Genomic DNA, 55,550 nt, shown 5'->3' on the forward strand with positions numbered 1-55,550 from the left:
TTCAGTTCATTGCGCTGCTCGCCGGGCATATAGGGACCAAGCACGATCAGCGCTCTTTCCGTCGATGTCGGATCGGATTGATAGGCATTGATGACATCGCGGACGAGCTCGTAACCGTCGCCGCCGCCGCCGGTGGTCACCAACAGGTAATCGCCACGTGTCTTCGGTACGTCCTTGTTCCGCTGGGTCCAGGCCTTACGCTGCAGGAAACCGACAAAGGTCATCTTGCGGCGAAGCGAGGCGGGAACATCAAGCCCGGTCAGCGGATCGTGGAAATCCGGCGGGCCGTAGACCCAGACATTGTCATAGAGCTGATCGATCTTGGCCATGACGTCGTTGCGGCGCCACTCGGCGTCGAGCAGATGCGGCGCATCCATGACATCCCGCAGGCCAAGCACGAGCAGTGTGCCGCGGCTCTTCAGGTAGACGAGCGTGTCTTCCACCTCGCGGCGCAGGCCCAGCGGTTCCTTATCGACGATGAAGATATCCGGCTGGAAGCTTTCGGCCGTCTGGCGAATGATCGCCTGGCGCATTTCCAGCGTCTCTTCCAGATTGATGTGCTCGTCCATCGACGTGTAGTCGCCATTGCGCAGCTTGATGACGCTCGGGATCTTCACGTAGTCCACACGCGACCGGTAATCGAAGGCCCCGGCAATCGTGGCGCCGGATATGATCAGCACATGCGCACCCTGGAAGGTTTCAACCAGGTGATTGGCGATCGTCATGCAGCGGCGGATGTGACCGAGCCCGAAAGTATCGTGGCTGTACATGAGGATACGAGCATCTCTAAGACCCTCTGACATGCCCTTGACCTTCGATACCATGTGATCCGCCTTTCCCGGCAACATAGAGTCTTTCAAAAATGAATCCAAGCCGCACTATGTTTCACTGAAATGACCGCGACCTGCGGTCTTGTACGTTTCAGTCGTGCTCATCTGGGGTGCGTGACGAAATTCGCAAGCCGGCTCCGCGAGACGTGAAGCGGCTTTACCAATCGGCAGCTTTTCGTCACTCGATTTCGGAGCGATGGTCCAGATACCAGCGGACGAAAGCGCCGACGCCTTCTTCAAGGCCGATTTCGGGTTTGCGGCCAGTAATTGCCAGAAGCAGATCGGGGCTGGCGAAGGTGCGCGGAACATCGCCCTTCTGCATCGGCAGCATCTTGCGTTTCGCCTTGCTGCCCATCGCCTTCTCGATGACCTCGACAAAATCGAGCAATCCGACCGGCTGGCCACCACCGACATTGACGATGCGGAAGGGGCCTTGGGCAGAGAGCGTGTCGACATCCGCCACCCGGTTTGCTTCCGCCGGCGGCACTTCCGACAGGTCGATGATGGATTCGACGAGATCATCGATATAGGTGAAGTCACGGCTCATCCTGCCTTCGCCGTAGATCTCAATTTCCTCTCCGTCGAGCATCGCCTTGACGAATTTGAATAGCGCCATATCCGGCCGGCCCCAGGGGCCGTAAACGGTGAAGAAACGGAAGGCGGTGGTCGGCACCTTGTAGAGATGGGCATAGCTGTGGGCCATCACCTCCATCGCCTTCTTGCTCGCCGCATAGAAGGTGAGCGGTTCATCGGCCTTGTCGGTCTCACGGAACGGAATACCGGGATTTGCACCATAAACCGAGGAGGTCGATGCCAGCATCAGGTGGCCGACGCCGATTTCGCGGGCGATTTCGAGAATATTCCACGAGCCGATCAGGTTGGAATCGAGATAGGCCTTGGGATTTTCAAGGCTGTAGCGGACACCCGCCTGAGCGGCCAGATGAACGATCACATCCGGTTTGAAGGCCGTTACCGCTTCATTCAGGAGCGGCTTGTCTTCCAGCATGCCCTGAACAAAACGGAAGGAGGGAAACTGGGCGAGGCCAGCATTGCGCGCTTCCTTGAGGCGAAGGCTGTAATACGGCGTCATGCCGTCGAAGCCCAGAACTTCGTGGCCATCCTGCAGGAGCTTGCGGGCCAGATGAAAGCCGATGAAACCCGCCGTACCGGTAATGAAAAAACGCATATGTGCTTCCGCCTGATGACGAAGATCACTTAATCAATCAGGCCGGACTAGGCAACGCATCAATGAAAAAGCCTCAAGCGCGCCGGCGGCACGCCGGGCTTTCCGTTCTTGCGATCGACGGCAAACTGGATGAGATCCATCGAAGCCTGATCGGTCAGCGGCTTGGCCATGACGCCGACCACGCCATTGACGCCGGAGGCGACCACGCCCGGATTTCCAGTGATCATGATGACGACGATACCGTATTCCGCCAGCACCCGGGCGATTTCCGGCCCGGTCTCGCCATCGGCAAGACGGACGTCGACAAAGGCGATATCGGTGTCGCGGGTATAATTCAGCGCCACCTTCATATCAGGCGCTATGCCGACGACGTCATGTCCGCTGCGTTGGACGGCCTCTTCAATGTCCATCGCGACGAGAAGGCTGTCTTCGACAATCAGAAAGCGATATTCCACGGGCTCTTCTCCCATTTCTGATCCGGCAAATAGCCTTGCTCGACCCGTTGGCAATAGGCGCGATGCCGATCGCGACCATTTTTCCTTGCGTGGTTAAGCCTTTGACCAGGCCCGCTCATTGCAAAGGGCGGCGGCGAAAAGCAGTCCGAAGGGTGGTGTAGAGGCTATCCGGAGGGTTTGCCGGACATAGGTCAACCCCATCCCATCGCTCTCCGATTGTTTCAAGTGACAACCAAAGGTGAGTCCCGACGAGGAACTGTTTCGACACATAGCGGGTTCTTTCGCCGGAAGACAAAAAGGAGAAGAACCATGAAAAAGATCATTCTTGCTTCCTGTGCAATTCTTGCTGCAACCCTTGCCGGCCAGGCCAGCGCCCAACAGGGTACGGTGACCGGTGCGGCCGGCGGAGCGGTTACCGGCGCTGTCGTCGGAGGCCCGGTCGGTGCTGCTGTGGGTGGCGTCGTCGGTGCCATTGCCGGCACGGCGATCGATCCGCCGCCGCGCGAAGTGGTCACCTATGTCGAACAACAACCCGCCCCTACCACGGCGGTCACCATCGAGCAGCCGATCGTCGTCGGCAAGCCTGTGCCGGATACGGTGGTACTGACGCCGGTGCCGAGCAACAGCCAATATGCTTACACCGTGGTCAACAACCAGCGCGTGATCGTCGACCCACAGACCCACACCGTCGTTCAGGTCATTCAATAAAGCGGCTCTTGCCAACAAGAAGCCCCGCCGTGAGGCGGGGCTTTTCTATGCGCCCAGTCCCATCGATACAGTCAGGCTCAGACGACGAGGGCCTGATCGACGCGATCCTCTTCGCCGAAGAAGCGCAGATAACGCCGGACTTCGTCGGGCTCGCCGGTCGCCTTTTGGGGATTGTCGGAAAGCTTGACGGCGGGGCGTCCGTTCGCCTCGGTAACCTTGCAGACAACGGAGATCGGCTTCAGCCCGTCGATCTCCGTCGGCGCGCAGCCGGCAAAGTCGTTGGTGAGGTTGGTGCCCCAACCGAAGCTCATCCGCACCTTGCCCTCGAAATGCCGATAGGTGTCGATGATTGCATCGACATCGAGACCATCGGAAAAGATCAGCAGCTTTTCCTTCGGATCGCGGCCCATCTTCTTCCACCAGTCGATGATCTTCTGGCCACCTTCGATCGGCGGAGCGCTGTCGGGACGGAAACCCGTCCAATCGGCAACCCAGTCCGGCGCGTCGCGCAGGAAGGAGGCAGTGCCAAAGGCATCCGGCAGGACGATCAGCAGATTGCCGTGATAGAGCCGGTTCCAGTCCTTCAGCACCTGGTAGGACGCATTGCGCAGCTCGTCATCACTGTTGGCGAGTGCTGCGGCGACCATGGGAAGCTCATGGGCGTTGGTGCCGACGGCTTCGAGATCGCTGTCCATTGCCAGCAGAACGTTGCTGGTGCCGGTGAAGCCGCTGCCGATACCTTCCTTCAGTGCCTCGACGCACCAGCGCTGCCAGAGGAAGCTGTGGCGACGGCGGGTGCCGAAATCGGAGATCTTGAGGCCGGGAAGCGTGCGCAGGCGCTCCACTTTTTCCCACATCCGGGCCTTGGCGCGGGCATACAGAACGTCGAGCGTGAAATAGCCCAGCGACCGCATGGCCGAGCGCGAGCGCATCTCGTTGATGATCGCCAGCGCCGGGATTTCCCACATGGTCGTATCCATCCACTTGCCGTGGAAGTTCAGCTCATATTGGCCATCGCGCTTGTGAAGTTCGTATTCCGGCAATTTGTAGGTGGACAGCCAGGTGAGGAATTCCGGCTCGAAAATCTGGCTGCGGCCGTAGAAGCTGTTGCCGGCGAGCCAGATCATCTCCTTCTTGGAAAGACTGACGGTGCGGGCGTGGTCTAGCTGTTCGCGCAGCGCGCCCTCATCGATCTCGTCCGCCAGCTTGACGCTGGTGGTTCGGTTGATAACCGAAAATGTCGCATCGACATCCGGATATAATTTCCAGATCATCTGCAGCATCAGAAGTTTGTAAAAATCGGTATCGATCAGACTGCGGATGATCGGATCGAGTTTCCAGCTGTGATTATACACCCTGGTCGCGATATCGGTCTTGGTCATGCCTGCCCCTGTCCCGGTCGCCTGTGACCGGTCGGCCTAACTCGCTAAAGAGGCGGCTCTCCCACCTCCCGGCAGCTTTATCGGGAAAAAAATCGATTAAGTCCAGACAGAGTTCGCGGCTCGCGGTACGGATCGAGGCTCAGTATCCCCGCTGCCTGTCGACCACATGCTGCAGCGGCTCGCCTCGTTCCAACCGCTCGATCTGGATTTCGGCATTGGTGAACAATGTGCGGATGTCCGAGGCCGCTGCGGCATGCGCGGTGAGGATGACATTGTCCATGCCCCAGAGCGAACTTGCCGGTGGCAGCGGCTCGACTTCGAAGACATCAAGAGAGGCGCCGCCCAGCACGCCGCCTTCAAGGGCTGCGACAATATCCGTCTCGACTTGGCTTCCGCCGCGCCCGGCATTGATGAAGACCGGCTTGCCAAGCGCTCCGCCCTGCCTGAGCCTGGCGAACAGCGACGTATTGAAGATACCGCGGGTATCATCCGTCAGTGGCAGAAGCCCGACGAGAATGTCGGTGCGGCCCAAGAATTCATCGAGGCCGGCGGCATCGAAGGTCTCGATGCCGTCAATCGACTTTGCGGTTCGCGACCACCCGATGACATCGAAACCCATCACCTTCAGCTTGCGGGCCGAATCCTGGCCGAGCACGCCGAGGCCCATGATGCCGACCGTCAGTTGCTTCGCCTCCGGCTGTGGCAGTTCCCGCCAGGTGCGACCCGCCTGCTGGCGCAGATAGGCAGGAACCTGCCTCAGATGGCTGAGGCACTGCAGCACGACCCATTCGCTCATGCGGGTGGTGAGGCTTTCGTCGACGAAGCGGACGATCGGCAGATCGGGCAGGCCGGGCACAGCGAGGATGGCATCGACGCCGGCACCGCCGGAAAACAGCACTTCCAGATTGGGCGCCCGGTCGAACAGGTCGAGATCCGGCTTCCAGAGAAAGGCATAACGTGCCTGGCTGAGATCCGCAGACCTGTCGGATGCGAGAAGAACCTGGCGTCCTTCAAATGCGCCGACAAGCGCGCGATCGACCTCTTCGCGGTCAAATTTCAGGTCGACAACGACGGACACTTTTTCAGACACGGCAATTCCCCATTTCCATCACTGGCCGACGGCACCGTTGTCGACGGCTTCGATGTCGAAAGCGGCAGCCATCAACGCCTTGGTATAATCTTCTTTCGGCGCGCGGAAGATGGCTTCGGACGGCCCCTCCTCGACCACCTTGCCCATACGCATGACGATGACATGGTTGGCGAGCGCCTTTACCACTTTCAGGTCGTGGCTGATGAACAGATAGGCCAGGTCATGCTTGGCTTGAAGGTCGCGCAAGAGATCGACCACCTGCGCCTGCACCGTCATGTCGAGCGCCGAGGTCGGTTCGTCGAGCATGACGAAACGGGGTTTAAGCACCATGGCACGAGCAATGGCGATACGTTGCCGCTGGCCACCTGAAAATTCGTGCGGGTAACGCCAGCGGGTTTCAGGATCGAGGCCGACTTCCTTCAGCGCCCAGGCAACGCGCTGATCACGCTCGTCGGCGGACAGATTGCGCTCATGGACCCGCAGACCTTCTGCGATGATCTCGCCCACCGGCATGCGGGGGCTGAGCGACCCGAAAGGATCCTGGAAGACCACCTGAAGGCGACTTCGATAGGGCAGCATCTGTTTGAAGGAATAACCGTTGATGGCCGTACCGATAAAGACGATCCGGCCTTCCGACGCGATCAGGCGGGCCAGCGCTAGGCCGAGCGTCGTCTTGCCGGAACCGGATTCTCCGACAATGCCGAGCGTCTCACCGGCGCGCAGCGTCAGGTCCACCCCATCGACCGCTTTCACATGATCGACGACCTTGCGCATGAAGCCGGCTTTGATCGGGAACCAGACGCGCAGATCTTTTGCTTCCATCACCACGGCGCGAGCGGGATCGGCGACCGGCGGCTCTCCGCGCGGTTCGGAGGACAGAAGGTGCCTTGTATAAGGATGCTGCGGGCGTTCGAAGACTTCGGCGACCGTGCCTTCCTCGACGATCCTGCCCTTGGTCATGACGCAGACCCGGTCGGCGAATTTGCGAACGATGCCGAGATCGTGGGTGATGAACAGCATGGACATGCCATGCTCACCCTTCAGATCGCGCAGCAGTTCGAGGATCTGCGCCTGCACCGTGACGTCAAGCGCCGTGGTCGGCTCGTCGGCGATCAGCAGTTTCGGCCGATTGGCGAGCGCCATGGCGATCATCACGCGCTGCCGCTGGCCGCCGGAGAGTTCGTGCGGATAGGCTGAGAGGCGCTTTTCCGGTTCGCGGATGCCAACCTGGTTCAAAAGCTCCAGAATGCGATTGCGAGCGGCGGCCCCCCTCATCCCCTGATGCATTTCGAGGATCTCGCCGACCTGCTTCTCGATCGTGTGAAGCGGATTGAGCGAAGTCATCGGCTCCTGGAAGATCATCGTGATGTCGTTGCCACGCACGCGGCGCAGTTCGGCCTCCGACGCTTTCAACAGATCCTTGCCTTGAAAGATGATTTCTCCCGAGGGATGGCTCGCTGCCGGATAGGGTAGAAGTTTGAGGATCGAATTGGCCGAGACCGACTTGCCGGAGCCCGATTCGCCGACAAGGGCGACCACTTCGCCGGGTCTGATTTCGAAGGAGACGCGATCGACGGCAAGCGTTTCCGTCTCCCCCGGATGGAAGGCGACGGACAGATCCCGGACGGAAAGAAGTGCTTCTGTCATCATATCACCGGAACGTCTTGCGGGGGTCGAAGGCATCGCGCACCGCCTCGCCGATGAAAATCAGCAGAGACAACATGATCGACATGGTGAAGAAGGCAGTCAGACCCAGCCAGGGCGCCTGGAGATTGTTCTTGCCCTGGGCAATCATCTCGCCCAGCGACGGCGAGCCGGGCGGCATGCCAAACCCCAAGAAGTCGAGCGAAGTGAGCGTGGCGATCGAGCCCGACAGGATGAAGGGCATGAAGGTGAGCGTCGCCACCATGGCGTTGGGCAGAAGGTGGCGAACCATGATCGTCCAGTTTCCAACGCCGAGCGCACGCGCCGCTCTCACATATTCGAAATTGCGCGCCCGCAGGAATTCTGCCCGCACCACTCCGACGAGGCTGACCCAGGAGAAGAGCAGCAGGATACCGAGCAGAATGAAGAAGCCCGGCGGCAGGATAGAGGCGATGATCAATAGAATATAAAGCACCGGCATGGCCGACCAGATCTCGATGAAGCGCTGCATCAGGAGATCGGTCCAGCCGCCGAAATACCCTTGCACGGCGCCGGCACCGACACCGATCACCGCCGAGCAAATGGTCAGTACCAGACCGAACAGGACGGAGATGCGGAAACCATAGATCATCCGGGCCATGACGTCGCGCGCCTGATCGTCGGTGCCGAGCCAGTTGAGATTGCCGGTGATGCAGTTCGGATCGCGGTCGCCCTGCGGATAGGCCTTGCAGCGATCTTCCTTCGCCATCAGCCAGAAGGGCTTGGTCGGGGCCGAATGGGGGATCTGCGAATTGACCGTCTGGTAGGAATAGCGGATCGGCGGCCAGATCATCCAGCCATTGGCATTGATCTCTTCCTGGATGAAATCGGAGCGATAATCTGTGGTCGCGAGAAAGCCGCCGAATTTCTCCTCCGGATAGTCGACAAGCACCGGATAGAGGATCTCGCCCTTGTAGGAGGCGACGATCGGCCGGTCATTGGCGATCAATTCGGCAAACAGGCTCAGGACGAACAGGATCATGAAGATCCAGAAGGACCAGAAGCCGCGCTTGTTGGCGCGGAAATTGGCGAGCCTGCGCCTGGTTGTCGGCGACAGGAAAGGGCGTTTTGCCGGCGGCGTGATTTCTGCCGGGGCGGCGACGGATGGGGCGTTCATCAGACATCCCTCCGCTCGAAATCGATGCGCGGATCGATCCAGGTATAGATCAGGTCGGAGATGAGGTTCACGACGAGGCCCATCAGCGAGAAGATATAAAGCGTGCCGAAGACGATCGGATAATCCCGCCCGAGGATCGCCTGATAGCCGAGACGGCCGAGGCCATCCAGCGAGAAGATCGTCTCGATCAGCAGCGAACCGGTGAAGAAGGCCGAGATGAAGGCGCCCGGGAAACCGGCAATGACGATCAGCATGGCATTGCGGAAGACATGACCGTAAAGCACCTGCCGTTCGGTCAACCCCTTGGCGCGGGCCGTCGTGACATACTGCTTCTTGATTTCGTCGATGAAGGAATTTTTCGTCAGGAGTGTCGTGGTGGCGAAGGCCGATAGCGACATGGCGATCAGCGGCAGGGTCAGGTGCCAGAAATAATCGCCGATCTTCTGCCACCAGGTCAGCTCATCGAAATTGTCGGAGACGAGGCCGCGCAAGGGGAACCAGTCGAAGAAGGAGCCGCCGGCGAACAGGACGATCAGGAGGATGCCGAACAGGAAGCTCGGCACTGCATAACCGACGATGATGACGCCCGAGGTCCAGATGTCGAAGCTCGATCCGTCCTTGACCGCCTTGCGGATGCCGAGCGGGATGGAGATCAGGTAGGAGACGATCAGGATCCAGAAGCCGAGCGACATGGAGATCGGCAGCTTGTCGAGGATGAGATCGATCACCGGCGTGTTGCGGAAGAAGCTCTCGCCGAAATCGAAGCGGATATAGTTCCACATCATGTCGAGGAAGCGGGTGAGCGGCGGCTTGTCGAAGCCGAACTGCTGCTCGAGCTTCTTGATGAAATCCGGATCGAGGCCCTGTGCGCCGCGATAGCCCTGCTCGTTGCCGCCGCCCTGCGCTGCCAGATCGTTGCCACCACCGGATAGCCGGTCGCCCGTATCCTGCCCCTGGATCTGGGCGATCACCTGCTCGACCGGGCCGCCCGGCGCAAACTGCACGACGAGAAACGAGATCGCCATGATGCCGACGATGGTCGGGATCATCAGAAGCAGGCGGCGAAGGATATAGGCGCCCATCAGAGCTGCCTGCCGATGATATGCAGGGTCAAGGCGTCGAGCATTTCACCGCGGGTCCGCGCAAGGATCAATCGGTTTTCCTTCGTTTTCGAGCGAATCAATCCGGCCATTTGGAACAGCTGGGCTTGAAGGCGCAAGCATCTTACTTGGCAGGCTGCTTGGCAAACCATGCATCGGGAAAACCGATGCCATATTCCGGCAGCGTTTGCGGATGGGCAAGCCTGTTCCAATAAGCGATCTTTTCCTCACCGGAATAAAAGAGCGGCACGACGTAGTGATTTGCCAGCAGGACCCGGTCCATCGCCTTGATCGCTGCGACCTGATCATCGCGGTTCGGGGCGAAGACGATCTTCCTGATCAGCGCATCGACCGCTGGATCGGCAATGCCTGCATAGTTTCGCGAACCCTGCCGGTCCTTCGACTGTGAGCCCCAGTATTCGGCCTGTTCGTTGCCGGGGTTCATCGTCTGGCCCCAGACAGACCAGATCATGTCATAGTCGAAGCTGCGGGTGCGGTTGATATATTGCGAGGCATCCACGGTGCGCAGGCGGGCATCAACGCCGATCTTCTTGAGGCTGGCGACAAAGGGATTGACCGAGCGCTCCATGCCGGCGCTATTCAAGAGGATCTCAAAACTCATCGGCTGGCCGGTCTTCGCATTGACCATGCGATTGCCCTTGAGTTCCCAGCCGGCCTCCTTGAACAGGCCGACGGCCTTGCGCAGGTTGTCGCGCACCTTGTTCGGATCGCCTCCGACAGGGTTCGCATAAGGCGTGGTGAAGACTGCTGCCGGCACCTTGTCCTTCAACTCATCAAGGATTTCGAGCTCCTTGCCCTGAGGCAGGCCGGAGGATGCCAGTTCAGTTCCCCAGAAGAAGCTGTCGACACGCTTCAGGCCACCATAGGCGAGGTTCTTGTTGAGATCCTCGAAGTCGAGCGCATAGTTCAGGGCTTCGCGGACCCGCGCGTCCTTGAACTGGTCGCGACGCATGTTGGGAACCAGCGCCTGCATGATCCCGGTTGCCTTAAAGGGATTGGTCAGAGCCTCGCGGGTGACCCGGCCATCCTTGACCGCATCGAAATCATATCGTGTCGCCCAGCGGCTCGAGCTGTTTTCGCGACGGTAGTCGACGTTGCCTGCCCGGAATGCCTCGAACTCGACATCGCTATCGGAAAAATACGTGTAGCTGACATTGCGGAAATTATACTGGCCGCGATTGATCGGCAGATCCTTGCCCCAGTAGTCGTCGCGCAATTCGTAACGGATGCTGGACCCCGGTTGGACGGACGCAATCTTGTAAGGGCCTGATCCCATCGGGGCATCCAGCGTCGTGCGGGTGATGTCGCGCTTCTGGCCCTTGGCGTCAGAACCCTCCCACCAATGCTTGGGCATGATCGGAAAATCACCGACGATCGATGGCAGTTCCTTGTTGTCCTTTTCGTCGAAACGGAAGGTCACCTCACGCTCGGCCGTCTTTTCAACCGCAGAAACATGGCGGTAATAGCCGGAATAGAAGGCGCTGTTTTCCTTCAGCATCGTCATGCTGAAGACAACGTCGTCCGGGGTAACAGGTTCGCCGTCGGCCCATTTCGCCTCTGCCCTCAGGCGGAAGGTGACGGAGGACATGTCGTCGGGATAAGAGACCGCCTCTGCCAGCAATCCATAGGTGCCGAACACCTCGTTTTCCGAACGCTTCATCAGCGTATCGTAGATCATGCCGAGCCCGGAGGCCGCGGCTCCCCTGTCTATCACCATGTTGAGATTGTCGAACGTCCCCTCATCCGCCAGACGAAGCTCGCCGGTCTTTGGCGCGTTCACGTCGACATAGGGAAGCTGCTTGAAATCCGCCGGCAGCTGCAGGTTTCCGATTACGGCCATGCCGTATCGCCAGTTCGGTTCCTGCTTCACCTCATCGGCCACCGCCCATGATGCGATGGCCGAGGCCGCCAGGACGATTGCAAGACCCTTCTGCAGACGCGCCAAATCCATGCAATATTCCTTCTCGACTAGTTTGTTGCAGCGAAGCATAGGGCAAAAGAGGGCAAAAAACAGGAGCGTCCACTCACAAGCGATTTATCGCGCGCACCACTACGTTCGTTCGGCGGGCGCCGATCTCCATTTCACCAAAATCGCATTTCAGATTAAGATCACAGCGGAAGTGATTTGCGGCGGATGCATATGAAATCGATCTCGAAGGCGGTCCTCGGGCTGACGGCGGCGGTAACGCTCTTTGGTTCTTTGGCCGACATGGCTCTGGCCCAGGAGGCGAAGACCGCCAAGCAATTGTTCGGTGCCGTCAGATTGCCGAATGCGGCATCTCCCGCGCCAATGGGCTTTTATGCCAAGGGCTGCATGTCGGGCGCGGTGGCGCTGCCGACGGATGGACCGACCTGGCAGGCGATGCGCCTGTCGCGCAACCGCCGCTGGGGCAATCCCGCGATGATCGCGCTGCTCGAACAGTTTTCCGGCGATGCCGCCCAATTAGGCTGGGGCAGCGGCATTCTGGTCGGCGATATTTCACAGCCGCGCGGCGGCCCGATGATCAATGGCCATGCCTCGCACCAGATCGGCCTCGATGCCGACGTGTGGTTCACGCCGAAGCCGGCGCAGGCGATGAGCGTGGAGCAGCGGGAAAACCTGCCGTTTACGTCGATGCTCGACAAGAGCAAGTTCCTGACGGTCGATAACCGCCGATGGACCGATACCCATGCACGGCTGGTCATGCAGGCGGCGAGCTATCCGCAGGTACAGCGCGTCTTCGTCAATCCGGCGATCAAGAAGAAGCTCTGCGAAACCTGGACGGGCGACCGCAGCCTTCTCGGCAAGGTGCGGCCGGTCTACGGCCATGACGAGCATTTCCATATCCGGATGAACTGCCCGCCGGGGGCTGCCGGCTGCGAGCGCCAGGCCGCCACGCCTGCCACCGACGACTGCAACAGCAAGGCGCTGGCCTGGTGGTTCGGCCCGGAGCCATGGGCGCCGCCGAAGCCGGCCGATCCGAACAAGAAGCCGGTCAAGCCACGGCAGGTGATGCTGTCCGATCTGCCCAAGGCCTGCACGGCGGTGCTTGCGGCACCATCGCGGTCCGAGCAGGACGCCACCTATGGCGGTCCGGCCATGGCCTATTCCAGCCAGCCCGCCCTGCCGGCCGCGGCAGTATCAGCCGATCCCATCGTCTCCGATCCGACGCAAGTCCCTTCGAACGTGCCGCTGCCACGCCAACGTCCGCTGCGCTGAGACACTGCGGCCGCGGCCGGTGCGGCAATGGTGCATGCAAGCCTTCCCATATCTCTTCGAGCGCGCTAGAACCCTGACATCGAACTGTGACTTTTATTGATATTTGCCAAGGCTCGATGTTTGAAATCAAAGTCTTAGCGTGCTGATCGATCGTTATTAGACAGGCGGCAAGCCCGCCGGATCGGTTTGCGTGCAGGGGCAGGAGGGGAGGAAGGCATTTGGAAACGTCCAAGCCTTGCATTGCGCTGATCGCGCATGATCTGAAAAAGGATGAGATGACGGATTTCGCCCGCCAGCATCAGGCGGCGCTTGCGAAATTTCGCATCGTCGCGACGGGTACAACCGGCGGCCGTGTGCTGGATGCATGTCCCGGCCTCGACGTCACGCCGCTGAAAAGCGGTCCGCTTGGCGGCGACCAGCAGATCGGCGCGATGATCGCGACCGGCGAGGTCGGCATGCTGGTCTTTTTCATCGACCCGCTTTCCGCCCTGCCTCACGACGTCGACGTCAAGGCCCTGACCCGGCTTGCAACCGTCTACGACATTCCGATGGCGCTCAACCGCGCCACCGCAGAACATCTCATCGACTTTCAATAATCCGCGAGATCCGTTCACCATGGCCAAAGCTCAATCCGACACATTGCCTTTCCCTATCCTGATCGGAGATATCGGCGGGACCAATGCCCGCTTCTCCATTCTTGCCGATGCCGAAACCAAGGCAACGGATTTCGTCCATGTCCAGACAGCGGACTATGAGACGATCGATGATGCGATCGTCGAGAAGGTGTTCAACAATCCCGACCTGCCCAAGCCGCGCTCGGCGATCCTTGCCATTGCCGGCCCGATCGACGGCGACGAGATCGACCTGACCAATTGCGACTGGGTCGTCAGGCCGAAAAAAATGATCGGCGAACTCGGTTTCGACGCCGTTCTGGTGCTCAACGATTTCGAGGCCCAGGCGCTTGCGATCGCCACGCTGAAGGATGGCGATCGGGAAACCATCGGCGCGCCGCTGCCGGCCGTCGACGCAACCCGCGTCGTGCTCGGCCCCGGCACGGGTCTCGGCGTAGCCGGCCTGCTTCACGCGCAGGAGACATGGTTCCCTGTGCCGGGCGAAGGCGGCCATGTGGATATAGGACCGCGCACCCCGCGGGACCTCGAGATCTTCCCGCATCTCGTCACCATTGAAGGGCGTGTTTCGGCCGAGGAAATCATTTCCGGGCGCGGACTTCTGCACATCTACGACGCCGTCTGCGCAGCCGATGGCGTTTCCCCCAGCATCAAGAGCCCGGCGGACGTGACCGAAGCGGGCCTTGGCGGCAAGAACGGCCAGGCCGCGGAAGCACTCGAGCTTTTCGTCACTTATCTCGGCCGTCTGGCTGGCGATCTTGCGCTGATCTTCATGGCACGCGGCGGCGTTTTCCTCGGCGGCGGCATTTCGCCGAAAATCCTGCCGGAATTGAAAAAGCCGTTCTTCCGCGCCGCGTTCGAAGACAAGGCGCCGCACAAGGACCTGATGAAGACGATCCCGACTTTCGTCGTCACGCATCCGCAGGCGGCACTGGCAGGTCTCGCCAGCTATGCCCGCACCCCGGGCGCCTATGGGATTGCGACGGAAGGCCGCTGCTGGCGCCGGTGAATGCCGGAAAGTCACACCGTTAACGAATCCGGCAGGGTTGGCTGGCAAAACCACAAGCAAGGGGTTAACAAGCCCCTTCTGAAACTACGCAGCAATCCTGCCGAATTGGGACTTTCCATTGAAGGCCGAAAAAGACAAAAAGCGCCACGTTGACTCCACTACTGTTGTCAGCGTCCTGAAGCGCATCATTTCGGAAAACGGCCGCGATCACGTCCGCGGTTACGTTTTCGCCATCAGCTGTCTGATCGTGGTGGCTCTATCGACCGCGTTCACGGCATGGATCATGGAGTCCGTGGTCAACGAGGCGTTCGCCAACAAGCGGGCAGATATCGTCTGGCTTATCTGCGGCTCGATCCTTGCCGCCTTCGTGCTGCGCGGCTTTGCCACCTATGGACAGGCCGTGGCCCTTTCGAAGATAAGCAACAACATCGTCGCACGCTATCAGCGCCGGCTCTACAGCCATCTGATGACCTTGTCGGTCGGCTTTTTTTCCGAAGCGCGTTCCTCGCACCTGGCGGCCCAGATCAGCCAGAACATTGCCGGCATACGCGACGTGATGAACCTCACCGTCACGTCGACCGCCCGGGACCTGCTGACGCTCGTCTCGCTGGTCGCCGTGATGATCTCCAAGGACTGGGTTCTGTCGCTGATCGTCTTTGCAGTCGCGCCTCCGCTGCTTTACGCGCTTCGCTACGTGTCGCGCCGGTTGAGGCTTGCAACGCGTGAATCGGTCGAGATCAACAGTCGTGTTCTCGGCGCCATGCAGGAAACCGTGCAGGGCATCTCGGTGGTGAAGGCCTTCACCATGGAGCAGGAGCTGGAGCTCAAGGTCAACAAGATCATCCACACCGCCGAAGCCCGTTCCAACCGGATTGCGCGTCTTTCTGAGCGGACGTCGCCACTGACGGAAACCTTCGCCGGCTTTGCGATTTCCAGCGTGCTCGCCTATGCGGCGTTCCGCTCGATCTACGCCAATGTGCCGCCGGGCGCCTTCTTCTCCTTTGTGACCGCGCTGCTGATGGCCTATGATCCGGCCCGCCGGCTTGCCAAGCTGCAGGTTCAGATGGACCGCGCCGTGGTCAATGCACAGATGATATACGCGCTTCTCGACCTTCAGCCGGCACAACGCGAGAAGCCTGGTGCCGCCGACCTTGCCATCACCGAGGCCAAGGTCGAGCTCAAGGACGTGGTGTTTTCCTATGCGGCCGGTTCTCCGATCCTGCAGGGCGTCAACCTCGTTGCCGAGGGCGGCAAAACCACCGCTCTGGTCGGCCCGTCCGGCGCCGGCAAGTCGACGATCATCAACCTCATTCCGCGCTTCTACGATCCGGCCGAAGGGCAGATCCTGGTGGACGGCCAAAACATCGCCGAAGTCACCAAGTCCTCGTTGCGCCACCAGCTCGCCTATGTGTCGCAGCAGCCCTATCTTTTCGAGGGCTCGATCCGCGACAATATCCGCTACGGCCGGCCTGAGGCCACGGATGCGGAAGTCGAGGAGGCGGCAAAGCTTGCACATGCGCATGACTTCATTATCGCGCAGCCTCAAGGTTACGACACGCCTGTCGGCGAAAATGGCGTAACGCTCTCCGGCGGCCAAAGGCAGCGGCTTTCGATTGCCCGCGCGCTGGTACGCAATGCCCCGATCCTGCTTCTCGACGAGGCAACCTCGGCCCTCGACAACGAGTCGGAAGCGGCCGTGCAGAAGGCGCTCGACACAGCGATGCGCGGCCGTACCGTCATCGTCATCGCGCACCGCCTTTCGACCGTCGTCAACGCCGACAAGATCGTGGTGATGCAGGACGGACGGGTTGTCGAAGAAGGCAGCCATGAAGAGCTTGCGCAGCGGAAACAGGGTCTTTACGCTCGCCTCAACAATCTTCAGGCACCGTCACAGCACTGACCAGGCAGGAATACGGATAGACATGAGCAATGGTGACATGAAGCTGGTGGTGGTGGGTGCCGGCGGACGAATGGGCCAAACCCTTATCCGGGTCATACATGAGACGCCCGGCGTCATCCTTCATGCAGCGATCGCCCGCGACGGGTCGCCCTTCGTCGGCAAGGATGCGGGCGAACTTGCCGGTGTCGGGCCAATCGGTATTGCGGTGACCAGTGATCCGCTCAAGGGCTTTCTGGATGCCGAGGGCGTGGTCGATTTCACCACACCGGCCACCAGCGTCGCCTTTGCGGGACTTGCCGCCCAGGCACGCATCGTGCACGTGATCGGAACGACGGGTTGCTCGACCTCAGACGAGGCAAAATTCGCCGCCGCCGGCCGGCATGCGCGGGTGGTCAAATCCGGCAATATGAGCCTTGGCGTCAATCTTCTCGGCGTGCTGGCGAAACAGGCTGCACGGGCGCTTCCGGCCGATGGTTGGGATATCGAGATCGTCGAGATGCACCACAAGCACAAAGTCGACGCGCCTTCCGGCACGGCCCTGCTTTTGGGCCAGGCAGCCGCCGAGGGGCGCAATATCGACCTTTCGAGCCAGTCGGTGCGGGTTCGCGACGGCCATACCGGCCCGCGCCCCGGCGGTTCGATCGGCTTTGCGACGCTGCGCGGCGGCTCGGTCGTCGGCGACCATTCCGTGATCCTGGCAGGCGAAGGCGAGCTGGTTACATTGTCGCACAGTGCCCGTGATCGCTCGATTTTCGCGCGCGGGGCAGTTGCAGCAGCCCTTTGGGCGCGCGATAAGAAGCCCGGTCAATATTCGATGCTCGACGTGCTCGGGCTCTCAAATCAATAATATTCGGAGGTCATTCATGAGCGGTACTCTCGTCCTCGTTCGCCACGGCCAGAGCGACTGGAATCTCAAAAACCTGTTCACCGGCTGGAAGGATCCTGATCTCACGCCGCTCGGCATCCAGGAAGCCGAAACCGGCGGTCAGGCACTTGCCGATACCGGCATCAAATTCGACATCGCCTTCACCTCGGATCTGCAGCGCGCGCAGAACACTTTGAAGATCGTGCTCAGCAAGGTCGGCCAGCCTGACCTCCAGACGATCCGCGATCAGGCGCTAAACGAACGCGACTATGGCGATCTATCGGGCCTCAACAAGGACGACGCACGCGCCAAGTGGGGCGAAGAGCAGGTCCACATCTGGCGCCGTTCCTATGACGTGCCGCCTCCGGGCGGCGAAAGCCTGCGCGACACCGGTGCCCGCGTCTGGCCCTATTACCTGACCGAGATCCTGCCCCGCGTGCTGCGCGGCGAGAAGGTTCTGGTTGCTGCCCATGGCAATTCGCTGCGCTCGCTGGTGATGGTGCTCGACAAGCTGAGCAAGGAAGAGATCCTCAACGTCAATCTCGCGACCGGCGTTCCGATGGTCTACAAGCTCAACGCCGACTCGACGGTTGCTTCCAAGGACGTGCTCGGAGACATGTCAGGCGCTCACTAAGCGCCAATTCCAGATGATGATCTGCGCCAGCCGACAGGAAACTGCGACTGGCGTTTTCCGTTTCCGCCTTCTCAATTCTCGATCGTAAACTGCACCGCGTCGGCCGGAAAGCGGCTGACGGCATATTGGACCGGTACGCCATCCGGATCGGCATTCAGCGCTCGCGTGACGAGTATGATCGCGCCGGGCGAGAGTTCCAGCGACGAGAGATCGTCATTGTCGGCATGGACGGCGGTGATCTCGGTGGAGACGCGCACATAGTCGGTCAGGCCCAATGCTGCAAAAGCCGCGGTGATCGATCCGCTGTGGCGATAGGCATCGGCAATTCCCGCGAAACGATCCGCCGGAAACCAGGCCGTGGCGCGCGATACAGGCCGGCGATCCGCCTTTCTCACGGTCTCCACACGAATGAGCCGGGTGCCAGCAGGCAATTGCAGCCGCCTGGCAAGATCAGCGGTCGCCGCCTCCTCGAAAGAGGCGAGCAGGATGGCTTCCTTCTCCCTTGCCTGATCACCAATGCCCTGGCTGAAGCGCGTGCGCCGTGAAATCGGAAAGTTCAGCCTCTCCTTGCGCAGGATCAGTGTTCCTCGACCCTGCACCGCCTGAACGATACCTTCTTGCGCAAGCGCCGCCAGTGCACTGCGCACGGTGTGGCGGTTGACGCCGAACTGCTCCGCAAGCATCACTTCGGGCGGTACCTTTCCGGCGGCATCATAGTCACCTTCGGCGATGGCCGACCGTATCCGATCGGCAATCTGCCGCCAGAGCGCCACTCCATTCTGCCGGCGAACGGCCACTTCCTGCATATCCATGTCACACGCTTGTTATATCCAAAAGTTATGGCTAGGTTATCTTGTATAGTTGTCTATATCAATAGACATTTTGGAGATTGGCCATGAACCCTGCAGAGCAGACCCAGCCGCCCGAACAGGCAGGCCGCCGCCGGTGCGCTTCCCTTCTCGCCGGCGCGACGCCGAACGAACTGCGCGCCGTATGGGAGGCGTTAACAGACAGGCCGGAGACGAAGCCGGTCCGCGGCCCGGAAACCGGGTTGGTCATGGTGCGCGGGCGCATCGGCGGAGGCGGAAGCCCATTCAATCTCGGCGAAGCGACCGTGACGCGCGCGACCGTGGCGCTTGCGTCCGGCACAATCGGTCACGCGCAGTCGCTTGGCACCGACAAGGAAAAGGCAAGGCTGGCAGCGATCTTCGATGCGCTCTGGCAGGAAGAGGCGACGCGCGATTTCGTCGAAAATGCCCTGCTCGCCCCTGTCGAGACAAGAATTGCGGCCGAAGACAAGGCAAAGGCAGAAGAGACCGCCGCGACCCGCGTCGATTTCTTCACCATGGTTCGAGGTGACGACTGATGGCTGGCAGTACAGAAGCTTTTTCCGGTGGGTTCTCCAACCCGGTGTTTGAATCCCAGGGCGTCTTCCGCATGCTGATGGATGGGATGGCAAGACCGGGATCGATCCACACCGTCGATTACGACGCCGGCCAACCCGAACCGCTCCGGCCTGCAGCAGGCGCCATCGCGCTGACCCTCTGCGATCACGACACGCCGACATGGCTGAGCGCCGGCTTTTCCAAATCGGCCGTTGCCGAATGGATCGGCTTCCATTCCGGTGCGCCGGTGACGCGCGAGAAGGCCGAGGCGCGCTTCGCCTTCGTCGAGGCAGGAACCGCACTTTCTTCGTTTGGCCTCTTCTCGCTGGGGACGCAGGAATATCCAGACCGGTCGACAACACTGGTCATCGAAGTGACCGCACTCGGAGAAGGCCAGACATTCACCCTGTCCGGACCGGGCATCCTTCAGACGAAGGCTGTGGAAATCGACGGCGTGCCCGAAGCCTTCCTGCGTTTGTGGGCTGACAACCGTCCGCTGTTTCCACGCGGTATCGATGTGATCCTGACTGCCGGCCGCAGCTTCCTGTGCCTGCCTCGCACGACGAAGATCGCGGCTTAAGCCCCAAGGAGAGTAGACCATGTATGTTGCCGTCAAGGGTGGCGAAGCCGCCATCAACAATGCCCACCGGCTTCTCGCCGACCGGCGCCGGGGCGATCGTTCGCTCCCTTCCCTTACGATCGAACAGGTTGCCGAACAGCTGGGCCTGGCCGTCGATCGCGTGATGGCGGAGGCTTCGCTTTACGACCGCTCGCTTGCAGCGCTTGCAGTACGCCAATCGCGCGGCGACCTGATCGAGGCGATCTTTCTGCTGCGTGCCTACCGCACCACTTTGCCACGTTTCGGCAACTCGGTGCCGCTGGATACGGCCGAGATGCATGTCGAGCGCCGCGTCTCCGCCACCTACAAGGATCTTCCGGGCGGCCAGTTGCTCGGCCCGACCTTCGACTATACCCACCGCCTGCTCGACCCTTCGCTTCTCTCCGACGAGGCGGTCGACGAGCCGGCAGTCAGGGAAGCAACCGGAGAGGAGATCATCCGCGTCTCCGACATCCTTGCGCATGAGGGCCTGATCGAAGCGGACGGCGAACTTCCCCTCGATCATCAGGCAGGCGACCTGACTCGCGAACCGCTGGAATTTCCGATGAGCCGTGACCTGAGGCTTCAGGCACTGGCTCGCGGCGACGAGGGTTTTCTGCTGGCGCTCGGTTATTCCACGCAGCGCGGTTACGGCCGTAACCATCCGTTCGTCGGCGAGATCCGCATCGGCGAGGTAGAGGTGGAGATGGATGTGCCGGAACTCGGCTTTTCCGTCTCGCTCGGCCGCATCCGCGTCACCGAATGTCAGATGGTCAACCAGTTCAAGGGCTCGTCCAAGGCGCCCCCACAGTTTACCCGAGGTTATGGCCTGGTGTTCGGACAGAGCGAGCGAAAGGCGATGTCGATGTCGCTCGTCGACCGGGCGCTTCGCGCCGAAGAACTCGGCGAGGACGTTACCGCGCCGGCGCAGGACGAGGAATTTGTCATATCGCATTCCGACAACGTTCAGGCGACCGGCTTCGTCGAACACTTGAAGCTGCCGCATTACGTCGACTTCCAGGCGGAACTCGCGATGGTGCGCAAGATGCGCGCCGATATCGAGGCTTCCCGCAATGCCGATAACGAGATGAAGGATGCCGCCGAATGAGTGCCGATCTCGCCACCTACAACTTCGCCTATCTCGACGAGCAGACGAAAAGGATGATCCGTCGCGCGATCCTGAAAGCGATCGCCATTCCCGGCTACCAGGTGCCGTTTGCCTCACGTGAAATGCCGATGCCCTATGGCTGGGGGACCGGCGGCGTGCAGGTGACGGCTTCGATCATCGGACCGCAAGACGTGCTGAAGGTGATCGACCAGGGCGCAGACGACACGACCAATGCCGTCTCCATCCGCGCCTTCTTCCAGAAGGTCGCCGACGTCGCGGTGACGACGCATACGAAGGATGCGACGATCATCCAGACGCGCCACCGGATCCCTGAGCAGAAGCTCACGGAAGGACAGGTCCTTGTCTATCAGGTGCCTATCCCCGAGCCTTTGCGCTTCCTCGAGCCGCGCGAGACAGAGACCCGCAAGATGCATGCGCTGGAGGAATACGGCCTCATGCATGTGAAGCTTTACGAGGATATCGCGATCAACGGCCGCATATCGAAAACCTATGCCTATCCGGTCAAGGTGGATGGCCGATACGTGATGGACCCGTCGCCGACCCCGAAATTCGACAACCCGAAAATGCATATGTCGGATGCGCTGCAGCTGTTCGGCGCCGGGCGCGAGAAACGCATCTATGCGGTGCCGCCGCATACGGAAGTCGTCAGCCTGGATTTCGAGGACTACCCGTTCGAGATCCAGACATTCGAGCAGGACTGTGCGCTTTGCGGCGCGCATGGCGTCTATCTCGATGAAGTCATTCTCGACGACAAGGGCGGACGGATGTTCGTCTGCTCCGATACCGACCATTGCGAAGACCGTCGCGACAATGGCCATGTCGGCGCCATGCTCGCCCCGAACCAGGAGGCCGCAGAATGAGTGACCATCCTCTCCTCAAAGTCAGCGGTGTCTCGAAATTCTACGGCAGCCGGATCGGCTGCAAGGATGTCAATTTCGAACTCTGGCCCGGCGAAGCACTCGCCATCGTCGGCGAATCCGGTTCCGGCAAGACGACGCTGCTCAACTGCCTCTCCACCCGACTAATGCCGACAGCCGGCAGCGTCGAATACCGGATGCGCGATGGCGGCTTCCGCGACCTCTACCGCATGAGCGAGGCCGAACGCCGCTTCCTGATGCGCACCGACTGGGGCTTCGTGCACCAGAACCCGGCCGACGGCCTGCGCATGACGGTGTCTGCAGGGGCCAATGTCGGCGAGCGACTGATGGCGGTCGGCGACCGGCATTACGGAAAAATCCGCGAGACTGCGACCGACTGGCTCGGCCGGGTGGAAATCTCCGCCGACCGTATCGACGATCAGCCGCGTACCTTTTCCGGTGGCATGCGACAGCGCCTGCAGATCGCCCGCAATCTCGTCACCGGCCCGCGTCTCGTGTTCATGGACGAGCCGACCGGCGGCCTTGATGTGTCCGTTCAGGCGCGCCTGCTCGATCTCGTTCGCGGTCTCGTCAACGATCTGGGGCTGGCCGCAATCGTCGTGACCCATGACCTTGCGGTCGCCAGGCTGCTGTCCCACCGGATGATGGTTATGAAGGACGGGCACGTGATCGAGCATGGGTTGACCGACCGGGTGCTCGACGATCCGCGCGAGCCCTATACCCAGTTGCTCGTCTCCTCGATTTTGCAAGTATAGGACCGTGACCATGGCCACTCCCCTCGTCGTCTCGGAAGTCTTCAAGAGCTTCACCATGCACTTACGCGACGGCATCAAGCTGCCGGTCGTCAAGGACGTGAATTTTTCCGTCGCCAGTGGCGAATGCGTCGTGCTCGGCGGTCCGTCGGGCATCGGCAAGAGCTCGATCCTGAAAATGCTCTACGGCAACTATGCCGTGGATGCCGGCCAGATCCTCGTCGAGCACAAGGACAGGATCGTCGATATCGCCAGCACCGACCCGCGCACGATCATCGATGTCAGGCGGCATACGATGGGTTATGTCAGCCAGTTCCTGCGCACCGTGCCGCGTGTGGCAGCGATCGATGTCGTCGCCGAACCGCTCGTCGCCCGGGGCGTCGAGGCGGTTGAAGCCAGGGAGAAGGCAGCCGAGCTTCTGTCCAAACTCAATCTGCCACGCGAATTGTGGTCGCTGCCGCCCTCGACGTTCTCCGGTGGCGAACAGCAGCGCGTCAACATCGCCCGCGGCTTCATCACCAGCCACCGCATTCTGCTTCTCGACGAGCCGACCGCCTCGCTCGACGCCACCAACCGCCGCGTCGTCGTCGAGATGATCGCGTCGAAGAAGCGGGAGGGCGTCGCCATGCTTGGCATTTTCCATGACGAGGAAGTGCGCGAGGCGGTGGCCGACCGCATTCTCGATGTCGCCAAGTTCTCTCCCCGAAAGGCAATAGCAGCATGAGCGTCAAGGTCGGGCTGGAGCCCGCGATCCATCCGACGGCTTCCGTCACCAACTCGACGGTGGGGCGTTACACCGAAATCTCCGAACGCTGCCGCGTCGACGAGGCAGAGATCGGCGACTATTCCTACATTATGCAGGATGGCTCGATCTGGTGCGCAACGATCGGAAAGTTCGTCAACATGGCGGCATCGGTGCGTATCAACGCCACCAACCATCCGACCTGGCGGGCGACGCTGCATCACTTCACCTATCGCGCCGCCAATTACTGGGACGACGCCGAAAACGAGACGGATTTCTTCGAGTGGCGCCGCGACAACCGGGTGACGATCGGCCATGACGTCTGGATCGGCCACGGCTCCACGGTGCTTCCCGGCGTGACCGTCGGAAATGGTGCGGTGATCGGAGCGGGCGCCGTCGTGTCGAAGGATGTGGCGCCCTATACGATCGTCGGCGGCGTTCCGGCCAAGCTTATTCGCGAGCGCTTCACCAAGGAAGTCGGCGAGGGCATGGACCGGCTTGCATGGTGGGACTGGGATCATCTCAAGCTACGCAAAGCACTGGATGATTTCCGGGCATTGTCGGCCGAGGACTTTCTCTCGCGCTATGCGCCGTAACGAAAGCGTTACGGAAGCGTCACGCTTGTAACAAAACTGACATCGAATCGACATTCAGGCTTCATCAACCAAGTCTAATCCGATCCCCACCAAGGGGATTGGACGGGCTAGAAAACATGAAGTTTGAATTGAGGAATATCACCCGTCGTTTCGGCGACCGCACAGCGGTCAATGCCGTCACCGTGGAGATTCCCCAAGGCCAGATGGTCGGCATTATCGGCCGGTCCGGCGCCGGCAAATCAACCCTGCTGCGGATGATCAATCGCCTGCAGGAGCCAAGCTCCGGGTCGATCCATTTCAACGGGCTGGAAGTTTCGGCACTGCGAGGTGCCGGCCTGCGCAACTGGCAGCGCGATTGCGCGATGATCTTTCAGCAGTTTAACCTCGTTCCGCGCCTCGACGTCTTGACCAATGTCATGCTCGGCCGGCTGAACCACCGCTCGACGATGATGAGCCTGCTCAGCATATTTTCCGACGACGAGCGTCTGGCTGCGATTGCAGCGCTCGAGCGCCTCGGCATCGAGCAGACTGCAATGCAGCGCGCCGGCACGCTTTCCGGCGGACAGCAGCAGCGCGTGGCCATTGCCCGTGCCCTGATGCAGGCGCCGAAGATGCTGCTTGCCGACGAGCCGATCGCTTCGCTCGACCCGCTCAATGCCAAGATCGTGATGGACGCATTGCGTGACATCAACGAGCGGGAAGGCATTACCGTCATCACCAATCTGCACACGCTCGATACCGCCCGCAGCTATTGCGAACGGATCATCGGCATGGCCGGCGGCAGTGTCGTGTTCGACGGTCCGCCCTCGGCGCTCAATGCCGAGGCCGTGCAGGAAATCTACGGCTCCGACAAGGATGGTGCCGGCGTCGACGAGACGATGACCTCGACGAGCATCAACATTCCCGGCGCTCAAGTGAGCAAACCACAAGAATCGGGCGGCATCGGCACGCTGGCGAACGCCAGGGCCTGAGACCCGCACTTGACGATCGTCTGCCCGCGTAAAGGGCGCAATTTTTCATGACCCACCTCCCGGATAACCCGGAAACAGGAGACCAACCATGCTGAAGAAAGCTCTTCTCGCTGCCGTCGCGCTTAGCGTCGTCGCAGGCTCCGCAATGGCCCAGGACGTCAAGGTTCTGCGCATCGGTCTCGATGGCTCGGAAAACGAAGCCGACCAGATCCGCAACACCCAGTGCGTCGCTGACGGCCTGAAGGCCGCAACCGGCGTTCCGGAAGTCAAGATCTTCCCGTCGCCGGACTATAACGGCGTCATCCAGGGTCTGCTCGGCGGCACGATCGACATCGCTTCGATGGGCGCTTCGTCCTACGCTGCGATCGCCATCAAGGACCCGAAGGCCGTCGATCCGATCCTGACCTATACCCAGTCGGACGGCTCCAGCGGCTATTACTCGATCATGGTCGCCCGCAAGGATTCGGGCATCAAGACGCTTGCCGACCTGAAGGGCAAGAAGCTCGGCTTCGCCGACCCGGATTCGACCTCCGGCTACCTCGTCCCGAACGTCGCCCTGCCGAAGGAAATCGGCGCTCCGGTGAAGGAATACTTCTCCGAGACCGGCTTCGGTGGCGGTCATGAGAACCTCGTTCTCGCCGTTCTCGACAAGAAGTTCGATGCCGGCACGACTTTCGGTTCGGGCGTTGGCAAGTGGGAAGACGGTTATACCGGCGGCAACCTGCACCAGATGGTCGGCAAGGGCATTCTCGACATGGACGATATCGTCCAGATCTGGAAGTCGCCGCTGATCCCGAACGGTCCGCTGATGGTTTCCAATAAGCTGCCGCAGACCATGCGCGACAAGGTCGAAGCCTTCTTCCTCGAACTGCCGAAGAAGGACCACGATTGCTTTAAGGCGTACACCCAGGGCGACAACAAGGAATACATCAAGGTTGATGCATCCTTCTACCAGACGATCATCGACGCTCGTAAGTCGGTCATCGGCGGCTGATTTTTCCTGACAGTATCTGGCGGCGGCGTCGAAAGGCGCCGCCGTTCGTCAACAGAGAGCGTGGATCATGGCGAATATCAGCGAACAGAGTAACGGCGGACTGGGTCCGGCCGCTTCGATGATGATGCAGCATTACCGGCAGCAGCTGCGGACGCGCCGTGTCTATACCGCCATCGCGATCGTCGTGTTCCTCGCCGTATTGTTCGCCTCGCTGAAATTCGCCAACGACGCGAATGCCGGCAAGTTCTTCGAACGCCTGCCCTATTTCTTCGATTTCATCCGCAGCTTCGTACCGGACAGCCCGATGGAAATCATCCGGGCAATGTTCGACCTGCCCTCGCCCTATGCCGACGGCTCGCTGAAATACAATTACACCGCCGACCGCCACTACATCACCGATACGCTCTACATTCCGAATTTCTTCTACCAGCTGGTCATCACCATCAACATCGCGCTGGTTTCGACGATCATCGGCTCGGCAATCGCCTTCCTGCTCTGCTTCTTCGCCTCGACCAATCTCGTCGGCGCCGGCATGACCCGCTTCGTGGTACGCCGGATCATGGAAATCCTGCGCGCCTTCCCGGAAATCGTCATCGCCGGACTACTGACCGCGATCCTGTCGATCGGCCCGATCGCGGCAATCATCGCCATCACCGTCCACACGATCGGAGCGCTTGGAAAGCTGTTCTTCGAAGTGGTCGAAAACTCCGACATGAAGCCGGACGAGGGCCTGCGCGCCGCCGGTGCCAGCTGGGTCGAGCGGGTGCGATTTGCCATCGTTCCCCAGGTGCTGCCGAATTTTGTGTCCTACACGCTGCTGCGCGCCGAGATCAACGTCCGCGCCTCGACGATTATCGGTGCCGTCGGCGGTGGTGGCATCGGCGAAGTATTCCGGCTGGCGATCGGTCGTGACCATGCCGCCAAGACCTATGCGATCATTATCCTGCTGCTTGTCAGCGTGATCGCCATCGATCAGTTCTCCAGCTGGCTTCGCCGCCGACTGATCGGCCACCAGTCCTTCGAACTCGGCAGGGGAGCAGCCTGATGACATCTTCGGTCCCCGCCATCAACGCTTCCGACCGCGAGCGTCTGCGTGACACCTATCCGCAGGTCTTCCATCGTTCCTTCATGCGGCGCTACGGGCTTGTGCTCGGCTCAGTCGCGGTCGTCAGCTATCTGTTGATCTGCTTCTTCGCCTTCAATGTCGGCCCGGCCTTCATGAACGGTCAGTGGGAGCGTGCCTCGCTCTACGTCCAGGACTGGTACTCCTGGCGCGCCCAGCCACGCCTGCGTTTCGAGGATAACGGCACCGTCAAGGCGCAATGGTCGAGCCGCGGTCAATACCGGCAGGGCGCAGACATATTCTGGCTGAAGCCGACACAGGCAGGTGGCTATACCGTCACCTATGGCAGTGACAGCGACCGCCTTGAGGTGATGACCGGCCAGGTCGACGTTTATCTCAACGGCAAATCCTATCCGGTGACGATCACGCAGGATGCAGCGACCGCGCCTGCCGGTGCGCCCTCTGCCATCCAGCAGGATGGAGCCAAGGTCATCGTCCACTACGGTTTTGAGGGCCAGGCCGAAATCCGTAGCAGCCAGGTCTATGTGCAGCGCCGCTTCCTCGGCTGGGCAAACTTCCTGTTCGACACCAAGTCTGACTTCTGGGGCAAAAGCTGGGGCGAGCTTGCGATGCTTGCCACTGTCGGCGATCGCCTCGATCCGAGCCGCTCCAACGCCGGTCACATGGTCGACGATTTCCTCGGCAACAATGTCTGGCAGCATGCGGATATCCTGTCGAAACTGCTGCAGACGCTGGTCATGGCTTTTGTCGGCACCCTGCTCGGGACACTTTTCGCCTTCCCGCTCGCCTTTATCGCCGCCCGCAACATCACGCTCAACCGCACTGCAAACTGGGGCATGAAGCGGTTGTTCGACTTCCTCCGCTCGGTCGACATGCTGATCTGGGCGCTGTTCTTCACCCGCTCCTTCGGCCCCGGACCGATCCCCGGTATTGCGGCGATCTTCTTCACCGATGCCGGCGCGCTCGGAAAGGTCTATGCGGAAGCCGTCGAAAACGTCGACGACAAGCAGCGCGAGGGCGTCAAGTCGGTGGGTGCCGCTCCGGTGATCGTCAACCGCTTCGGCGTGGTGCCGCAAGTGCTGCCGGTGTTCATCTCGCAGTCGCTGTATTTCTGGGAATCGAACACCCGTTCGGCCACCGTCATCGGCGCTGTCGGCGCAGGGGGTATTGGCCTCAAGCTGCTCGAAGCGATGGGCACGAATGCCGATTGGGACAAGGTCGCCTATATGGTGCTTTTGATCCTCATCGTCGTCTTCCTGTTCGACAATGTGTCGAATGCGATCCGCTCGCGACTGATCGGCGGTCCGACGCATTAAAAGTCCCCGAATGGGGGCTGGCATCATCATTCTGTCATGGAAATCTTTTAGGCGCAGGGCCTGTCTACGGACGTGTCGGATGGTTACAGTTCCGGCTTAGTCCCCTTTCCTGATCCCGGAATGATATCTTGCGCTACGCCCTTTATTTTTCTCCCGCCGCGGACCATCCGCTGACGAAGACAGCATCCCGTTGGCTCGGTCGCGATTCCTTCAGTGGCGAGATATTCCCCACGCCTGAGGCAGACGGCCTGTCGACCGAGGAGGTTCACGCTCTGACAGCCGATCCGCGCCGCTACGCCTTCCACGCGACGCTGAAGGCGCCGTTTGAGCTGGCGCAAGGGCGCAGTGAAGCCGAGCTGATCAATGCCTTCGAGGAGTTTGCTGCAACGACGCCGGCTTTCGACATCCCGAATGTCGTGATCGGCCAGCTCGGCCGCTTTTTCGCGCTGGTACCGGATCAGGCCTATCCAGAATTGCAGGCGTTCGCAGCGCGTATCGTCGAAGAATTCGAGCCATTCCGGGCGCCACTTTCGGACGCTGACATCGCCCGCCGCAAGCCGGAGACGCTTTCGGCCGCGCACCGCGCCAACCTGATGCGCTGGGGGTATCCGCATGTGATGGATGAGTTCCGTTTCCACATGACGCTTTCCGGTCAGGTTCCGCCGGAACAGGCGCCCGCCATGCGCGACGCGCTGGAACCGCGCTTTGCCGCGTTCACCAACAGGCCGCTTGCAATCGACGGCATCGCGCTGTTCACCGAGCCGGCCCGCGGCGCAGATTTCATCGCCCATCGCTGGCTGCCCCTGAAGCCCGCTTCCCAGATCGGAAAGACCACCCCATGACCACCGAAACCGTATTCACCAATGCCCGGATCGTACTGGAGGACCGCGTGATTTCCGGTTCCGTGCAGGTCCGTGACGGCAAGATCGCCGACATTTCCGAAGGCAATGTCCATTCCGGCGAGAATTTCGAGGGTGACTACCTGATCCCCGGCCTGGTCGAACTTCACACCGACCACCTGGAACAGCATTACTCGCCGCGGCCCGGCGTGCGCTGGAACGCGACGGCTGCCATCCAGGCACATGACGCGCAGATCGCTTCTTCCGGCATCACCACCGTGTTCGATTGCCTGCGCATGGGTTCGGACGAGGACGGTGGCTTCGAACATGGCGAGATGCGGATCATGGCTGATGCAATCCAGGCGGCCGAACGCGACGGACGGCTCCGCTCCGAGCATCTCATTCACCTGCGCTGCGAGGTTTCGGCCGACAACGTGCTGGAACATTTCGCCGACTTCGAAAACGACAGCCATGTCCGCCTCGTTTCGCTGATGGACCATGCACCCGGCCAGCGTCAGTTCCAGACGATGGAACAGTACATCTTCTACTACCAGAAGAAGCGCGGTCTTTCCGACGAGGCTTTCAAGGCCTTCATCGACAAGCGTGTGGCTGAATCGCAGCGCAATTCGACGCCGCACCGCATTGCCATCGCCAAGCATTGCTCGGAACGCGGAATCACGATCGCCAGCCATGACGACGCGACGCTTACCCATGTCGACGAAGCGATCGAGAACGGCGTCAAGCTTGCCGAATTCCCGACAAGCTTCGAGGCTGCCGCGGCGTCGCACAAAGCAGGCATGGGCGTCCTGATGGGCGCGCCGAACGTGGTGCGCGGCAAATCGCATTCCGGCAATATCGCCGCTCGCGACCTTGCCGAAAACGACGTGCTCGACGTTCTTTCGTCCGACTACGTTCCTCTCAGCCTGCTCTATGCGCCGTTTATCCTGGCTGACGAGATCGACGGCTTTTCGCTCCCCAAGGCGATATCGATGGTCACCTCAACGCCCGCCCGAATCGCGGGTCTTGCCGACCGTGGCCGGATCGCCAGCGGTTTACGGGCCGATATCGTGCGGGTCCATCGCGAAGCCGGCGTGCCGGTTGCACGGGCGATCTGGCGGCAGGGCCGACGGGTGGCATGATGGACAGCTCATCGGAAATCCACACAGACACGCGCCCCGGCTGTATGGTCGTGGTCGTCGGTCCGAGCGGCGCCGGCAAAGACACGTTGATGGCCTATGCTGCGCAGTCCTTGTCCGACCGCTCCGAGGTGATATTCGCCCGGCGTGTGATTACCCGTGATGCAAGTGCCGGCGGCGAGGATCATGACGGCGTCTGCGAAGCGGAATTTGAAAAGATGGAGGCCGCCGGCCGGTTTTCCGTCTCCTGGAATGCGCATGGGCTGCATTATGGCATTCCCGTGGAGACAAAGGACGCCGTGGCGCGTGGTGCATTGGTGATAGCCAATGGCTCGCGTTCGGCGCTGCAGGTGTTCAACGAGGCCTATCCTGCGCTCGTCGTCATCAACGTGACGGCGCGGCCAGAGGTGCTGGCAGCCCGGCTGGAGGCCCGCGGACGCGAAAGCAGAGACGACATTCTGCGGCGCATGGCGCGCGGATCGCTCGAGGTCATCGGCGATTACCGGGTCGTGACCATCGACAATAGTGGCGATGTGCAAACGGCGGGAAAAGCGCTGGTCGAGGCTCTCTCCACTTTGCTTTCCCAAGATTTCAGTGGCAAATAAAAATAGTTCCAGCCTGCTTTACAGTTGTTCCAGCTCCTCTACTTTGTTTATTTCGATTACCTAATGGAGCTGGGGCGGTGATAGAGTCGAGAAAACACGACGGGGTCGCGGCTGACCCCGATTCATCCTTTTTATCCGCGCTCGAAGGGCGGATGGTGGTTCTGGAAATCGTGGCCATGACATCGCTGGCCCTGGCTCTCGACACGACCGAAGGCGGCAGCGGCGATCAGGCGCGCGGTATCGCCGCCCTCATCCAGGAAACCGTTCGCCAAAGATCGCTGGAATTTGGCCTGAGCGAAGCGGCACAACGATCGGCCAACACCTATGCCGAGGAGCTTCTCTCCACCGCGCTCCACTCCCTTTATCCGGAATAGCCGAGCGATCAACCGCAACAACATCTCAAGGCGTCAGTGCGCTTCGTCCCAGTTGTCGGCAGCGCGCGCATCGACCTTGAGCGGAACTTTCATCGATATGGCCGGCATGGCCGCCTGTTCCATGGTCGAAACGATCACTGGCATGGCCTTTTCGACCTCCGCGTCCTCGACCTCGAAGATCAGTTCATCGTGGACCTGCAGCAGCATGCGCGCTGACAGGCCCGCATCGGCAAGGGCAGGCTCCATCTTTACCATCGCCCGACGGATGATATCGGCAGCCGAACCCTGGATAGGTGCGTTGATCGCGGCACGCTCGTTGAAGGCGCGCATGGAAGGGTTGGACGAGCGTATTTCAGGATAATGCGCGCGACGCCCGAAGATCGTCTCGACATAACCATGCTCGCGGGCAAAGACCTTGGTGCTCTCCATATAATCGCGAATTCCCGGGAAGCGCTCGAAATACTTCTTGATGTAATCGCTTGCTTCAGAGCGCTCGATCGACAGCTGGTTGGCGAGGCCGAACGCCGAGATGCCGTAAATAATGCCGAAATTGATCGCCTTTGCACGGCGGCGCACGTCGCTCGGCATTCCCTCGACCGGGACACCGAACATCTCGGATGCCGTCATCGCATGGATGTCGACACCATCCTCGAAAGCCTGACGCAGCTGCGGAATGTCAGCAACATGGGCAAGCACGCGCAATTCGATCTGGCTGTAGTCAGCCGAGAGCAGCTTGTTGCCGGGCGATGCGATGAAGGCCGTCCTGATCTTGCGACCTTCGGCATTGCGGACCGGAATATTCTGCAGGTTCGGCTCGGAGGACGACAGGCGGCCGGTCGTCGTGGATGCCAGAGAATAGGATGTGTGAACGCGTTTCGTATCGGGATGAACGTAACCGGGCAGCGCGTCGGTATAGGTGGATTTCAGCTTGGTCAGCTGGCGCCAATCGACGATCTTGCGTGGCAGTTCAGCGCCTTCGGCAGCAAGGTCTTCCAGCACCTGCGCCGATGTCGACCACTGGCCGGTCTTGGTCTTCGAACCACCCGGCAGCCCCATTTTCCCGAACAGGATGTCGCCCAGCTGCTTGGGCGAACCGATGTTGAATTTTTCGCCGGCGAGTTCATAGACCTCGGCCTCGAAACCGGCAGCCTTCTGCGCGAGTTCGCCGGAAAGCCGTGAAAGGATCTGCCGGTCGATGGAAATGCCGCGTTCTTCCATGCGCGCCAGGACGTCCACCATCGGACGCTCGAGCCGCTCATAGATGCGGGTCAGGCCGACAGCTGCGAGCTGGGGTTTGAGCACCATCCACAGGCGGAGCGTGACGTCCGCATCCTCGGCGGCATAGGCCGATGCGCGGTCGATATCGACGAAATCGAAGGTGACGCCGCTCTTGCCTGAACCCGCGACATCCTTGAAGGCGATCGGCTTGTGGTTCAGCCAACGCTCCGACAGCGCGTCCATTCCGTGGCCGCCGGACATGCCGGCCTCCAGCACGTAGGACATCAGCATCGTGTCGTCATACCCCTTCACGGTAACGCCGTGACGCTTCATGACGAGATAGTCGTATTTTAGGTTTTGCGCGACCTTCAGCACCGACGGATCTTCGAGAAGCGGCTTCAACCGATCCAGAGCATCGCGCGTCGGGATCTGGTTTTCAGCCATGCCGCCGCCGAGAAGATCGCCGACGCCGGTCTTGTGGGTGAGCGGCACATAGGCCGCGCGGACATCGAGGCCTGACGGGCTTGCAGTATTATCGGCAATCGCGAGCGAGAAGCCGACCAGTTCCGCCTGCATCGGATCGAGCGAATTGGTTTCGGTGTCGAAGGCGACGAGGCCGGTTTCGCGAGCCGCCTTTATCCACTCTTCGAGCACAGCGGCATCACGGATTGTCACGTATTTCGTCGTATCAATCCTGGCATTGGCGAAAGCTTCCGCGCGGGCGGCAGCAAATGTTGATGGCGTTGCCTCGCCGGTGTCTGCCGTCGCCGCGGACTTGGCGGTTGCGGTCGGCGCTGCCACGCCAGCCGCTTTACCAGCGCCTGTGGGAGCCGCTGCATCGAGGTCAGGGCCACGGGCATCAGGCCCCCATTCCGCCTCGACCGTGGCAGGCTCGATGGCATTTGCATCACAATCGCAGGCGGCGGCGACACGGCGCGTCAAGGTGCCGAAATCCATCGCCTTCAGGAAGGCGATCAGCTTCGGCCCATCCTGCGGCTCAAGAAACAGCGCATCGAGATCGAGCTCCAGCGGCACGTCGGTTCTCAGTTCCACCAGCTGGCGGGAGAGCCGCGCGAGATCGGCATTGGCAATGATGTTTTCGCGACGCTTGACCTGCTTGATCTCCCCGGCCCTCGCAAGCAGCGTGTCGAGGTCACCGAACTCTTCCAGCAGCTGGGCTGCCGTCTTCGGCCCAATGCCGGGGATGCCGGGGACGTTATCGACCGAATCTCCGACCATCGCCTGAAGGTCGATCATCTTTTCCGGCGATACACCCCATTTTTCGACAACTTCGGCAATGCCGATCTGCTTGTCCTTCATGCTGTCATACATATGGACCATCTGCGTGACGAGCTGCATCAGATCCTTATCGGAGGAGACGATGGTGACATCGGCGCCGGTCGCTTCCGCCTGACGGGCATAGGTGGCGATGATGTCGTCGGCCTCGAACCCTTCCGTCTCGATGCAGGGCAGGTTGAAGGCGCGGGTCGCCTGGCGGATCAGGCTGAACTGCGGAACCAGCTCCTCCGGCGGTGCAGAACGGTTTGCCTTATAGGCGTCGTAGAGATCCTTGCGGAAGGTCCTCGAAGAATAGTCGAAAATGACGGCGAAATGGGTGGGCGTCACGCCAACGGACGTGTCGCGGGCATCGGTCAAGAGCTTCCAGAGCATGTTGCAGAAGCCCGAGACCGCACCGACCGGCAGGCCGTCGGATTTTCGAGTCAATGGCGGCAGCGCGTGAAACGCGCGGAAGATGAAGCCGGAACCATCGATGAGGAAGAGGTGATCGCCTTTTTTCATGGGCATGGAATAGCGTGGCGCATGCGCGTCGTCCATGAAAACTTGTCGCCACGGGCAAGGCTCCGCGCCCAGGAACCTTACCGATTTGTAATGGCGCTTTCCCTTGAAAAGCCGCAATCCGGCTCACATTTCAAGGTCACCGGCGACTGATAACGCCGCAGTCTGGCATAAGGCACGTCCCCCGCCTCACCAGACCGGACAAAGGCCTATCCCCCTCTCCGGGTCTTTGTCCTCTTATATGAAACGCCACGGCTGTCCCCTCCCGGCCGTGGCGTTTTTATTTGCATTTTGTCCTTTGCGGAGCGCTTGGCGATCTTGCCAATCGGCTACGGCTGCCCCAATCTCCGGTTTCCATCGCGTAGTATCGATCATCGTTCGCCAGCATGGCTGGTTTCCCTGGAAAATTGTGGCGGAGGCCATGGGATTCGATCGCTCGCAGTCAGCGACCTATCTGGCGGGGCAACTCGCAAGGGTCTTTTCAAGATCGCTGCAGAAGCGGGCGGCGACGCTCGGCTTCTCGCCGGGGCAGTTTCCCGTGCTTCTGGAATTGTGGCAGGAGGACGGGCTGACGCAGAAACAGCTGCTCGACAAGCTGGAGGTTGAGCAGGCAACGCTTGCCAATACGCTGGCCCGCATGGAGCGGGACGGGCTGATTGCCCGCACACCGCATCCGAACGACCGGCGCGCGCAGATCATCAGCCTGACGGAACTCGGGCGGGCGCTGGAGGCCAGCGCCGTCGAGGCGGCCGCGGAAGCCGACAGCGTTCTGTTCTCGGGGTTCCGGCAGTTCGAGCGGGAACTGATGATCGAATATATGCGCCTCATCATCGGCAACAGCCGGAAGGGCTAAAAAGACCAGGCCGCCCGGACCGAGATCCGGGCGGTTTCGGCGATCATTGCATCACGGCTGAACGACCATGGCCGAGAAGGGCCAGACATAGGCCTGCAAGGTCACCAGCACGCCGACAAGGCAGGCCAGCACGATCGAATGCCAGAAAACGAAGCGCAGGATACTGCCCTCGTGGCCGAACCAGCCGGTCGCCGTGGAGGCGACGACAATCGACTGCGCGTCGATCATCTTGCCCATGACGCCGCCCGACGAGTTCGCGGCTCCCATCAGGATCGGCGAAAGTCCCAGCTGTTCCGAAGTCACCTTCTGCAGATTGCCGAACAGGATATTGGAGGCGGTGTCCGATCCGGTCAACGCAACGCCCAGCCAGCCGAGCAGCGTGCCGAAGAACGGATAGAGCACGCCTGTCGCTGCAAAGGCGAGGCCGAGCGTGGAATCGATCCCAGAAAGCCTTGTCAGCGTGCCGAGCGCCAGCATCGCCGAGATGGTGATCAGCGAATAGGCGCATAACTTGATCGTTTTCGCGTAGGTCTTCACCATCTGTCCCGGCGTGAAGCCCATGGCCAGGCCGGACAGAAGCGCTGCGATCAGCATCCCCGTCCCCGTGTAAGAGAGCCAGGTGAAGGAGAAGGTCGCCGCTTCCGGCGTCGGACCCGGCGCCACCGGCGGCATCTTGGCGATCATCTTGTCAAGGCCCGGAACCGGATAATTCCAGATCGCCCAGGAATTGACCGCCGACTTGAAATAACCCGTTCCCCAGATCAGCAGGACAACGCAGACGATCACCCAGGGGGTGAGTGCTGCCCGAACCTCTTTCGGTGAAGGACGTATGACCGGCTTTGCCTCCTTGAGCGTGCCGTCATCGGAGATGTCATGGCCGCGCAGCTTGGGCGAGGTCCAGACCTCTTTCGGTTGCCAGACCTGCAGGAAGCCGATCAGGCAGGCCATGGAGATCAGCGAGGCGCCGATATCGACGATCCAGGGATTGATGTAGTTGGAGATGAAGAATTGCGAGATGGCGAAGGATGCGCCGGTGACGAGGATTGCCGGCCAGATCTGCATCATGCCCTTTCTTCCGGCAAACACCCAGATCAGCCAGAACGGCACAAGGACCGAAAAGAACGGCAGCTGCCGGCCGACCATGGCACCAAGCAGATAGGGATCGATGCCGGTGACCTGCGACAGGCCCTGGATCGGCGTGCCGAGCGCGCCATAGGCAACGGGTGCGGTGTTGGCGATCAGCGACAAGCCGGACGCGGCAAGCGGCGAGAAACCCAGCCCGATCAGGATCGCGCCGGTGACGGCAACCGGCGTGCCGAAGCCGGATGCCCCTTCGAAGAAGGCACCGAAGGCAAAGGCGATCAGCAGCAGTTGGATGCGACGGTCATCGGTGACGCTACCGATCGTTTGCTGCAGCTTCTCGAACTGCCCCTTCTCCACTGTCAGCCGATAGAGGAAAATGACGTTCAGAACGATCCAGCCGATCGGGAAGAATCCGGTAATGGCCCCGAGCACGGTTGCACGGATCGACATCGACGCGGGCATGGTGAAGATGAAAATCGCGATGAGATTGGCAACCACCAGCGCGATGATCGCCGCGACATGAGCCTTGACGACATTGGTCGCGATCAGGCCCAGAAGAATGAAAACCGGGATCGCAGCAAGAATGGTGGACAGCACGGCGCTGCCCGTGGGGTCATAAACTTGATTCCACATGTGAAGCCCCTCCCAAGGCCGGACGGAATATTGCCCGATTTTGGAGCATACAGCCCGATCATCATGACAGTCCAGAGTTGTACCTCCACGACCAAAGTTGCATTCCAGGGCTATCAGGCGTTGAGGTCCGGCATTTTCCATTGTGCCGGCCGGCCCTTGCTTGCTAACAGTTTGGGGCAAGCTGGCCGCCCGCGTGTGCTGCCGCTCAAAGACAAGGTGATTTCCATGACCGATATTTCCGCCGTTCTCGATCGCGCCGACCAGAACCTCTCCGACAGCATCGAGCGCCTGTTCGCGCTTACCCGCATCCAGTCGATCTCCACCGATCCAGCCTATAAGGCCGAATGCCGCAAGGGCGCCGAATGGTTGGTGACCGAGTTGAAGGGCATTGGTTTCGATGCCTCGGTGCGCGATACGGCCGGCCATCCGATGGTGGTTGCCCACCACGCCGGTGCCAGTGCCGACGCTCCGCATGTGTTGTTCTACGGACATTACGACGTGCAGCCGGTAGACCCGATCGAACTTTGGGAGGATTCGCCCTTCGAGCCGAAGATCAAGGAGATTTCGCCCGGTCGCAAGGTGCTGACCGGCCGCGGCACGGCCGATGACAAGGGCCAGTTGATGACCTTCGTCGAGGCCTGCCGCGCTTACAAGGAAATCAACGGTTCGCTGCCGATCCGCGTCACCATCCTGTTCGAAGGCGAGGAAGAGTCCGGCTCGCCGTCGCTCAAACCCTTCCTCGATGCCAATGCTGCCGAGCTGAAGGCGGATTATGCGCTGGTCTGCGATACCAGCATGTGGGATGGCGACACGCCGGCCATTGCCGCGGCGCTGCGTGGTCTCGTCGGCGAAGAGATCGTCATCAAGGCCGCCGATCGTGACCTGCATTCGGGCCTGTTCGGTGGAGCTGCGGCCAATCCGATCCACATCCTCACCGATATTCTCGCCGGCCTGCATGACGAGACCGGTCGGGTGACGCTCGAAGGTTTCTACGACGGCGTCGAAGAGACCCCGACGAATATCAAGGAAGGCTGGGACGTGCTCGGACGTAATGCCGAGAGCTTTCTCGGGGGCGTCGGCCTGTCCATTCCGTCAGGTGAAAAGGGCCGCTCGGTGCTGGAACTGACCTGGGCACGCCCGACGGCGGAAGTGAACGGCATTACCGGTGGTTATACCGGGGAAGGTTTCAAGACGGTGATTGCAGCGCAGGCATCGGCCAAGGTCTCTTTCCGCCTCGTCGGGGATCAGAACCCCGCAAAGATCCGTGAAGCCTTCCGCGCTTACGTGAACTCGAAAATCCCCGGCGATTGCTCGGTGGAATTCCACGAACATGGCGGTTCGCCGGCAATCCAGCTCTCCTACGATTCACCGGCGCTCACCAAGGCCAAGGGAGCATTGTCGGAGGAGTGGAAAAACCCGGCGGTGATCATCGGCATGGGAGGCTCGATCCCGATCGTCGGCGATTTCCAGAAACAGCTCGGCATGGATTCGCTGCTCATCGGCTTCGGCCTAGTCGACGACCGCATCCACTCACCGAACGAAAAATACGATCTCAAATCCTACCACAAGGGCATCCGTTCCTGGGCACGGATCATGACGGCGCTGGCTCAGAAGTAAGCCTTTTGCGCTTCGTCATCCTCGGGCTTGTCCCGAGGATCTTTCCACGTCGGGGCTGAATTGAACGACAGCATATGTTCGGGGCAAGCCCGAGCACGACGGCCGGTGGGCTTTCACAGTACCATAAACGCAAAACGCCGGCTGTTCAGCCGGCGTTTTCAATTTCAGGATCGTCTTCGATCAGTTGTCGAAAAATTCCTTCATCCGGGCAAAGAAACCGGTCGATTCCGGATTGTTCTCCTTGGACGAGATCTCATCGAACTCCTGCAGCAGTTCCCGCTGACGTTTGGTCAGCTTCTGCGGCGTCTCGATACCGATCTGGATATAGAGATCACCCGTCTGCGACGAACGCAGAACCGGCATGCCCTTGCCCTTCAGGCGGAACTGCTTGCCCGCCTGAGTGCCTTCAGGAACAGATACACGCGACTTCGAGCCATCGAGCGTGCCGACGTCGAACGTGCCGCCAAGGGCGGCCGTCGTCATCGAGATCGGCACGGCGCAATAAAGATCTGCACCATCGCGCTGGAAAAATTCGTGCGGCGTCACCGACAGGAATATGTAGAGATCGCCCGCCGGGCCACCACGCGCGCCAGCCTCGCCCTCGCCCTGAAGGCGGATACGAGTGCCATCCTCGATGCCGGCCGGGATGTTGACCGAGAGCGAACGCTCCTCCGTCACGCGGCCCTGGCCATGGCATTTCACGCAAGGATCGGTGATCGTCTGGCCACGGCCGTGGCAGGTCGGGCAGGTGCGCTCGACCGAGAAGAAACCCTGGGAAGCGCGTACACGACCGGATCCCTGGCAGGTGCCACAGGTCTTCGGCTGTGTGCCGGGCTTGGCGCCCGAACCGGAACAGACATCGCAGGTGATCGAGGTCGGAACCCTGATCTGCGCGGTCTTGCCGTTATAGGCCTCCTCCAGCGAGATTTCCATATTGTAGCGGAGATCGGCACCGCGTTCGCGACCACCCGACGAACGCCTGGCGCGTCCGCCGCCCATCATCTCGCCGAAAATGTCTTCGAAAATATCCGAGAAACCGCCCTGACCGCCGGAGAAGCCGCCACCGCCGCCGCCCATGCCGCCCTGTTCGAAGGCTGCATGACCATAACGATCATAGGCCGCCCGCTTCTGGGGGTCCTTCAGCGTTTCATAAGCTTCGTTGAGTTCCTTGAACTTATGCTCGGCTTCCGCATCGCCCGGATTCTTGTCCGGATGGTACTTCATGGCCATCTTGCGGAAGGCGCTCTTCAGCTCCTTCTCGTCAGCCGATTTGGCGACACCCAGGATTTCGTAAAAGTCTGCTTTGGCCATTCAGGTATCCGGCTCCGGAAACGTAGTCCGGCTGCACGAGGCAGCCGGAACTTTTAGTCGACTATCTTGAGGCTTCCGTCAACGGAGGCCCTTATGCCGACTTCTTATCGTCCTTGATTTCCTCGTAGTCGGCATCGACGACACCGTCGTCCTTGCCGCCTTCGGAATCACCACCTTCAGCCTGCTGGGCCTCGTAGATGGCCTGACCGAGCTTCATGGAAACTTCCATGAGGGTCTGGGTCTTGGCCTGGATGTCATCGGCATCCGGTTCGGAGGCTTCAACCGAGGTCTTCAGGGCGGCAATAGCATCCTCGATCGACTTGCGGTCGGTCTCGGTTACCTTGTCACCATATTCCTGAAGCGACTTCTCGCTGGAATGGATCAGGCTTTCGGCCTGGTTCTTGGCTTCGATGCCAGCACGACGCTTCTTGTCGGACTCTGCATTGGCTTCCGCGTCCTTGACCATCTTTTCGATCTCGGCGTCGGAAAGACCGCCGGATGCCTGGATGCGGATCTGCTGTTCCTTGCCGGTACCCTTGTCCTTGGCCGAAACCTGGACGATGCCGTTGGCGTCGATGTCGAAGGTGACTTCAATCTGCGGCATGCCGCGCGGTGCAGGCGGCAGGCCGACGAGGTCGAACTGGCCGAGCAGCTTGTTGTCCTGGGCCATCTCACGCTCGCCCTGCGAAACGCGGATCGTCACGGCCTGCTGGTTGTCGTCAGCAGTCGAGAAGGTCTGCGACTTCTTGGTCGGGATCGTCGTGTTGCGGTCGATCAAGCGGGTGAAGACGCCACCGAGGGTTTCGATGCCGAGCGACAGCGGGGTCACGTCGAGCAGCAGAACGTCCTTAACGTCACCCTGCAGAACGCCGCCCTGGATGGCTGCGCCAAGTGCCACGACTTCATCCGGGTTGACGCCCTTGTGCGGCTCCTTGCCGAACAGCTGCTTGACGATTTCCTGCACCTTAGGCATGCGGCTCATGCCGCCGACGAGAACGACTTCGTCGATCTCGGCTGCCGTCAGGCCGGCATCCTTGAGGGCTGCCTTGCACGGAGCAACGGTGCGCTGAACGAGATCGTCGACCAGGCTTTCGAACTTGGAACGGGTCAGCTTCATCGTCAGATGCTTCGGACCGGACGCGTCAGCGGTGATGAAGGGCAGGTTGATTTCGGTCTGCTGCGAGGACGACAGTTCGATCTTGGCCTTTTCGGCAGCTTCCTTGAGGCGCTGCAGGGCAAGCTTGTCGTTCTTCAGGTCGATGCCCTGATCCTTCTTGAACTCGTTTGCGAGATATTCGACGAGACGCATGTCGAAGTCTTCACCACCGAGGAAGGTGTCGCCATTGGTCGACTTCACTTCGAAGACGCCATCGCCGATTTCGAGAACCGAGATATCGAACGTACCGCCGCCCAAGTCGTAAACGGCGATCGTCTTGCCGTCCTTCTTGTCCATGCCATAGGCAAGGGCTGCAGCCGTCGGCTCGTTGATGATGCGCAGAACTTCAAGACCTGCAATGCGGCCGGCATCCTTGGTTGCCTGGCGCTGAGCGTCGTTGAAGTAGGCCGGCACGGTGATGACGGCCTTTTCGACCTTTTCACCGAGGTAGGATTCCGCAGTTTCCTTCATCTTCTGAAGGATCATGGCGGAGATCTGGGCCGGGGAATAGTTCTTGTCATGCGCCTTGACCCAGGCGTCGCCATTGTCACCCTTGACGATATCGAAGGGGACGAGGCCCTTGTCCTTTTCGACGGTCGGGTCTTCAAAGCGGCGGCCGATCAGGCGCTTGACTGCGAAAAGGGTGTTGGTCGGGTTGGTCACTGCCTGGCGCTTGGCCGGCTGACCGACGAGACGCTCGCCGTCTTCGCTGAATGCGACCATGGAGGGCGTGGTGCGCGCGCCTTCGGCGTTCTCGATGACCTTCGCGTCCTTGCCGTCCATGATGGCGACGCAGGAGTTGGTGGTGCCGAGGTCGATGCCAATTACTTTAGCCATGTCTTCTCTCTCCTTTAAGCGAACCGTCCGGACCCCGAGAGGCATTCCACTGACAGTTCCTCGAATGGGATGGTCTTAATTCTTCGCAGCAATCGCTGCTGTCATGCGGCGTATATAAGGACGGGTTTTTCCGACTGCAAGGCAGGAAATCACCAGCCTTCGGGCAAAAAACGGGTATTGCCCATTGGTTCTTTCAGGAAGCCTACTGACCCATGATCACATCGAGCAGCGTGGTACGTCTTGTCTGCTGCGGCTGGTAGACATGACCGCCATCACCGCCCACCTCGCCAGGAGGCACCGGACCGCCGCCGACATTGCCCGGAGGCACCGGCGCTTGCGAATCATAGGTGCCGCGATACTGGCGATAATCACGATATCCACCCGCCTGCTCGGCGTTGGAATTGCCGCCGTCGCGGTACTGGCGGGCCGGCCTGTTGGTATAGACCGTGTTGCCGTTGCCGGTGTTGCAGACAGCATTATCCCCATAGGCACAGGGTACTGCGCCGCGCGGCTGGGGGGCCGCCTGCGGGTAGGGCTGCGGTTGTGCCGGCTGGGTGCGCCGCTGCGCCGGATCGAGCCCCGCCTGGGCTGGCGCCGGATAGGACGGCTGCTGCCCCGAAGGCTGATCAGGCGCCAGTATCGCGTCCTGACCCGGAGCCTGCGGCGCCGCAGGGAAAATATCCTGAGCGGAATTCTGCTGAGACTGGCCCGCCCCCGGCATGATGCCGGAAATAATCTCGCCGATGCTGGTCGATGGCGACTGTGGCTGCTGCTGGGGTGGAGCGACAAGGCCATTGTTGAAGCCGAACAGTGGCGTCGGCGTATACCCCTTCATCGCCGCGGTCATATATTCCTTCCAGGCGCGCGCCGGCAGCGTGCCGCCGGTGACCTTCTTCATGTAGCTGCCATCGTCATTGCCGAACCACACGCCGGTCGCCATGACGCTGGTGAAGCCGACGAACAGGGCGTCGCGGGAATTCTGCGTTGTGCCCGACTTGCCGGCCGCCTGCCAGCCGTCGAGCTTTGCCCCCTTGCCGGTTCCCTCGCGGATGACGCCGGCCATCATGCTGTTCATGGTGGCCGCGATCGGCTCGCTCAACACACGGGGCGGATTGCTATAATCTGCCTCGTAAAGAACCTTGCCATCAGGATCGGTGATCCGCTTGACGATATGTGGGGTGGCCTTGTAGCCGCCATTCATGAATGCCGCATAAGACGAGGTCAGCTCGACCAGCGAGACTTCCGACGTACCAAGCGCGATAGAGGCATTCGGCTGGATATCGGAATCGACGCCAAGCCGATGGGCCATCGCCACCACCTTTTCGGGACCGACCGCCATGACCAGCTGGGCGGCAACTGTGTTCAGCGAGTGGGCAAGAGCATAGGAGAGCGGAACGGGACCCTTATATTCCTTCTCGTAGTTTTCCGGCGTCCAGTTGCCGATCTTGACCGGCGCGTCGTTGACGACCGTATCGGGGCCATAACCTGCCTCCAGTGCCGAGGCATATACGAATGGCTTGAAGGCCGAGCCCGGCTGGCGCTTGGCCTTCGATGCACGGTTGAATTGGCTTTCGGCATAATCTCGGCCACCGACGACTGCGCGGATCGCGCCAGTCGCATCGACCGAAACGAGCGCCGCCTGGGAGGCGTTGAGCTTGCCACCATCCTTTTTCAGCACGTCATTCAACGACTTGTTGGCGGCTTCCTCGAGCTTCGAATCAATCGTCGTTTCGACGGTGACATCGACCTTCGGTTCGCCGATCAGGCTCTTGACCTCATCGACAACCATGTCGGCGGCATAATGCTGCGGGCCGGACCAATAGCTTTTTGCCTTGGCCGGCGGCTGCGCCATCGCCGTCTTCAGATCACTGTCTGTGATATACCCTTCCTGGCGCATGGTGCCGAGCACGACCTGGGCGCGCTCTTCGGCAGCCTTTGGATCACGCGCCGGAGAAAGGCGCGACGGCGCCTTGAGAAGGCCCGCGAGCAGGGCTGCCTCGCCGAGGTTCACATCACGGGCGGACTTGTTGAAATAACGCCGGGAGGCCGCCTCCACGCCATAAGCCCCGGAGCCGAAAAACACCCGATTCAGATACATGGCGAGAATCTGATCCTTGGTGAACTTGTGTTCCAGCCAGAATGACAGGAGCACTTCCTGGATCTTGCGCTCGAACGTGCGATCCGGCGACAGGAACAGGTTCTTCGCCAGCTGCTGGGTGAGCGTCGAGCCACCCTGGATCGGCTGGCCGGTCAGATTGTTGACGAAGGCGCGCGCCAGGCCCAGCGGATCGACGCCGAAATGCGAATAGAAGCGCCGATCCTCGATCGAAATCACCGCCTGCGGCAGATAGGGCGACATTTCCTCCAGCGCCAGAGCCTCGCCGCCGGTGGCGCCGCGATTGGCGATCACCGAACCGTCGATCGCAGTGATCTTCATGTTCGGCGGACGATCAGGAATGGCCCAGCTGCTGGCGGCCGGCATCTGCGCGCCGTAATAGAGAACGAGACCGCCAATGCCGATCACGCCCCAGATGCCAAGCACGATGCACCAGTAGAATAGCCGGCGAATAGGTGCGAAAAAACCGTCACCGGAGGCCTGCGCCTTCTTGCGAGGGGCCGATTTTGCAGATCCCTTTTTGCCGCGCGGAGAAAGATCCGGCTCGCTGCGGGATTTCGACCGTTTGGCCGATTTGCGCTGGCCGCCGATACGGTCGTCCGAATCGAGACGAAATTCTTCCTCGTCATCCTGCGATACGTCGAAGGAAGGCTCTACGCGTCTGTCTGATCGGCCTTTGGCTGCCATATGGGCAGGCGGTCCCCCGTGTGTCTGCCGGCATTCAAGCGGGCTGCAAATCCGTCCGGTCTCCGCTGAACTTTAAATGCGGCGATTTAAGGAGGGGTAAAAGGCAAACGGTTGGTAAAGGCAATCACTTAAGCTTGCATGTTCTGCACCGGATCAGGCCAAAATTGCCTGCAAACCATGGCTTTTCAGATAATTTCAGATTTGATAATATCAGAAAATACTAAAGTATAGAGATCAGCAGATGCGAAGAAGAGGTTCGCCGCTGAAGGTCTCATGCGCTCAGGGAGGGAGCCATGAACAAGATCGTCGAAGCGGTCATCCGCACAGGTGACCGATGTGTGCCTGTTGGTCTCGTCAATCTCAAGCAGGCGATGGAGATGTCTGAGCGAACGTCTTACGAATTCAGCCATCCTGCCCACGAGGCGGGAAAAACCGACATCTTCATCAGCCGCGAGGCGCTGCAAAAGCTGATGTGAGCGCCGGAGACTGCCATCCGACCATATCAAGGGACGCAACACACAAGCAGGACGCGCATTCGTGATTTGGGCACGCTTGCGAAGCTTGCTATCGTCTAAGGCGCAACAAGCGAAAGGAGAATGGCATGAAAACATTTCTCGTCGCCGCCGCCGTCCTCGGCCTGACGTCCTCCGCTGCCTTTGCGGAATGCGCCGGCTACAAGGTAACGGCCTCGACAGAGGTGGACAAGACGTTCACCACTGCGAGCATTGCGACAGCTCCCGCATCGACGGAGTTGAAGCAGGCAGATCAACCGGCAGACGCTGCAGGATCCGCCACGGAAAGCCAGAAAGTTACTCAGTAACATCGCTCCGCGTCGGGCAGTCCGTCCGGCGCGGAGGCAAGCCATCTCGGCTCGCCGGATCAAGCTTTGGCCGACGATCCCGGCGGAACCTCCGGCGCTTGACCGGATTGTCTTTCCTCAACCGAGGAGAAAGACATGGCCAGACAATCACTCAATGCCGGCTTTACCGGCGACGTGGACGAAGACCAGCGCATTTCCAGCCGAGCAAAGACCGCCCTGGTCAGGGCGAAAGACGAGGCAGGCATGGTGGCGGCGCATGCAGCAGACCACCCGGCCGTCACCGGTTCCGCGGTCGTGGCCGTTGGCGTTGTCAGCCTGGCGCTTGGATATCTTCTTGGAGCGACGTCGGCATCGCGCCGCAGTCGCTGGTCATGATGCCACCGCGCCGTACGGCCGCGGCCGGATGGGAACCAAGTCGGCCGATCTCCGTTGGGCTTTCAGATAGCTGAAAGGAGGCACGAGATGCCGAACAGAGATCCTATTTCGACGCCGACATCAGATACGCCGCGGGGGCCCACGCCCACAGCCGGCATTCCCGACCGGGTGCAGGAAAAGCCGCCACTGACACCTGCGCAGGACAAGGGCGACAGCAAGAACCCGCAGGATCCGACACTCGATCCGGCGCTTTTGCCGATCGGGGATCCAGCCGGAATGGCTTGATGCGATAATCAGTATATTTCAGATATCGGGGCGTGCCTGCAGTTGGCAAAATGCCCCGATATGCGTGTGCGTGATAGGAAGCTCCTCCACGATAAGAACCCTCAAATTGTACCCGCGCTAACTTGTTGTTGCCATTTCGTTAACCGGATTCCAAATTGCGCGCCGGGGTAAGGACATTTCAATCGTATGCAGGTTTTGCGGATTAATTCGCATGCCTGCTGTTTTTTTGACTTGCCCTGAATAAATCGGACATTGCGGTCCGACCGTGGGCGCACGACCGGGAGGGTTTGATGCCGGCGCAATTGGTCCGAAATCCAGTCAATCCGGAGCAGCTCACCCTGCTTCAGGATGTTTTCGACGAGGCATGCCTTGAGCACGGGATCGACAAGTCCAGCCCGGATGCAGAAGCACTTGCCCTGATTCTGGTGAATTCCATGCAAAAAGGGTCGAACGACAAGGACCAGCTCGCAGCGCTGATCCAGGCGCTCGTCCAGAGCCGCTGATTGCCGCTTGCGGCATATCTTTCGCCTGGCGGGGAACCGAATGGCGGCTTGAAAGTTGAACGGTCTCCCAACCCCGATCATGGAGGCCGGCATGGCAGATTCAGTCAAGAGCTTTACCCCAAGCAAAATCCCTTCCTTCGATCATCAGCCGAGTGAAGATTCAGAGATCGCAGACGAGATCCAGGGCCTTCGCTCCGAAATTGCCAAGCTGAGCAGCCTGCTTTCGGAAAAAACGGGGCAGGTTTATGATCGGGTGGCCGATCGTGCCAGCAGCGCCGCGAATTACGTGTCCTCCGAGGCGAGCTCGGTTGCCGGCACGATCAAGGAGCATCCGGCCGCCACCACGACATTGTTCACGCTGATCGGCGCGGTCGGCTTTGCCATCGGCTATGCGGTCGCCACGGCGACGGTCGAGAACAAGCAGGCCTGGTATCAGCGTTATCTCGGCGACCGGTTCTAACCGGCGGAAAGCTCGTCAGTTTGCTGGGCGACGTCGATCCAGATGCCGCCCGTCAATTCAGCCATTCGCAGCGGTTCCATACGTACCGCTGCGTTGGTTGCACCCGCTGCCGGAACCACCTCGTCGAACCGCCGCAGCGAAATGTCGCAATAAATCGGCAGCGGCGTCGAAAGGCCGAAAGGGCATACTCCGCCGACCGGATGACCGGTTATTTCGACGACTTCCTCGCCTCCGAGCATTCTCGGTTTTGTGCCGAAGCGACTGCGGAATTTCTTGTTGTCCAGCCGCGCCATTCCCGCCATGACGATGATCATTATCTCGTCGCCGGCACGCAGGCAGATACTTTTTGCTATCTGATCGGGGATTACGCCATGAGCGGTCGCCGCCAGCGCCACCGTGGCAGAACTTTCCTGCGTGACGATGACCTCAATGTCCGGCGCTTTTTCGGCGAAGAAGGCTTCAACGGAAGATAGACTCATGACTATGACCATCTGCCATGAGCCGATTTTATGCAAGCACCACGCCAAGCCATGCGACAAGCGCATGACTGAGGTGCGGAAATATGGCTGTTTTTTGAGCGCCTCCGCTGTATAGTCAGATCATCGACGGACGCACTCCTCCTCCCAGCGTCCTCGATTGGACCGACAACACCTCCTCCTCCCGGTTGTTGGTCAGTTTCGGAAACCCGGCGCACCTCCTCCCGCGCCGGGTTTTCTGCGTTTTGCAGCTGAGCGTTGCCAAGACATGGACCCAGCAGCCTTTGCCCAGGATTGCAGGCGGCTTCTTATGGAATTGATATTCTTCTGCTTTTACCCGACTCTCTCTATAATTGCATAGCTCGATACGCGTTCACGCATCGGGACAGCAACAATCTTGACGGAAATCGGGGCAAGCCCTAAGTGCGTTCCATCGAAATTTGTTTGATGGCCAGCAATGGGCACTGCCTTACATGCGACGTTCTACTCTGCAAAGTTCGAAGTTTAATGTGTTCCCTCCGGCCTGCCGGGAGGAACTGTCGGTCATTGCAAGGAAAGGCATCGATATGGCGACGGGTACAGTTAAGTGGTTCAATGCAACCAAGGGCTACGGCTTTATTTCCCCGGATGACGGCAGCGCGGACGTTTTCGTTCACGTCTCTGCAGTCGAACGCGCAGGCCTGGGCCAGCTCGCGGACGGCCAGAAGCTTTCCTTCGAACTGGTCACGGACCGTCGTTCCGGCAAGGTTGCCGCAGACCAGCTGCAGGCTGGCTGATAAGACCGAGCTCGCGGCGGCCAGCGCCGCCGCGAGCATCCCCTACGACCGCCTTTTCCGGTCTTCGGCGACGGGTCTTGAAATGACTCTGGCGCCTTACCAAATACTCTCCAACAGCATTTCCGATACATTTCGCCGCCGACATCTTATGGAGCCGGCGGTGGATGTTAAGACGAATACGGGAAACCGTGCCGTTTCGAGGCAAAAGACAGAGCCGTTAGAGGTTTGTTAACCTGCCGCAGAGATGATGAAGTCACAAAGCTGCGCGGATCACATCGATCCTGAACGCAGCTGATCGGAATGCTTGCCCGTTTGACGTGACCACGGATGTACTGGCACAATAGACGGGATTGGAAAGGTCGGGCTTGCCCGGCCTTTTTTGTTTTTCGGCGCGGCCAGGATTGTGGTCCGCAGGTTTGGTTCCCCGCTGCGTTCGCGCGCACCTTGCTCTTCAGTTGACTTGCGACAATGAAGATCGCACACCTCCGTTTCCGAGCTACGCCTACGATTTTCGGTTCGCCGCGCTAGATCTTCATCCGACGTGCTATCGCGCACAAGGATGACGGAACGCATGGAAGAAAGCGGCAAGGCGGACAAACAACACTGGTTGCGCAAGGATGACCACGAAACGACCAAGGCGAGTTTTCCGGAGCTGTTCTTCGACCTCGTCTTCGTGTTTGCGCTGATCCAGCTGTCACAGACGCTCAATGCCGATTTCTCGTTCGGCATAGCCTTTGACGCGCTGCTCTTCATCTTCGCTCTCTGGTGGGTGTGGATCCACACGACATGGGTGACCAACCTGCTCGATGCCGAGATCGTCCCCGTCCGGCTTCTGTTATTCGGGCTGATGTTCCTGGGTATCGTGCTGGCGATCGCGCTTCCCAAAGCCTTCGACGAAGCCGGCCTGGTCTTCGCCCTAGCCTATTCCGGCATGCAGCTCAGCCGATCGCTGTTTGCGCTTTATGCGTTCAAGGGCATGGACGATGCGTCCTTCATGACTTTCGTGCGCATCACTGTCTGGCTGACCGTCTCCAGCGCGTTCTGGATCGCCGGCGGGCTGGCCGATCCCGATAGTCGCGCACTCTTCTGGATCGCCGCACTGGCGATCGAATATGCGGCTCCGATGTTCCGCTACTGGATGCCGGGTATCGGCGCCTCCCCGCCCGAAACGCTGGATGTCAACGGCGAACACCTTGCCGAACGTTGCGCCCTGTTCGTCATCATCGCGCTCGGAGAAACGATCATCACGACCGGCAAGACCGCCTCATCCCATGCCGATGACGGCGGGATCATCTTCGTCGTGCTGGTTTCGGCGTTTCTGACCACGGTGCTGATGTGGTGGATCTACTTCCACGACGGCCAGGAACAGGCGGCCGACAAGGCGGAGGAAACGAGCGAACCGCAAACCACGGCCGAGCATCTCTACACCTATGGGCACCTGCCGATCGTCGCAGGCATCATCCTCGCCGCCGTCGGGGAGGATTTCGCGCTCACCCATCCCCATGACAAGGGCGCATTAAACCACGCGTTGGCCATACTCGGCGGGCCGATCCTGTTCCTTGCCGGTACGTCATGGATGAAGATCGTATCGCTGAAAGCGGTGCCATGGCCTCATTGCGCCGGAATCGCGCTCGCGCTTGCCGGCTTTCTCGCGGTGCCGCATGTCGATAGCTATATGCTGCAACTGATGGCGGTGGCGCTGCTGATGACCGTCGCGTTCTGGGATTATCTGGCGCCAAAGCCGGCACGGCGCGTTTCCGGCTGAAGCACCGACACCATCAATAATGCGGCGGCCTGGTGATCGGCACGGCCTCGTGCGTCGATTCCTCAAGCGACAGAAAGCGTTCCGTCAACCGGTCGAGCTTGGCGCGGGTCTGCTCGACGACTTTCCATTGCTCGGCGATCTGATCGGAAAGCTCTTCTATTACCTTGGCCTGATGGGCTGCCAGCTCTTCAAGCTGCATCAATCTGGTGTCGTCGCTCATGCCGGCATCCTCTCGTCGTCAGCCCGGAAAGGCCTTTAACGAGCCATCTAGCGCATCGCCTTGAAAATCGAAACGACTTTCAAGGCGATGCGCAAATTCAAGGATGGGAACGTACCGATCAGGCGCGACGCCGCGGGCGCTCCTCATAACGAACGCTTACAGTGCCCGTTGTCCTGAAGCGACCGACCAGAGAAGCAAGGCTGCGGCTGATGCCGACAAGGCTCTGCGCCGAGGCATTGGTTTCCTCCATCAGCGCTGCATTCTGCTGGGTGATCTGGTCCATGCTGCGGATTGAGGCATTGATTTCATCGATGCCGGATGCCTGTTCCTGGGCCGACTGGGCGATGGAGGAAATGTGCTCGTCGATCGCCTTGACCCGCGTTCCGATGCCGGTCAGGGCCTCGCCGGCACGGTTGACCAGGCCGACGCCGCGTTGAACGTCACCCGCAGAACGATCGATCAGTTCCTTGATTTCCTTGGCTGCAGCCGCGGATCTCTGCGCCAGTTCGCGCACTTCCTGGGCGACGACGGCAAAGCCCTTGCCCTGCTCGCCGGCACGCGCCGCCTCGACACCGGCATTGAGGGCCAGAAGATTGGTCTGGAAGGCGATCTCGTCGATCGCCCCGATGATCTGGGTCATCTTCTGCGACGATTCGGCTATGTCATCCATGGCGGCGATCGCTTGATGGACCACTTCGCCATTCTTCTGCGTTTCGGCGCTCGATTCGCGAATGATGCCCTGGACTTCCCTGGTGCGTTTTGCCGCCTGGCCGGACAGCGCGGTGATCTGTTCGAGTGCCGCGGCGGTTTCTTCAAGCGAGGCCGCCTGCTGCTCGGTGCGCTTGGCCATATTGTCGGCCGCCGAGGAAATATCGCCGACTTCCGCCCGCACTTGATCGACCGACTGATTGATCTCTCCCATGGCCGCATCAAGGGCTGCGACGGAGGAGTTGTAGTTCTGCTTGAGGCCGGAAAAATTCGGCGCAAGCTGCTGCGAAAGTGCTGCCGTCAGGTCACCGGCCGCCAGGGTCTGCAAGGCATCGCCAAGCGCTGCAATCGCGCCATCCTGTTCCTGCTTGGCCGTGAGGCGTTCCGCCTCGACCTTCTTGCGGTCGCCCTCAAGCGCTTCCAGATAGACGGAGATGGCGTAGTCCATGTCGACCATGGCGGCCTTGACCACTGCGGAGAGATGGTCTGCGAGGACCGCCGCCTTCTTCCCGACGAAGAAGCCCTGCATTTCCTGTTTAATCACGGCACGGATGATGCCGTCGAGAATCAGTGCGTAACCGCCGATATACCAGCGCGGTTCCAGCCCAAGACGTGCGTGGGTCTTGCCGATAGTGGTCACCGCATCGACATAATCACCTTCATATCGGCCCGACGATATGACGTCCCAATGGCTGGCCTGCCTATCCTTTGCGTGGGCGATATGGCTCTCGCTGGAGAAAAACTTCGCCGTGTGGGGATGGGCCTTCGCCTTCTTGTAGAACGTGTCGAGTGCCGGTCCGACCGCTTCCTTTACGAGCGGCTGCACCTTGGCAAGATGCCGACGCTCGGCGTCGCCGAGCCCGACAAAGTCCAGCCTCTCCGCAAGTGCGGCCTTCTGATCCTGGCTTGTCATGTTTTCCCCCGATAGGATATCGAGCCGACCGCAGGACGCGGACGGCATTATTCGACTATCACCTTCAGGGATCAGCCTTTAACGCTCTGTTAGCTACGCACCCTAGGTTTTCATTAATTATAACTTGTTGTCGATATTCTAATGAGCTTGGTGGAGAGAGCGCCATAAGACGGATGGCTTGAGAAACAAACTTGCCTTCTGCGGTTCAAATCCTTAGCTCCATTGCAACGATAAACCGCAGAACCCGATGGCGCAGAAAACCTCTCTTTCCCGGCTCAAGCTTACCGATTTCCGCAACTATTCGGCGGTCTCGCTTTCGCTTGACGCAAGGCATGTCGTGCTGACGGGGAACAACGGGGCTGGAAAAACCAATCTTCTCGAAGCGGTCTCCTTCCTTTCCCCGGGCAGAGGTCTCAGGCGGTCGGTGCTGGCCGAGGTGACACGGGTCGGTGCAGATGGCGGCTTCACCATCTTTGCCGATATTGACGGGATGGACGGCCAGGTGGCGGTCGGCACCGGGATCGAACCCGGCGAAGGCGAGAGCGTCAGCCGCAAGCTGCGCCTGAACGGCACGCCGGCCAAATCCACCGAGGAACTTACCGACCATTTGAACGTGCTATGGCTGACACCGTCGATGGACGGGCTGTTTACCGGCTCGTCATCGGACCGGCGCCGTTTCCTCGACCGCCTCGTTCTGTCGCTCGATCCGGCCCATGGGCGGCGGGCAAGCGATTTCGAACGAACCATGCGTAGCCGCAACAGGCTTTTGTCGGAAGGCCGTTTCGACCCCGCTTGGGTGACGGCGATCGAGGCGCAGATGGCCGAACTCGGCATCGCCATGGCCGCCGCCCGCCACGAGATGCTTGGCCTGCTGCAATCATTATCCGCCAATGCGGTCGAAACGCCATTCCCGACGCCTGTGCTGACGCTCGAAGGTTTCATGGATGGCCGGATGGACCGCCCGGCTGCCGATCTGGAGGATGATTATCTCGAGGCGCTGCGCAGCGGTCGTGGGCGCGACGCCGCCGCCGGCCGCACGCTGGACGGACCGCATCGCAGCGACCTTCTGGTGCGCCATGGCCAAAAGTATATCGAAGCCTCCCGCTGTTCCACCGGCGAACAGAAGGCCTTGCTGATCGGCCTGATCCTTGCCCATGCGCGGCTGACGGCCGACATGACCGGGTATGCGCCGATCCTGCTGCTCGACGAGATCGCCGCGCATCTCGACGAGGGACGGCGCGCGACCCTGTTCGATCTGGTCGACGGCCTGGGGGGACAGTCCTTCATGACCGGGACCGATCGTTCGATGTTTGCAGCGCTTGGCAAGCGGGCGCAATTCTTCACCGTCACCGGCGGCAGCGTGGCACAAGACAGTGACGGATAAGCCAGCTTACCGAAAACAGACGGCAATGTTATGATGGCCACTATGGAAAACCAGCCCGCAGACCCTGCCGCACCAGCCCTTAGCCAGGACGAGATCGAGCGTTACCGTCGCCATATCCTGCTGCCCGAGATCGGCGGAACCGGGCAACAGAAAATGAAGAATGCCCGCGTTCTCGTCATAGGTGCAGGTGGGCTCGGCGCACCGGTGCTTGAATATCTGGCGGCTGCCGGCATCGGAACGATCGGCATCGTCGACGACGACCGAGTGTCGCTTTCCAACCTGCAGCGGCAGGTCATCCACGATAGCGGAACGATCGGCGAAATGAAGACCCGCAGCGCGCGGGAAAAGATCAGCCGCCTCAATCCGCATGTTCGGGTGGTCGATTTCGAGGAACGTTTTTCGGAAGACTGGGCGGCACGCCACCTGCCGCGTTTCAATCTTCTCGTTGACGGGTCGGACAATTTCGATACGCGCTATGCTGCAGCCGACGCGGCGGAGGCTGCGAGGATGCCGCTCGTCAGCGGTGCAGTCGGACGTTTCGATGGCTCGCTGACGGTGCTGAAACCCTATGAGGCAGGGCCGGACGGTGCATTTTATCCGGGCTACCGGGACCTCTTTCCCGAAAAACCACCGGAGGGCCTCATTCCCGCCTGCGCCGAAGCCGGTGTGGTCGGAGCCTTGACCGGCGTCGTCGGCACATTGATGGCGATGGAGGTGATCAAGCTTGTCACCGGTATCGGCGAGCCGTTGCTCGGGCGATTGATGCTCTACGATGCGCTTTCAGCGCGGTTCGACGTGATCAGGTACAAGCGTGCAAAAAAGGCGACGTCAGATTGATCAGGATTGTCAGGATTGACGCCAATTTCGCTCGCTGGGACGAACTCATGGCCCTCATTCTCTCTTCCTTCGCCTATATGGATGGGGTGATCGACCCGCCGTCGTCAGCCCATCGGCTGACGCTCGCATCGCTGGCGCAGAAGGCCATCGACGAGATCGCCTTCGTCGCGCTGGAGAATGAAAAACTCGTCGGTTGCATGTTTCTCAGGCCCGAACCCGATTGCCTCTATGTCGGCAAGCTGGCCGTTGGGCCCGGCCAACAGGGCAAGGGGTTGGGCCGACAGATGCTGACGATGGCGGAAAAGGTCGCCGGGGAAAGGCATCTATCCGTCTTGCGCCTGGAAACCCGCATCGAGCTTACCGGCAACCACGACACGTTCGGCCGCTGGGGTTTTCGCAAGACCGCGGAAAAGTCCCATGCAGGGTTTGAGCGCGTTACTTTCATCGAGATGCAAAAGGCCTTGGCCTGAGCGAGAGGGTTTGCCGCATAAGGGCCTGGAACGCGGACAATCGACTTTGCGTGATTGGGTCAATTGCGCCCGGGCAGGACACGGTTGGGCGGTCGGTGACCGTCGAAAAAGGCCCGGATATTGATGATCACCTTGTCACCCATATCAATCCGGCCTTCGATCGTGGCCGATCCCATATGCGGCAGGAGCACGACCTTGCCCTGATTGGCGAGCTTGACGAGCTTCGGATTGATCGCCGGCTCGTTCTGATAGACGTCGAGCCCGGCGCCGGCGATCTTGTCATCGCGCAGAAGCTTAATCATCGCGACCTCGTCGATAATGTCGCCGCGGGCGGTGTTGACGACGATCGAGGTCGGCTGCATCAGCGCCAGCCGCCGCGCCGACATGAGATGGAAAGTCGCCGGTGTCGACGGGCAATTGACCGAGACGATATCCACCCGTGCCAGCATCTGGTCGAGACTGTCCCAATAGGTCGCTTCCAGTTCATCGACGATCGACTGGCTGGCCGGCTTGCGGTTGTGATAATGAATGGACAGGCCGAAAGCCTTGGCACGCCTGGCAACAGCGGTGCCGATACGGCCCATGCCGATGATCCCGATACGCTTGCCCCAAATACGGCGACCGAGCATCCAGGTCGGGCTCCATCCGGCCCAGTCATTCGGATTGTCGGTCAGGATGCGAGACCCTTCCGCAAGCCGCCGGTTGACGGCGAGAATGAGCGCCATCGTCATGTCGGCAGTGTCTTCGGTCAGCACGTTCGGCGTGTTGGTGACGGTAATGCCCCGCTCGGCCGCCGCGTCGACGTCGATATGATCGGTGCCGTTGGAAAATCCGGCAATCAGTTTCAGCTGCGGGCCGGCAGCAGCCAGGAGTTCGGCATCTATCCGGTCGGCGATCGTCGGCACCAGCACGTCGACGGTTGCCAGCGCCGCGGCCAGTTCTTCGCGCGAGCGTGGATGATCATCGATGTTCAGCTCGGCATCAAAGAGTTCCCGCATGCGGGTCTCGACGGCATCCGGCAGCTTTCGCGTGATGTAAACCCT

The 55,550-nt window shown here is 60.5% G+C and carries 54 protein-coding genes (2 of these 54 cut by a window edge); 35 read left to right on the forward strand and 19 right to left on the reverse strand.

Annotation, left to right across the window (positions count from 1 at the left end; genetic code table 11):
• The 3 genes from AC2GXZ_RS11100 to AC2GXZ_RS11110 form a co-directional block, all read right to left on the reverse strand.
• Positions 1–803 carry the 5' portion of a glycosyltransferase family protein gene (locus AC2GXZ_RS11100; RefSeq protein ID WP_483759412.1) on the reverse strand. 409 nt of this gene lie to the left of the window's left edge, so 803 of the gene's 1,212 nt are visible here — the first part of the coding sequence; its start codon is at positions 801–803; the stop codon falls past the left edge of the window.
• Positions 804–1,008: 205 nt separating this feature from the next.
• A complete protein-coding gene (locus AC2GXZ_RS11105; protein ID WP_483759197.1) occupies positions 1,009–2,016 on the reverse strand; it encodes an NAD-dependent epimerase/dehydratase family protein in 1,008 nt (335 codons plus the stop codon).
• 59 nt (positions 2,017–2,075) lie between these two features.
• On the reverse strand, positions 2,076–2,471 hold the full coding sequence (locus tag AC2GXZ_RS11110) for a response regulator (RefSeq protein ID WP_483759198.1): 396 nt from the start codon (positions 2,469–2,471) through the stop codon (positions 2,076–2,078).
• Between the two features lie 309 nt (positions 2,472–2,780).
• Between AC2GXZ_RS11110 and AC2GXZ_RS11115 the strand changes: the two genes are divergently transcribed.
• A complete protein-coding gene (locus AC2GXZ_RS11115) occupies positions 2,781–3,179 on the forward strand; it encodes a DUF1236 domain-containing protein (RefSeq protein WP_483759199.1) in 399 nt (132 codons plus the stop codon).
• Between the two features lie 77 nt (positions 3,180–3,256).
• Here the strand turns inward: AC2GXZ_RS11115 and pncB are convergent, their stop codons facing one another.
• The 6 genes from pncB to AC2GXZ_RS11145 all read right to left on the reverse strand — a co-directional run bounded on the left by pncB (position 3,257) and on the right by AC2GXZ_RS11145 (position 11,523).
• Positions 3,257–4,561 carry a nicotinate phosphoribosyltransferase gene (gene pncB / locus AC2GXZ_RS11120; protein WP_483759200.1) on the reverse strand — a complete coding sequence of 435 codons (1,305 nt, stop codon included), beginning with the start codon at positions 4,559–4,561 and terminating at the stop codon, positions 3,257–3,259.
• A gap of 139 nt (positions 4,562–4,700) precedes the next feature.
• Positions 4,701–5,651, reverse strand: a complete 951-nt coding sequence (locus AC2GXZ_RS11125; RefSeq protein ID WP_483759201.1) for a 2-hydroxyacid dehydrogenase — start codon at positions 5,649–5,651, stop codon at positions 4,701–4,703.
• An 18-nt stretch (positions 5,652–5,669) separates the two neighbouring features.
• Entirely contained in the window at positions 5,670–7,298 is a 1,629-nt protein-coding gene (locus AC2GXZ_RS11130) for an ABC transporter ATP-binding protein (protein WP_483759202.1), read from the reverse strand.
• Positions 7,299–7,302: 4 nt separating this feature from the next.
• Complete coding sequence (locus AC2GXZ_RS11135; protein WP_483759203.1) at positions 7,303–8,451, reverse strand: ABC transporter permease; 1,149 nt, start codon at positions 8,449–8,451, stop codon at positions 7,303–7,305.
• Positions 8,451–9,533, reverse strand: coding sequence for a microcin C ABC transporter permease YejB (locus AC2GXZ_RS11140; protein WP_483759204.1), 1,083 nt, complete (start codon positions 9,531–9,533; stop codon positions 8,451–8,453). The genes AC2GXZ_RS11135 and AC2GXZ_RS11140 overlap by 1 nt, the downstream gene beginning before the upstream one ends.
• Before the next feature lie 142 nt (positions 9,534–9,675).
• On the reverse strand, positions 9,676–11,523 hold the full coding sequence (locus AC2GXZ_RS11145; protein ID WP_483759205.1) for an extracellular solute-binding protein: 1,848 nt from the start codon (positions 11,521–11,523) through the stop codon (positions 9,676–9,678).
• A 189-nt stretch (positions 11,524–11,712) separates the two neighbouring features.
• Here AC2GXZ_RS11145 and mepA point away from each other — a divergent pair, with 189 nt between their 5' ends.
• From mepA to AC2GXZ_RS11175, 6 genes are all read left to right on the forward strand, one after another.
• Entirely contained in the window at positions 11,713–12,771 is a 1,059-nt protein-coding gene (gene mepA, locus AC2GXZ_RS11150; RefSeq protein ID WP_483759206.1) for a penicillin-insensitive murein endopeptidase, read from the forward strand.
• Between the two features lie 275 nt (positions 12,772–13,046).
• Positions 13,047–13,367 carry a methylglyoxal synthase gene (locus AC2GXZ_RS11155; RefSeq protein ID WP_483759413.1) on the forward strand — a complete coding sequence of 107 codons (321 nt, stop codon included), beginning with the start codon at positions 13,047–13,049 and terminating at the stop codon, positions 13,365–13,367.
• A gap of 19 nt (positions 13,368–13,386) precedes the next feature.
• Positions 13,387–14,409 carry a glucokinase gene (locus tag AC2GXZ_RS11160; RefSeq protein ID WP_483759207.1) on the forward strand — a complete coding sequence of 341 codons (1,023 nt, stop codon included), beginning with the start codon at positions 13,387–13,389 and terminating at the stop codon, positions 14,407–14,409.
• A gap of 118 nt (positions 14,410–14,527) precedes the next feature.
• A complete protein-coding gene (locus tag AC2GXZ_RS11165) occupies positions 14,528–16,309 on the forward strand; it encodes an ABC transporter ATP-binding protein (protein WP_483759208.1) in 1,782 nt (593 codons plus the stop codon).
• Positions 16,310–16,331: 22 nt separating this feature from the next.
• The gene (gene dapB, locus AC2GXZ_RS11170; protein ID WP_483759209.1) at positions 16,332–17,156 is read left to right on the forward strand and encodes a 4-hydroxy-tetrahydrodipicolinate reductase; all 825 of its coding nucleotides are present in this window, start codon (positions 16,332–16,334) and stop codon (positions 17,154–17,156) included.
• A gap of 16 nt (positions 17,157–17,172) precedes the next feature.
• A complete protein-coding gene (locus AC2GXZ_RS11175) occupies positions 17,173–17,808 on the forward strand; it encodes a 2,3-bisphosphoglycerate-dependent phosphoglycerate mutase (protein WP_483759210.1) in 636 nt (211 codons plus the stop codon).
• A gap of 71 nt (positions 17,809–17,879) precedes the next feature.
• Here AC2GXZ_RS11175 and phnF read toward each other — a convergent pair whose 3' ends face one another.
• On the reverse strand, positions 17,880–18,614 hold the full coding sequence (gene phnF, locus AC2GXZ_RS11180) for a phosphonate metabolism transcriptional regulator PhnF (RefSeq protein WP_483759414.1): 735 nt from the start codon (positions 18,612–18,614) through the stop codon (positions 17,880–17,882).
• A gap of 89 nt (positions 18,615–18,703) precedes the next feature.
• Here phnF and phnG point away from each other — a divergent pair, with 89 nt between their 5' ends.
• From phnG to AC2GXZ_RS11255, 15 genes are all read left to right on the forward strand, one after another.
• Positions 18,704–19,174 (forward strand): phosphonate C-P lyase system protein PhnG, encoded by a 471-nt coding sequence (gene phnG / locus AC2GXZ_RS11185; RefSeq protein ID WP_483759211.1) that lies wholly within the window; start codon positions 18,704–18,706, stop codon positions 19,172–19,174.
• A complete protein-coding gene (gene phnH, locus AC2GXZ_RS11190; protein WP_483759212.1) occupies positions 19,174–19,773 on the forward strand; it encodes a phosphonate C-P lyase system protein PhnH in 600 nt (199 codons plus the stop codon). Before phnG ends, phnH begins: the two co-directional genes overlap by 1 nt.
• A 19-nt stretch (positions 19,774–19,792) precedes the next feature.
• Complete coding sequence (locus AC2GXZ_RS11195; protein ID WP_483759213.1) at positions 19,793–20,899, forward strand: carbon-phosphorus lyase complex subunit; 1,107 nt, start codon at positions 19,793–19,795, stop codon at positions 20,897–20,899.
• Positions 20,896–21,780 (forward strand): alpha-D-ribose 1-methylphosphonate 5-phosphate C-P-lyase PhnJ, encoded by an 885-nt coding sequence (locus AC2GXZ_RS11200; RefSeq protein WP_483759214.1) that lies wholly within the window; start codon positions 20,896–20,898, stop codon positions 21,778–21,780. Before AC2GXZ_RS11195 ends, AC2GXZ_RS11200 begins: the two co-directional genes overlap by 4 nt.
• On the forward strand, positions 21,777–22,553 hold the full coding sequence (gene phnK, locus AC2GXZ_RS11205; RefSeq protein ID WP_483759215.1) for a phosphonate C-P lyase system protein PhnK: 777 nt from the start codon (positions 21,777–21,779) through the stop codon (positions 22,551–22,553). Before AC2GXZ_RS11200 ends, phnK begins: the two co-directional genes overlap by 4 nt.
• A 10-nt stretch (positions 22,554–22,563) precedes the next feature.
• Positions 22,564–23,274 carry a phosphonate C-P lyase system protein PhnL gene (gene phnL / locus AC2GXZ_RS11210; protein WP_483759216.1) on the forward strand — a complete coding sequence of 237 codons (711 nt, stop codon included), beginning with the start codon at positions 22,564–22,566 and terminating at the stop codon, positions 23,272–23,274.
• Complete coding sequence (locus AC2GXZ_RS11215) at positions 23,271–23,888, forward strand: DapH/DapD/GlmU-related protein (protein WP_483759217.1); 618 nt, start codon at positions 23,271–23,273, stop codon at positions 23,886–23,888. The genes phnL and AC2GXZ_RS11215 overlap by 4 nt, the downstream gene beginning before the upstream one ends.
• A 116-nt stretch (positions 23,889–24,004) precedes the next feature.
• Positions 24,005–24,859, forward strand: coding sequence for a phosphonate ABC transporter ATP-binding protein (gene phnC, locus AC2GXZ_RS11220; RefSeq protein WP_483759218.1), 855 nt, complete (start codon positions 24,005–24,007; stop codon positions 24,857–24,859).
• Between the two features lie 88 nt (positions 24,860–24,947).
• Positions 24,948–25,853, forward strand: a complete 906-nt coding sequence (gene phnD, locus AC2GXZ_RS11225) for a phosphonate ABC transporter substrate-binding protein (RefSeq protein WP_483759219.1) — start codon at positions 24,948–24,950, stop codon at positions 25,851–25,853.
• A gap of 124 nt (positions 25,854–25,977) precedes the next feature.
• Positions 25,978–26,898 carry a phosphonate ABC transporter, permease protein PhnE gene (gene phnE / locus AC2GXZ_RS11230; protein WP_483759415.1) on the forward strand — a complete coding sequence of 307 codons (921 nt, stop codon included), beginning with the start codon at positions 25,978–25,980 and terminating at the stop codon, positions 26,896–26,898.
• Entirely contained in the window at positions 26,898–28,253 is a 1,356-nt protein-coding gene (gene phnE, locus AC2GXZ_RS11235) for a phosphonate ABC transporter, permease protein PhnE (protein ID WP_483759220.1), read from the forward strand. The genes phnE (AC2GXZ_RS11230) and phnE (AC2GXZ_RS11235) overlap by 1 nt, the downstream gene beginning before the upstream one ends.
• A 128-nt stretch (positions 28,254–28,381) precedes the next feature.
• On the forward strand, positions 28,382–29,095 hold the full coding sequence (locus AC2GXZ_RS11240) for a DUF1045 domain-containing protein (protein ID WP_483759221.1): 714 nt from the start codon (positions 28,382–28,384) through the stop codon (positions 29,093–29,095).
• Complete coding sequence (locus AC2GXZ_RS11245; protein ID WP_483759222.1) at positions 29,092–30,231, forward strand: alpha-D-ribose 1-methylphosphonate 5-triphosphate diphosphatase; 1,140 nt, start codon at positions 29,092–29,094, stop codon at positions 30,229–30,231. Before AC2GXZ_RS11240 ends, AC2GXZ_RS11245 begins: the two co-directional genes overlap by 4 nt.
• The gene (gene phnN, locus AC2GXZ_RS11250) at positions 30,228–30,833 is read left to right on the forward strand and encodes a phosphonate metabolism protein/1,5-bisphosphokinase (PRPP-forming) PhnN (RefSeq protein WP_483759223.1); all 606 of its coding nucleotides are present in this window, start codon (positions 30,228–30,230) and stop codon (positions 30,831–30,833) included. Before AC2GXZ_RS11245 ends, phnN begins: the two co-directional genes overlap by 4 nt.
• Positions 30,834–31,009: 176 nt before the next feature.
• Complete coding sequence (locus tag AC2GXZ_RS11255) at positions 31,010–31,207, forward strand: hypothetical protein (protein WP_483759224.1); 198 nt, start codon at positions 31,010–31,012, stop codon at positions 31,205–31,207.
• 33 nt (positions 31,208–31,240) lie between these two features.
• On the opposite strand, the gene polA is transcribed toward AC2GXZ_RS11255, so the two are convergent.
• Positions 31,241–34,225, reverse strand: coding sequence for a DNA polymerase I (polA, locus tag AC2GXZ_RS11260; RefSeq protein WP_483759416.1), 2,985 nt, complete (start codon positions 34,223–34,225; stop codon positions 31,241–31,243).
• 418 nt (positions 34,226–34,643) lie between these two features.
• Between polA and AC2GXZ_RS11265 the strand changes: the two genes are divergently transcribed.
• The gene (locus tag AC2GXZ_RS11265; protein ID WP_483759225.1) at positions 34,644–35,075 is read left to right on the forward strand and encodes a MarR family winged helix-turn-helix transcriptional regulator; all 432 of its coding nucleotides are present in this window, start codon (positions 34,644–34,646) and stop codon (positions 35,073–35,075) included.
• Between the two features lie 51 nt (positions 35,076–35,126).
• On the opposite strand, the gene AC2GXZ_RS11270 is transcribed toward AC2GXZ_RS11265, so the two are convergent.
• Entirely contained in the window at positions 35,127–36,791 is a 1,665-nt protein-coding gene (locus tag AC2GXZ_RS11270; RefSeq protein ID WP_483759226.1) for an L-lactate permease, read from the reverse strand.
• Positions 36,792–37,016: 225 nt separating this feature from the next.
• Here AC2GXZ_RS11270 and AC2GXZ_RS11275 point away from each other — a divergent pair, with 225 nt between their 5' ends.
• Entirely contained in the window at positions 37,017–38,408 is a 1,392-nt protein-coding gene (locus AC2GXZ_RS11275; RefSeq protein WP_483759227.1) for a M20/M25/M40 family metallo-hydrolase, read from the forward strand.
• Between the two features lie 180 nt (positions 38,409–38,588).
• Here the strand turns inward: AC2GXZ_RS11275 and dnaJ are convergent, their stop codons facing one another.
• From dnaJ to AC2GXZ_RS11290, 3 genes are all read right to left on the reverse strand, one after another.
• Entirely contained in the window at positions 38,589–39,719 is a 1,131-nt protein-coding gene (gene dnaJ, locus AC2GXZ_RS11280; protein ID WP_483759228.1) for a molecular chaperone DnaJ, read from the reverse strand.
• Between the two features lie 91 nt (positions 39,720–39,810).
• Entirely contained in the window at positions 39,811–41,712 is a 1,902-nt protein-coding gene (gene dnaK / locus AC2GXZ_RS11285; protein ID WP_483759229.1) for a molecular chaperone DnaK, read from the reverse strand.
• Positions 41,713–41,914: 202 nt separating this feature from the next.
• Complete coding sequence (locus tag AC2GXZ_RS11290) at positions 41,915–44,515, reverse strand: transglycosylase domain-containing protein (RefSeq protein ID WP_483759230.1); 2,601 nt, start codon at positions 44,513–44,515, stop codon at positions 41,915–41,917.
• 293 nt (positions 44,516–44,808) lie between these two features.
• On the opposite strand from AC2GXZ_RS11290, the gene AC2GXZ_RS11295 reads away from it, so the two are divergent.
• The 6 genes from AC2GXZ_RS11295 (at position 44,809) to AC2GXZ_RS11320 (ending at position 46,958) form a co-directional block, all read left to right on the forward strand.
• A complete protein-coding gene (locus AC2GXZ_RS11295) occupies positions 44,809–44,991 on the forward strand; it encodes a hypothetical protein (protein ID WP_483759231.1) in 183 nt (60 codons plus the stop codon).
• Between the two features lie 125 nt (positions 44,992–45,116).
• A complete protein-coding gene (locus AC2GXZ_RS11300; RefSeq protein WP_483759232.1) occupies positions 45,117–45,335 on the forward strand; it encodes a hypothetical protein in 219 nt (72 codons plus the stop codon).
• A 135-nt stretch (positions 45,336–45,470) separates the two neighbouring features.
• Positions 45,471–45,710, forward strand: a complete 240-nt coding sequence (locus tag AC2GXZ_RS11305; protein ID WP_483759233.1) for a hypothetical protein — start codon at positions 45,471–45,473, stop codon at positions 45,708–45,710.
• Between the two features lie 87 nt (positions 45,711–45,797).
• Positions 45,798–45,995: a hypothetical protein gene (locus AC2GXZ_RS11310; protein ID WP_483759234.1), complete on the forward strand. Its 198-nt coding sequence runs from the start codon at positions 45,798–45,800 to the stop codon at positions 45,993–45,995.
• Positions 45,996–46,285: 290 nt separating this feature from the next.
• On the forward strand, positions 46,286–46,498 hold the full coding sequence (locus AC2GXZ_RS11315) for a hypothetical protein (protein ID WP_483759235.1): 213 nt from the start codon (positions 46,286–46,288) through the stop codon (positions 46,496–46,498).
• 91 nt (positions 46,499–46,589) lie between these two features.
• Positions 46,590–46,958 carry a hypothetical protein gene (locus AC2GXZ_RS11320; protein WP_483759236.1) on the forward strand — a complete coding sequence of 123 codons (369 nt, stop codon included), beginning with the start codon at positions 46,590–46,592 and terminating at the stop codon, positions 46,956–46,958.
• On the opposite strand, the gene AC2GXZ_RS11325 is transcribed toward AC2GXZ_RS11320, so the two are convergent.
• A complete protein-coding gene (locus AC2GXZ_RS11325; RefSeq protein WP_483759417.1) occupies positions 46,955–47,437 on the reverse strand; it encodes a YbaK/EbsC family protein in 483 nt (160 codons plus the stop codon). The two genes, AC2GXZ_RS11320 and AC2GXZ_RS11325, sit on opposite strands and share 4 nt — an antisense overlap.
• Before the next feature lie 563 nt (positions 47,438–48,000).
• Here AC2GXZ_RS11325 and AC2GXZ_RS11330 point away from each other — a divergent pair.
• Together AC2GXZ_RS11330 and AC2GXZ_RS11335 are read left to right on the forward strand one after the other, a co-directional pair.
• On the forward strand, positions 48,001–48,210 hold the full coding sequence (locus tag AC2GXZ_RS11330) for a cold-shock protein (RefSeq protein ID WP_483759237.1): 210 nt from the start codon (positions 48,001–48,003) through the stop codon (positions 48,208–48,210).
• 559 nt (positions 48,211–48,769) lie between these two features.
• Positions 48,770–49,975, forward strand: coding sequence for a low temperature requirement protein A (locus tag AC2GXZ_RS11335; RefSeq protein ID WP_483759238.1), 1,206 nt, complete (start codon positions 48,770–48,772; stop codon positions 49,973–49,975).
• A 13-nt stretch (positions 49,976–49,988) separates the two neighbouring features.
• On the opposite strand, the gene AC2GXZ_RS11340 is transcribed toward AC2GXZ_RS11335, so the two are convergent.
• Together AC2GXZ_RS11340 and AC2GXZ_RS11345 are read right to left on the reverse strand one after the other, a co-directional pair.
• Positions 49,989–50,195: a SlyX family protein gene (locus tag AC2GXZ_RS11340; protein WP_483759239.1), complete on the reverse strand. Its 207-nt coding sequence runs from the start codon at positions 50,193–50,195 to the stop codon at positions 49,989–49,991.
• 118 nt (positions 50,196–50,313) lie between these two features.
• The gene (locus tag AC2GXZ_RS11345; RefSeq protein ID WP_483759240.1) at positions 50,314–51,816 is read right to left on the reverse strand and encodes a globin-coupled sensor protein; all 1,503 of its coding nucleotides are present in this window, start codon (positions 51,814–51,816) and stop codon (positions 50,314–50,316) included.
• A 247-nt stretch (positions 51,817–52,063) separates the two neighbouring features.
• On the opposite strand from AC2GXZ_RS11345, the gene recF reads away from it, so the two are divergent.
• Genes recF through AC2GXZ_RS11360 form a run of 3 tightly spaced genes read left to right on the forward strand, consistent with a single transcriptional unit; the run spans position 52,064 to position 54,507 of the window.
• The gene (recF, locus tag AC2GXZ_RS11350) at positions 52,064–53,200 is read left to right on the forward strand and encodes a DNA replication/repair protein RecF (protein WP_483759241.1); all 1,137 of its coding nucleotides are present in this window, start codon (positions 52,064–52,066) and stop codon (positions 53,198–53,200) included.
• 33 nt (positions 53,201–53,233) lie between these two features.
• Positions 53,234–54,037, forward strand: a complete 804-nt coding sequence (locus AC2GXZ_RS11355; protein ID WP_483759242.1) for a molybdopterin-synthase adenylyltransferase MoeB — start codon at positions 53,234–53,236, stop codon at positions 54,035–54,037.
• Positions 54,037–54,507 (forward strand): GNAT family N-acetyltransferase, encoded by a 471-nt coding sequence (locus tag AC2GXZ_RS11360; protein WP_483759418.1) that lies wholly within the window; start codon positions 54,037–54,039, stop codon positions 54,505–54,507. Before AC2GXZ_RS11355 ends, AC2GXZ_RS11360 begins: the two co-directional genes overlap by 1 nt.
• 59 nt (positions 54,508–54,566) lie before the next feature.
• Here the strand turns inward: AC2GXZ_RS11360 and AC2GXZ_RS11365 are convergent, their stop codons facing one another.
• Positions 54,567–55,550, reverse strand: the 3' portion of a protein-coding gene (locus AC2GXZ_RS11365; protein WP_483759243.1) for a 2-hydroxyacid dehydrogenase. It continues 21 nt past the right edge of the window; 984 of the gene's 1,005 nt are visible here — the last part of the coding sequence; its start codon lies beyond the right edge, outside the window — the gene reads right to left on this strand; the stop codon is at positions 54,567–54,569.

This window comes from Aliirhizobium sp. YIM B11859 (assembly GCF_057163345.1).

What these genes read in the sequence shown, in the direction of transcription:
- AC2GXZ_RS11105 (WP_483759197.1), bottom strand. Translation starts at nt 2,016, where the DNA reads ATGCGTTTTTTCATTACCGGTACGGCGGGTTTCATCGGCTTTCATCTG.
- AC2GXZ_RS11115 (WP_483759199.1), top strand. Translation starts at nt 2,781, where the DNA reads ATGAAAAAGATCATTCTTGCTTCCTGTGCAATTCTTGCTGCAACCCTT.
- pncB (WP_483759200.1), bottom strand. Translation starts at nt 4,561, where the DNA reads ATGACCAAGACCGATATCGCGACCAGGGTGTATAATCACAGCTGGAAA.
- AC2GXZ_RS11130 (WP_483759202.1), bottom strand. Translation starts at nt 7,298, where the DNA reads ATGACAGAAGCACTTCTTTCCGTCCGGGATCTGTCCGTCGCCTTCCAT.
- AC2GXZ_RS11135 (WP_483759203.1), bottom strand. Translation starts at nt 8,451, where the DNA reads ATGAACGCCCCATCCGTCGCCGCCCCGGCAGAAATCACGCCGCCGGCA.
- AC2GXZ_RS11140 (WP_483759204.1), bottom strand. Translation starts at nt 9,533, where the DNA reads ATGGGCGCCTATATCCTTCGCCGCCTGCTTCTGATGATCCCGACCATC.
- AC2GXZ_RS11145 (WP_483759205.1), bottom strand. Translation starts at nt 11,523, where the DNA reads ATGGATTTGGCGCGTCTGCAGAAGGGTCTTGCAATCGTCCTGGCGGCC.
- mepA (WP_483759206.1), top strand. Translation starts at nt 11,713, where the DNA reads ATGAAATCGATCTCGAAGGCGGTCCTCGGGCTGACGGCGGCGGTAACG.
- AC2GXZ_RS11155 (WP_483759413.1), top strand. Translation starts at nt 13,047, where the DNA reads ATGACGGATTTCGCCCGCCAGCATCAGGCGGCGCTTGCGAAATTTCGC.
- AC2GXZ_RS11160 (WP_483759207.1), top strand. Translation starts at nt 13,387, where the DNA reads ATGGCCAAAGCTCAATCCGACACATTGCCTTTCCCTATCCTGATCGGA.
- dapB (WP_483759209.1), top strand. Translation starts at nt 16,332, where the DNA reads ATGAGCAATGGTGACATGAAGCTGGTGGTGGTGGGTGCCGGCGGACGA.
- AC2GXZ_RS11175 (WP_483759210.1), top strand. Translation starts at nt 17,173, where the DNA reads ATGAGCGGTACTCTCGTCCTCGTTCGCCACGGCCAGAGCGACTGGAAT.
- phnF (WP_483759414.1), bottom strand. Translation starts at nt 18,614, where the DNA reads ATGCAGGAAGTGGCCGTTCGCCGGCAGAATGGAGTGGCGCTCTGGCGG.
- phnG (WP_483759211.1), top strand. Translation starts at nt 18,704, where the DNA reads ATGAACCCTGCAGAGCAGACCCAGCCGCCCGAACAGGCAGGCCGCCGC.
- phnH (WP_483759212.1), top strand. Translation starts at nt 19,174, where the DNA reads ATGGCTGGCAGTACAGAAGCTTTTTCCGGTGGGTTCTCCAACCCGGTG.
- AC2GXZ_RS11195 (WP_483759213.1), top strand. Translation starts at nt 19,793, where the DNA reads ATGTATGTTGCCGTCAAGGGTGGCGAAGCCGCCATCAACAATGCCCAC.
- AC2GXZ_RS11200 (WP_483759214.1), top strand. Translation starts at nt 20,896, where the DNA reads ATGAGTGCCGATCTCGCCACCTACAACTTCGCCTATCTCGACGAGCAG.
- phnK (WP_483759215.1), top strand. Translation starts at nt 21,777, where the DNA reads ATGAGTGACCATCCTCTCCTCAAAGTCAGCGGTGTCTCGAAATTCTAC.
- phnL (WP_483759216.1), top strand. Translation starts at nt 22,564, where the DNA reads ATGGCCACTCCCCTCGTCGTCTCGGAAGTCTTCAAGAGCTTCACCATG.
- AC2GXZ_RS11215 (WP_483759217.1), top strand. Translation starts at nt 23,271, where the DNA reads ATGAGCGTCAAGGTCGGGCTGGAGCCCGCGATCCATCCGACGGCTTCC.
- phnC (WP_483759218.1), top strand. Translation starts at nt 24,005, where the DNA reads ATGAAGTTTGAATTGAGGAATATCACCCGTCGTTTCGGCGACCGCACA.
- phnD (WP_483759219.1), top strand. Translation starts at nt 24,948, where the DNA reads ATGCTGAAGAAAGCTCTTCTCGCTGCCGTCGCGCTTAGCGTCGTCGCA.
- phnE (WP_483759415.1), top strand. Translation starts at nt 25,978, where the DNA reads ATGCAGCATTACCGGCAGCAGCTGCGGACGCGCCGTGTCTATACCGCC.
- phnE (WP_483759220.1), top strand. Translation starts at nt 26,898, where the DNA reads ATGACATCTTCGGTCCCCGCCATCAACGCTTCCGACCGCGAGCGTCTG.
- AC2GXZ_RS11245 (WP_483759222.1), top strand. Translation starts at nt 29,092, where the DNA reads ATGACCACCGAAACCGTATTCACCAATGCCCGGATCGTACTGGAGGAC.
- phnN (WP_483759223.1), top strand. Translation starts at nt 30,228, where the DNA reads ATGATGGACAGCTCATCGGAAATCCACACAGACACGCGCCCCGGCTGT.
- AC2GXZ_RS11255 (WP_483759224.1), top strand. Translation starts at nt 31,010, where the DNA reads ATGACATCGCTGGCCCTGGCTCTCGACACGACCGAAGGCGGCAGCGGC.
- polA (WP_483759416.1), bottom strand. Translation starts at nt 34,225, where the DNA reads ATGAAAAAAGGCGATCACCTCTTCCTCATCGATGGTTCCGGCTTCATC.
- AC2GXZ_RS11265 (WP_483759225.1), top strand. Translation starts at nt 34,644, where the DNA reads ATGGGATTCGATCGCTCGCAGTCAGCGACCTATCTGGCGGGGCAACTC.
- AC2GXZ_RS11270 (WP_483759226.1), bottom strand. Translation starts at nt 36,791, where the DNA reads ATGTGGAATCAAGTTTATGACCCCACGGGCAGCGCCGTGCTGTCCACC.
- AC2GXZ_RS11275 (WP_483759227.1), top strand. Translation starts at nt 37,017, where the DNA reads ATGACCGATATTTCCGCCGTTCTCGATCGCGCCGACCAGAACCTCTCC.
- dnaJ (WP_483759228.1), bottom strand. Translation starts at nt 39,719, where the DNA reads ATGGCCAAAGCAGACTTTTACGAAATCCTGGGTGTCGCCAAATCGGCT.
- dnaK (WP_483759229.1), bottom strand. Translation starts at nt 41,712, where the DNA reads ATGGCTAAAGTAATTGGCATCGACCTCGGCACCACCAACTCCTGCGTC.
- AC2GXZ_RS11290 (WP_483759230.1), bottom strand. Translation starts at nt 44,515, where the DNA reads ATGGCAGCCAAAGGCCGATCAGACAGACGCGTAGAGCCTTCCTTCGAC.
- AC2GXZ_RS11295 (WP_483759231.1), top strand. Translation starts at nt 44,809, where the DNA reads ATGAACAAGATCGTCGAAGCGGTCATCCGCACAGGTGACCGATGTGTG.
- AC2GXZ_RS11300 (WP_483759232.1), top strand. Translation starts at nt 45,117, where the DNA reads ATGAAAACATTTCTCGTCGCCGCCGCCGTCCTCGGCCTGACGTCCTCC.
- AC2GXZ_RS11305 (WP_483759233.1), top strand. Translation starts at nt 45,471, where the DNA reads ATGGCCAGACAATCACTCAATGCCGGCTTTACCGGCGACGTGGACGAA.
- AC2GXZ_RS11310 (WP_483759234.1), top strand. Translation starts at nt 45,798, where the DNA reads ATGCCGAACAGAGATCCTATTTCGACGCCGACATCAGATACGCCGCGG.
- AC2GXZ_RS11315 (WP_483759235.1), top strand. Translation starts at nt 46,286, where the DNA reads ATGCCGGCGCAATTGGTCCGAAATCCAGTCAATCCGGAGCAGCTCACC.
- AC2GXZ_RS11320 (WP_483759236.1), top strand. Translation starts at nt 46,590, where the DNA reads ATGGCAGATTCAGTCAAGAGCTTTACCCCAAGCAAAATCCCTTCCTTC.
- AC2GXZ_RS11325 (WP_483759417.1), bottom strand. Translation starts at nt 47,437, where the DNA reads ATGAGTCTATCTTCCGTTGAAGCCTTCTTCGCCGAAAAAGCGCCGGAC.
- AC2GXZ_RS11330 (WP_483759237.1), top strand. Translation starts at nt 48,001, where the DNA reads ATGGCGACGGGTACAGTTAAGTGGTTCAATGCAACCAAGGGCTACGGC.
- AC2GXZ_RS11335 (WP_483759238.1), top strand. Translation starts at nt 48,770, where the DNA reads ATGACGGAACGCATGGAAGAAAGCGGCAAGGCGGACAAACAACACTGG.
- AC2GXZ_RS11340 (WP_483759239.1), bottom strand. Translation starts at nt 50,195, where the DNA reads ATGAGCGACGACACCAGATTGATGCAGCTTGAAGAGCTGGCAGCCCAT.
- AC2GXZ_RS11345 (WP_483759240.1), bottom strand. Translation starts at nt 51,816, where the DNA reads ATGACAAGCCAGGATCAGAAGGCCGCACTTGCGGAGAGGCTGGACTTT.
- recF (WP_483759241.1), top strand. Translation starts at nt 52,064, where the DNA reads ATGGCGCAGAAAACCTCTCTTTCCCGGCTCAAGCTTACCGATTTCCGC.
- AC2GXZ_RS11355 (WP_483759242.1), top strand. Translation starts at nt 53,234, where the DNA reads ATGGCCACTATGGAAAACCAGCCCGCAGACCCTGCCGCACCAGCCCTT.